The organism is Lentzea xinjiangensis, assembly GCF_900110955.1.
Lineage (GTDB): Bacteria > Actinomycetota > Actinomycetes > Mycobacteriales > Pseudonocardiaceae > Lentzea > Lentzea xinjiangensis.
On sequence record NZ_FOFR01000005.1, the window covers coordinates 288358 to 346028 of the forward strand.

Genomic DNA, 57671 nt, shown 5'->3' on the forward strand with positions numbered 1-57671 from the left:
GACTCAAGGAGCGCGCGTGAAGGTCGTGCACGTGACCCAGCCGGTCGAGGCCGGGGTCGCCGCCGTGGTGCTGGACCTGGCCCGCGCGCAGCGGCGGCGCGGCTGGGACGTCACCATCGCCTGCCCGCCGGGCCGGCTCGCCGACGAGGCGGGGGCTGCCGGAATCCCCGTGCGGTCCTGGCTGGCGACGCGCTCCCCCGGCCCCCGCACCGCCCTGGAGCTGCTGGCGCTGCGGAAGATCGTGCGCGCGCTCCAGCCGGACGTCGTGCACCTGCACAGCTCCAAGGCCGGCCTGGGCAGGCTGGTGCTGCGCGGCCGCACGCCCACGCTCTTCCAGCCGCACCTGTGGTCGTTCCGCGTCGCCGGCGGCCTGCTGAGCCGCGCCTGCCGGGTCTGGGAGTCGCTGGCCTCGCGCTGGACCCACCTGCTCCTCTGCGTCAGCGACGACGAGCTGGCGGTCGGCCGCGCGGCGGGTGTGACCGCGCCGGCCGGGGTCGTCTGCAACGGCGTCGACACGCGACGCCTGCGCCCGCGCCCCAAGGAGGACGAGACGCCCACAGCGGTGTGCGTCGGCCGGGTGGCCCACCAGAAGGGCCAGGACCTGCTGCTGCGGGCCTGGCCACTGGTGCTCGCCGCGGTGCCGGACGCGCGGCTGGTGATCGTCGGCGACGGCCCGATGGCCGCGGCGCTGCGAGCCACCGGCCACCCCGCGGTGCACTGGCACGGGCACAGCGACGCCGTCGACACCTTCTACGCCGAAGCGGACGTCGTGGTCCTGCCCTCCCGAGCCGAGGGCATGGCCCTGGTGCCGCTGGAGGCGATGGCCTGCGGACGTCCGGTCGTCGCTTTCGACGTCGAGGGCGTCCGGCAGAGCCTCGGCGACGCGGGCGAGGTCGTGCCCGCGGGCGATGTGAGCGCTCTCGCGCACGCGGTCGCCCTCCGGCTCGCGGACCCGGAGCTCGCCGCCGCCGAGGGCAAGCGCGGCCGGGTGCGCGCCGAAACCCTGTTCGACCGCGACCGCATGACGGACCAGGTCCTGTCGCTCACCGCGAAGCTGGTCCCCGAGGGAGGACGACGATGACACGGATCGCCTACCTGCTCACCCAGGACAGCGGTGGCCCGGTGGACGTCACCGTCCGCCTCGCCGCGGCGCTGGCCAAGTCCGGCAGCGCCGACGTGCGCGTCTTCGGCCCGCGCCCCCGGCGGGGCGCCGAGCTGGTCGACCCGTTCTTCGAGGAGATCCTCGTGCCGCGCAAGGGAGACGTGCGCGCGGCCCGCCAGGCCCGCGCCGCGCTCAGGTCGTGGCGGCCGGACGTGGTGCACGCGCAGGACAGGAGGTCCGGCCTGGTGAGCGCGGGACTGGCGACCACGGGGACCAGGATCGTGCACACCTACCACGGGGTGCCCGACGACGTGGAGGAGCCGTGGTTCCGCGGGGTGCGGGGCGCGATGGCGCCGCCCGCGTACACGCGGGCCGTGCTCGCCGCCGACGCCGCCGTGGCCAGGGTCGTGCACCGGACCGTGGTACCCGCCAGGGAGATGGGGCAGTTCCTGCGCGACCGCCTGTACGTGCCCCCGCACCGCATGACCCACATCGACAACTGCGTCGACGTCGGTGCCGCGGACCCGCCCGCCGGTCCCGTGCGCAGCCTCGTGTTCGTGGGCCTGCTCGTGGAGCGCAAGGGCCTGCTGACCCTGCTCGACGCGCTCGAGACCACGATGCCGCCGGACGCGACGCTCACGGTGGTCGGCGACGGTCCTCAGAGGACACAGGCAGAGGGAAGGGCCGCCCGCCGTGGCCTCTCGGCCAGGGTGAGGTTCCTCGGGTTCCGCTCGGACGTCCCCGAACTGCTGCTCGACCACGACGCCCTGGTCCTGCCGTCCACGATGGAGCAGCAGCCCCTCGTGGTCGCGGAGGCCATGGCGGCGGGCAAACCGGTGGTCGCGACGGACACCGGCGGCGTGGCGGACATGCTGGGCGTTCCCGGCTCCGACTGCCCGCGCCCCGGTGACGTGGCCTCGCTCGCCGCACGGCTGCGCGACCTGTTCGCCGATCCTGACCCCGGCAGCACCGGCCGGAGGCTCGCGACCCGTGCGCGGGAGCGGTTCACCGCCGAGGTGTGCGCCCGGCGGCATCTCGACCTCTACCGCGCGCTCACGGTTTCGGAGCGTTGACCAGCACGACCGCGTCGGCGGCGGGCAGGTCGAGCTGGGCGGGGACCGGATCGCCGCGCAGGGTCGCGAGACCCGCGGGCGGCGTCAGCAACACGGAGGTCTTCGTCGGGTTCACGGCCACCCAGCCGTTGCTGTAGCGGCGGTGCCAGACACCGCTCGGCAGGCGGGTGGCCGCCTCGACCGCCTCGCCGAGCCGCGCGTCCTGGTACAGCGACCAGTACGGGTTCTTGTAGTCGGGGTTGGCCCTCGTCCAGCACGTGCGGGGGCTCGCGAGGAGCGCGGCGGACGCGTACCCGACCCGTTCCTCCTGCTCGGACTTCGTGTGCGTGATCAGCAGCAGCCAGGACTCCCCCAGCGCGGCCTGGGCCCGCTGCTCCTTGAACTGGTTGCCCTGGAACGTGATCAGCTCGCCGGCGCCGTCGTCGCCGCGCAGGCCGAAGTTCTCCTCCATCGCGCCCGAGTAGCGCGAGTGCGCCGCCCAGCGGCCCGGTGTCAGCTGCGACTCCGACACGTTGGGCACCAGCATCTTCCCCGCCTTCTCCAGGGCGTCACCGGTGAGCGCGAGCATGCCGTCGAGGCCTTCGCGCAGCAACCGGTCCGTGCCGGCGGTGTCGGCGGTGCCCGCGATCACCGCGGGCGAGTAGTACTTCAGCGAGCTGAAGTCGTTGTCCGCCAGCACCCCGTCCCAGCCCTCGCGGAGCACCTCGCCGACGACCGCGTCCGACCACGCCTTCTGGTAGGCCGGGTCCCACACCGCCATCTGCCAGTGCTTCGGGTAGCCCTTCCACTCGATGCGCTTGCCGCCGGTGTCCTTCGCGAACCACTCCGGGTGCTGCCTCTCCGCGGCGAAGTACCCGATGCCGGTGGGCAGGTACTTGGCGTCCCGCATCCCCTCGACCGCGCCGGCGTAGTTGCGGGTGCTGGAGAAGTCCTTGTAGACGAGGACCTTCACCTTGGGGTTCAGCTCGTGGAGCTTGCGCATGGCCGCCGTCTCCCACGCGTTGAGCACGACCACGTCGTAGTGCCGGGCGGCGGACTTGATCTCCCACTGCGACGGCGAGTCGCCGATGCCGTACCACCAGGCGCACGGCGCCAGCGGTTTCGGCACCGGCGCGGTGACGACCGGTTCGGTGGCCTGGCTGACCACACATGCACTCGAAAGAAGTACGAGAGCGACAGCGGCGAATCTACTCGTCAGCGATTTCTGCGACAACACAACTCACCCGCTGTCATCAGTAGAATCCTCAGGTCGAGCCACAACGACCAATTCGCGATGTAGTAGTTGTCGTATCGAGACCTGTCGGCGATCGAGGTGTCACCGCGCAACCCGTGGACCTGAGCCAAACCGGTCAGGCCCGTCGGAACGCGGTGCCGAGCCCAATATAGCTCGTGAATTGCCGAGAACTCGCGAACGAAACCCGGCCGTTCGGGTCGCGGCCCGACGACGCACATGTCGCCGCGCAGGACGTTCCACAGCTGCGGCAGCTCGTCGAGCGAGGTGCGCCGCAGGAACCGGCCGACCGGCCCGACCCTGGCGTCGCCCACCACCGACCACCTGACCTGGGAGTCGTCCTCACCGGTCTGGCGGACGCTGCGGATCTTGTAGAGGACGAACGTGCGGTCGTCCATGCCGACGCGGACCTGCCGGAAGAAGATCGGCCGGCCGCTCTCGACGAGCACGGCGAGCGCGCACAGGCCGATGACCGGCGCCAGCACGACCAGGGCGACCGCCGCGAGCACCAGGTCGGCCGCGCGCTTGATCCACCAGGTCGGTCTGCTGGTCGGCGCGGTGCCCAGGTGCATCAGCGGGTAGCTGCGCAGCCGTTCGACGCCTGGCCCGTCGGGGTGCAGCTCGTACATCCGCGGCACGACCAGCGTCGAGCAGCCCAGCCGGTGCGCCGTGATCGCCGCGTCCACCAGCGGGGAGTCGCGGGTGTGCGAGAACGCGAGCACCACGGTGCCCGCCCGCAGCCGCACGATCGCGTCGGCCAGGTCGCCGTCGACGACCTCCAGCACGGGCGAGTGCCGGTCGGGATCGGGGCCGGAGTCGGCGAACGCGACGGGCCGCAGGCCGAACTCGGGGTGCTCCAGCATCGTCCTGGCGAGGTTCACGCCGACCTCGCCCGCGCCGACGATGATCGTGCGGTCGCACCGGTCGAAGCGCCGGCGGCACCACCGGCCGAACGCGAACACGCACCACCTGACCGGCTCGATGACCAGCGCGAACGCGATCAGCACCCACTGCGCCGCGGCCAGCTCCGCCGCCGGCGTGCCGCTCACCAGGCCGAGCGCGCAGACCAGCGCGAACGCCAGCGCGGTGCTCGCCGCCGACCGGGGCAGGTCCTGCAGCCACGACAGCCACAGCCTCCTGCGGTACAGCCGCGAGGAGCCCCTGATCGTGAGCACGGCCGCCGCGACCGCGGCGCTCCAGCCCCAGCCGAGGCCGCGGTGCAGGCACACCGCCGAGAGCACCGCGCCGTCGGCGAGCACGAGCAGCACCGCCACCGCGTTCACCCGGCTGAGCAGGTCGCGGCGGCCGCCGGGCTGCCCCGGTCCGCGCGGCCGCTGGTGCGCGCGGCCGGTCTCAGGCGCCGGGAGTGGTGCGGCTGGGTCGGCAACGGCCGAGAATCGCCTCATTGGAGATCATCCGATCGAAGGAGTGTTGACCGCGAAACTGCACGAAAGAGTGAATGCGCTGCGATAAATCATCTCTTCGGGTATCAATTTCCCTCTTCAGTGTCCCGGCTGAACGCGGTTGGTGAGATTCCGACGTGCTTCCCGCCCCGAACACGCCCAGGGTCGGCTCAAAAGCTTTATCACGTCGTGTCAATAATTCACGCCACAACCGCGAGCCACCGAAGAGGGGGCGTTCCAGTGAGAGTCGACGACCACGGGATCCGGCATTCCGCCGACGAGTCCGCCGCGACCGCGCAGGACGCGATCCGCGCCTGCGGCGACGTGCACGTCGTCCTACCCGCCTACAACGAGGCCGCCGCGCTCCCGCGGTTGCTGCGGCGCATCGCCGACGCCGACCTCGCCGACCGGATCACGGTGTGGGTGGTCGACGACGGCTCGTCCGACGGCACCGGCGACTGCGTGGCGGGTGTGCGCGGCCTCGACGTCCGCCTGGTGCGCCACCCGGAGAACCTCGGCCTGGGCCAAGCCGTCCAAACGGGACTGCGCGCGGTCCTCGCCGAGGCCTCGCCCGACGACGTGGCGATCGTCATGGACGCCGACGACACGCACGACCCCGGCGTGTTCCCCGCGCTGCTGGAGCAGATCGCGGCCGGCGCGGACGTCGTGATCTGCTCCCGGTTCGTCGAGGGCGGCGACGACTCGACCGCGCCGCGCTGGCGCCGGTTGCTCTCCCGCGGCGCGGCCGTCGTGTTCGGCCGGGTGCTGCGGGTGGCCGGTGTCCAGGACTTCACCAGCGGCTTCCGCGCCTACCGGGTGAGCCTGCTGCGCCGCGCCGCCGCGCACTGGGGCGAGCGGCTCGTCGAGGAACGCGGTTTCGCGTGCATGGTGGAGCTGCTGATGAAGCTGCGGCACTGCGCGCCGGTCGTGCGCGAGGTCCCGCTGCGGCTGCGCTACGACCGCAAGCCCGGCCCGAGCAAGCTCAGGCTCGGCCGCACGCTGGCGCAGTACCTGCTGCTGCTCATGCGCGACCGGCTCGCGCCCGTACCGTTCAGGAAGCTCTGATGCCCCCTCGCGTCGTCGTCATCGGCGGGGGCGTCTGCGGCCTCGCCACCGCCCACCGGCTCGTGCGCGAGGGTCTCGCGGTGACGCTGCTGGAGGCGAGCGACCAGCTCGGCGGCCTCGGCACGTTCTTCTCGTCGCGCGACCGCTGGGTGGAGCGCTTCTACCACTGCGTGATGCCGACGGACGCGGCCCTGCTCGCGCTGCTGGACGAGGTGGGCCTGAAGGAGAGCGTCGGCTGGCGGCCCACCAGGATGGGCATGGTCGTCGACGGCGAGCACCACTCGTTCAACTCCGCGCTGGACCTGCTGCGGTTCCGGCCGCTGCGCCTCGCCGACCGGGTGCGGTTCGGCGTGGTCTCGTTGCTGCTGCGCAGGCTCGGCGAGGGCAAGGACCTCGACGGGGTGCGCACCGAGGACTGGCTGCGCGGCCTGTACGGCGACGCGACGTGGAGCACGCTGCTCGCGCCGATGTTCGGCGCCAAGTTCGGCTCGGCCTTCGGCGACGTGCCCGCGCTGTACCTCTGGCAGCGCCTGGGCCGCGAGCGCAACGACTCGGTCCGCGGCTACCCGGCCGGCGGCTACAAGAGCGTGATCGACGCCCTCCGCGCGTCCATCGAGGCTGGCGGCGGCGAGATCCGCACGTCGGCTCCCGTCCGGCGGGTCGAGACCTCGCTCGACCGGGTGCTCGTCACGGTGGCCGGCGGCGACACGATCGAGGCCGACCACGCGGTCTCCACCGTCCCGCTGCCCGCGTTGCGCGGCATCGCGGACGAGGACCTGGCGCGGCGGCTGCCCGACGTGCGGCTGCGCTACCAGGGCGTGGTCAACACGCTGTTCTTCCTCCGCAAGCCGTTGTCCGGGCACTACTGGGCGCCGGTGCTGCGGTCGGGGACCGACTTCGACGGCATCGTCGAGATGTCCGCGCTCACCGGCACCGAGCCCTACGACGGCCGGCACCTCGTGTACGTCATGCGCTACACCGACCGCGAGTCCGCGCTCTACCGCGAGGACGAGGCCGTCATCTCGCGGCGCTGGACCGAGCAGCTACTGAACCTCCACAAAGGACTTACCATGGAGGACGTCGACGAGGTGCGCACGTTCAAGGCACCGTTCGTCGAACCGGTCTACCCGCTCGGTTACCTGTCGCGGCGCCCGGCCGTCGAAGTACCCGGCACCCGGCTGCTCCTCGCCACGACGGCCCACGTCTACCCGAACGTCACCAGCTGGAACTCGAGCGTCGAGCTCGCCGGGTCCGTGACGGACCTGCTCCTGCGCGACGCGAGGAGATCCCCGACTCAGGAGAACACCGCATGGTCAGCAGATTCGGCGCGGTGATCGCGGCACTCACGATCACCGCCACCGGCCTCGTTTCCTCGCAACACGTCCAGGCCGACCCGGCACCCCTGCTGCCGGACCTGCGGCAGGCGCCCATCGGCTGTCCGGGAGGGTTCCCCGGCAACCCCAACATGTGCCGCGACTGGGACGTCTGCCTCGTGGAGGACGCCGCCGCACCGCAGGGCAGCTGCCTGCAGCGCGCGGGACAGGCCGGCGCGGTCCGTCTCCGGTTCACCACCTCGATCGACAACGTCGGCGACGGCCCGCTGCTGCTGCACGCGCACCGCGACAGCACCGGCGTTCCCACCATGAAGGTCCGCCAGGCGGTCCAGTCCGGTGTGGACGGATCGATCGCCCGCTCGTTCACCGAGGCCCGGCGCGAGACGACGGCCAGCGCCTACTACGAGCCCGCCGCGACGCACGAGCACTGGCACCTGCTCAACTTCGAGTACTTCCAGCTCCGCACGCCCGACGGCGACGTGGTCGTGACGGACCGCAAGAACGGCTTCTGCATCGGCGACCGCTACGAGGTCTTCGACGACCTCCCCCGGCGTCCCTCCGACCCGCAGAGCCCCGAGGGGAAGCTGGCGGCCCAGTTGGACGGCCACATGTGCGAGCACCACAACCCGTCCGCCTTGGACGTCATGTTCGGCATCTCCGTCGGCTCCGGCGACGACTACAAGTACAAGGTCGACTTCCAGTGGCTCGACCTCACGCGCGTGAAGTCCGGTGTCTACGACGTCGTCAACGTCGTGAACTCCGACCGCGTGCTGCTGGAGAAGAACTACGACAACAACGTGTCGTCGATGGCGATCTCCGTGCAGTGGCCGCAGGGCGCGGCGAACCCGCCGGCGGTGATCGAGGACGCTCCCAAGGTGCGGATGATGCGCAACTGCCCCGGCAAAGTCCGGTGCGCGCGGCCCACCGGCTGAGAGGGTCCGAAAGACACCGTAAACGGGGGTGCTCGCGTGGCGAGCACCCCCGTATTCGTACCGAGGCAAACAGATACCGGAACAACCGGGCCGAAATCGGGCATCTATCATAAGTGCCACTCGGCGTGCAATCCTCACTCTGCGAAACCGTTAACAGCGATACATAGCACACGTGCGGCGCTGCACACAATTCCACCGGACATCAGGCAGAACGGCACAAGTCAATAGGCCAAGTAGTGCAATTCTGATCACAGTGCAGAGTGTCATACGCAACCCCTCTGGACCTTGACCTGCCCATGTAGCGGCTTGAGAGAATTCACGGTGCGATTCCACTCCGTCAGGGATTGCGAGTCCGACCTGATTCCCCCGGCCGATCAGGAGTGCCCCGTCTTGAGCGCGCCAGCCGTCTCATTGCGCGATTTTGCCCTTGGTCAACTGCAGAACCTGCTGCGTGCTGTCGGTTTGGCGAACTCCACGGAAAGCGCCACGAAGTTGCTGGGAGAGGCAATGGGCCCCGGTGGCCGCCGCCCTCTCTCCGCGGTTGCGGACTGGCCGTCTTCCGTCGCCGACGACCACACTCCCGTGGAATTCTCCGTAGCTTTGGCTCAAAACGAACCGCCGGCCGTGCGCATGATCGTCGAATCGCTCGCCGAACAGCCGGGGCGCCGGGAGAACCTCGACGCCGCACTCGGGGTCCTCGACCGGCTGAGCTCGCGGCACCGGCTGCACCTCGGGCGGTTCGACCGCGTGCGCGACCTGTTCCTGCCCGCCGATCCGCAGGGGACGTTCGCGTTCTGGTACTCGCTGATCGTCGGGCCCTACGCGGCACCGGCGATCAAGGTCTACCTCAACCCCGACGTGCGCGGGCCGGAGAACGGCACGGCCCTCGTCACCGAGGCGCTGACCCGGCTCGGTCTGAGCGCGGCGCTCCCGGCGGTGCGCGAGCACGCGCTGCGGCGCGAGGGCCTGGACAGGTTCTCGTTCTTCGCGCTCGACCTCATGGACGAGCACCGGGCGCGGGTGAAGACCTACGTGTCCCACGACGACTCCGTGGTGGCCGACGTGGTCGAGGCCGCCTCGGCGACCCCCGACGTCGACCTGGAGCTCCTGGCGGATGTCGTGGCACTGGCCTGCGGTGGCACGGGGCCGTTCACCCGGCGTCCGCTGATGTCGAGCTACACCTTCATGTCCGGCGACACCGACCGGCCGAGCGGCTACTCCCTCTACGTCCCCGTGCGGGACTACGTGCAGGACGACCTGGAGGCGTGCGAACGCGTTCTGGCGATCATGGCGAGGTGCGGGCTGGACACGGCCCCGTTCGTCATGGCGCTCGCGAGCATCGTCCGGCGGCCGCTGGGCGAGGGCGTCGGGCTGATCGCCCACGTGTCACTGCGTCTGGGCCGGCCGCGGCCCGGAGTGACGGTTTACCTGTCGTCCGAGGCTTACGACGTGACACCGCCTCGGACCGAAGCAATGTCAGTCTAGAAAGGCAGCAGGGCGTGGAGCCGTACCGCATCAAGGTCGTCGAGCCGATTCCCATCACCACGCGGGAGCACCGCGAACGCGTGTACGCCGCCGGTGGGTACAACCAGTTCAACCTCACCGCCGAGGACGTGACGATCGACCTGCTGAGCGACTCCGGCACCGGCGCGCTGTCGGCGGAGCAGCAGGCCGCGGGCATGCGCGGCGACGAGACCTACGCGGGTGCCCGGTCGTGGTTCCGGTTCCGCGAGGTGGTCGAGGAGCTGACCGGCTTCGCGCACATCTTCCCGGTGCACCAGGGCCGTGCCGCGGAGCGGATCCTGTTCAGCACGCTGCTGAAGCCCGGTCAGCTCTCGGTCAGCAACACGCACTTCGACACGACCCGCGCGAACGTGGAGCTCGCCGGCGGCGTCGTGCGGGACCTGCCGTGCCGGGAGGCCGCGGACCTCGACAGCGACGCGCCGTTCAAGGGCGACATCGACCTCGTCGCGCTCGAGGCGGTGCTGACCGGGCCGGAGGACGTCGGCCAGGTGCTCATGACCATCACCAACAACGGTGGTGGCGGCCAGCCCGTGTCGATGGCGAACCTCGAAGCCACGAGTGCGTTGTGCCGCAAGCACGGCGTGCCGTTCATCCTCGACGCGGCCCGGTTCGCCGAGAACGCGTGGCTCGTGACCCAGCGGGAGGAGAAGTACCTCGGCCACAGCCCGCGCGAGGTCGCGAAGCTCGCGTTCCGGCTGGCCGACGGTTGTGTGGCGAGCCTGAAGAAGGACGGCATCGTCCACATCGGAGGGATGCTGGCGCTCACCGACCCGGAGCTCGCCAAGCGCTGCGAGCTCCTGCTGATGGCCACCGAGGGGTTCCGCACCTACGGCGGACTCTCCGGCCGCGACCTCGACATGTGTGCGCAGGGCCTGATCGAGGTCACCGACCCGCTGTACCTGCGGGAGCGGGCCGAGTCGACCGCGTACCTCGCCGAGTGCGCGCGACAGGCCGGTGTGGACAGCGTGCGCCCGGCGGGCATCCACGCCGTGTACCTCAACGCGGGCCGGTTCTTCCCGCACATCCCGCCGCACCGCTTCACCGGCCACGCGCTCGCCTCCGAGCTGTACCTGGCGGGCGGGATCCGGTGTGCCGAACTGGGTTCGCTCTACCTCGGCGAGATCGACGAGTCGGGCGAGCTCGTCACGCCGGCGCCGTTCGAGCTGGTGCGCCTCGCGATCCCACGCCGCGTCTACACCCGCAGCCACCTGGAGTACGTGGCCGAGACGCTCGCGGGGATCGCCAAGAACCCCGAGCGGGTACCGGGTTACCGCCTGGTCGAGGCACCGGCGATGCTGCGCCCGTTCCGGTGCCGCCTGGAGCAGGTCCGCTAGCCACCACACGGCACCGCCCCCACATCCCCGGGAGGGTGTGGGGGCGGTGCCGTGACGCTCGCCGAGCCGGTCAGGCCATGACGTCGAGCCGGTTCATCGCGTGCTCGATCACGCGAACCAGGACCGACTTGCAGGACTCGCGGTCGCGGGCGTCGCACAGCACGAGCGGCACCGCGTCCGCGACGTCCAGGGCCTGGCGCATCTCGTCCGCCGTGTAGGTGTGACCGTCGTCGAAGCAGTTGACGGCCACCACGAACGGGATGCCCCTGCGCTCGAAGAAGTCGATCGCGCCGAAGCCCGCGTCGAGCCTGCGGGTGTCCACGAGGACGACCGCGCCAATCGAGCCGTACGCCAGCTCGTCCCACATGAACCAGAAGCGGTCCTGGCCGGGCGTGCCGAACAGGTACAGCACCAGCTCGGGGTTGATCGTGATGCGCCCGAAGTCCAGGGCGACCGTGGTCGTGTTCTTGCCCTCGACACCGGCGAGGTCGTCGATCTCCTCGCCCGCCTCGGTGAGCAGCTCCTCGGTCCGCAGCGGCGTGATCTCGCTGACCGCGCCGACCATCGTGGTCTTGCCGACGCCGAAACCGCCGGCGACGACGATCTTGACCGAGGAGGGGACGAGCAGTTCTTCGCGCCGCCCCTCAGATTGCACGGACACCATCGAGCACCTTCTGGAGTAGGTTCAGGTCCATCGGGACCGCCATCCGCGACGGGTCGCGGGTGATGACGTCGCCGCGCTGGATCAGGTCGCTGAGCAACACCTTCACGACGACGAGCGGCGCGTTCAGGTAGGCGGCGACCTCCGCGACGGAAAGCGGCTTCCGGCAGAGCTTGATGATCTCGAGGTGCTCCACCAGCAGCGACCCCTGGTCGGACGACGTGCGGATCGCCCTCACCTGGGTCGTGAGGGTCAGCTCGTCACCCGCGGGCTTCGGTCTGGTGCGCCCGCTCACCATCGCGTAGGGGCGGACCAGGGGGCCCGCCGCCTCGTCGTACCACCAGTCCGGTGAGTGCTGGCTCATGACAACCCGAGCGGGTTCGGCAGCCGCGGTGAAGCGAGTGTTCGCGGCGCGGAGGACAGGTAGGCACCCACCCTCTTCACGAGCATGTTCATCTCGTAGGCGATCATGCCCATGTCCGCGTCCTCGTCGCCGACGACGGCGAGGCAGGCGCCCTGCCCGGCCGCGGTGACGAACAGGTGGGCGCGTTCCATCTCCACGATCGTCTGCCGGACCTGACCGCCGCCGAAGTGCCGTCCGGTGCCCCGAGCGAGGCTCTGGAACGCGGACGCCATCGCCGACAGGTGGTCGGAGTCGTCCTTGGACAGCTCGGGAGAGCGGGCGAGCAGCAGCCCGTCCGCGGAGAGCACCACAGCGTGCCGGGCACCGACCACTCTCGCGACGAGGTCCTCGAGCAGCCAGTTGAGCTCGGGGTGCCCGCCGGTCATGTCGTCCACGGAAGTAGCCCTTTCAGTGTTAGGTCGTCCCGTCATCACGGTTCCACGACGTCGTCCGCCTGGCGGGCGTTGCGCGTGCCCCGCTGGAAGGCGGACATGCCGTCGCGCGTTCGTTCTGCCCGTTCCTCGGCGTTGAAGTCGACGAAGTCGGGCATCGGCCGGAGGTCGTCGTTGGCCAACTGGGGCACGAGGTGCTGCTGCCGCCTCCGGCGCGGCAGCTCCGGCCTGGTGTCCTGACGCGTCTCAGCACCTTCCGCGGGGTCGTCGGTCGGCCACGCGCCGCCCTGGTGGTCGTCTCGCGGCAGCTCTATGTGCCCGCTGCTGCTGTCGAGGTCTTTTCCCGGGTCGGACGCCAGGTCGTTGCCCGCTCCCGCCCCCGCCCAGAACTCGTCGAGCTGGAAGGACTCCGTCGGCCGCGCGTCCTGCGTCAGCTCTCCCCGCAACGGCGAGGAGGTCTGCTGCGGCGAGGAGGTCTGCTGCGGCGGGGAAGCCTGCTGCGGCAGGGACGCCTGCTGCAGCGTCTGCTGCCGGAACGTCGGCTTCGGCAGCTGCGCGGAGTCCACCGGCTCAGCCGCGCCCGCCTCGCCGACGATCAGCTCGGACGGGACGAGCACCAGCGCGATCGTCCCGCCGGACGGGCAGTCGCGCAGCTCGACGTGGATGTTGCGGCGGGCGGCCAGCCGGGCGACGACGAACAGGCCGAGGCGCGACTCGCCGCGCAGCCTCATCGCCTCGAAGTCGGGCGGCGCGGCCAGCATCTCGTTGTGCTGCTCGCGGTCCTCGGGCTTGATGCCGAGACCGTGGTCCTCGATCTCGATGACGAGGCCCTGCGGCACCTCGCTGCTGTGCACCTCGACCTGCGAGCGCGGCGAGGAGAACGAGGTCGCGTTGTCGACCAGCTCGGCGATCAGGTGGATCGTGTCCGCGACGGCGGCGCCGACCAGCGCCACCTCGGGCACCGGGTTCACCTTCACGCGGGCGTACTGCTCGGTCTCGGCGACGGCGGCGCGCACGACGTCGAGCATGCGCACGGGCTTGCGCCACTGCCGGCCCGGCTGCTCACCGGTGAGGATGATCAGGTTCTCGGCGTTGCGGCGCGCGCGGGTGGCGAGGTGGTCGAGCTGGAAGAACGCGTCCAGGTGGTCGGGGTTCTCCTCCTCGCGCTCCAGCTTGTCGAGGATCTTGAGCTGGCGGTGCACGAGGCCCTGGTTGCGGCGGGCGATGTCGAGGAAGACCCGGTTCACGCCCTCGCGCGTCTGGCTCTCCTTCACGGCCGCGGCCACGGCGGTGTACTGCGCGGCGTTGAACGCGTCGGCCACCTGACCGATCTCGTCGTTGCCGTAGTCGAGCGCCGGGACCTCGGTGGCCACGTCGACGTGCTTGCCGTCGCGCAGCCGCTCGACGATGCTCGGCAGCCGTTCGTGGGCGAGCTTGAGCGAGTCGCTCTTCAGGTTCGCCAGGCGGACGATCAACGCCTTGTTGACGAGGCTGCGGGAGACGCGCACCGCGACGAAGATTCCGATGATCACCGCGACCAGTGCGATCAGGCTGCCGATCAGCACCTGGGTGAACTTGCTCTCGCCGTTGGACATGGCGAGGTTGACGGCGCCGTCGGACTGCTCCTGCACGAGCGTGGTGAGCTCGGTGGACACCGCGCGGCTGGCGTTCTCCCAGTCGGCCAGGGTGACGGACTGGCCGATGGGCCGCTCCGCGTTCTGCACCAGGCGGTTCTCGAGGTTCGTCAGCTGCTGCCACTGCGGGCTGCTGACGAGCTGCTTGTAGTGCTCGCGCGCCTTCGGCACCGCGTAGGGCTCGATGGCGGTCAGCGAGGCCCGGTACGCGCCGACGAGGTGGACGAACTCGCGGTGCTCCTCGGGGCTGAACCTGCCCGCGGCCAGCGCGGCGGCGGCGAGCGAGCCGGACCGCGACATCGCGTCGACGGCCTGGAAGGACTGGGGGGCGAGCACCGCGGAGGTCACGGTCTCGGCGTCCGGCACGATGCGGGCCTGCGTCATGAACAGCGCGGCACCGGCGTCGAGCACGCTGTTGTAGTAGCGGTAGACCTCGTCCTTGGACGCGGCGCCCGACTCGAGCCGCTCCCGCACCTCGGGCAGCTGGTCCAGCAGCCCGTTGAGCTTGCCGATCCCGTCGGCGACCTCCTGGGGCGCCTGGGAGGCGAGCGCGGTGAACGCCGCCTTCATCTGGACGAGGTCAGCGTCCGTCTCCTGCTGCTGCTTGAGCAACGCGGTCGTGCCGGAGCCAGGACGGCTCAGGCTCGTCATGCTCAGCTCGCGTTCCTTCTGCAGCGAGGCGAACGACTGAACAGCCGGGATCGACGCGTCCCGCACGCCGGAGGCGACCAGCTGGAGGTACAGCCCCTCGAACACCGTGTAGGACGAGAACAGCGCCCACATCAGCAGGAGGACGATGCTGGGAACCACCACGACACCAGTGAGCCGGGAACGAATTGTCTTGTAATTCGTCTCCGGCACGTTCTTCAGCTTCACAACGCTCCACGACCACCCGAATTGGCGACGGAAAGATAGCACCGCGCGATCAACATGATCAACAGCGATGATCTTGAGGGGGTGTGAGCAGAGTACTCAGTCCGATGCTCTGCGCAACACCCCCGATCCTACTTTCAGCCCAACCGGGCACGGCACGGCCGGGGTGCTTGACGGCATCGACGCAGGCAGGAGCGTTGCCAATGATCAAAACGACCAGAAGCACGGGTCCGAACCGGGCAATGGCGCCCGGCGGCGGAAAGCTGGACAGCGTGCAACCATTCGTCGCTATCCGTTACCGGCAGTTTTCCAATTGCGCACGACTCTCGACGACCCGCGGCGACCGTGCTAATGCGCTCTCCGGTCATTACTCGGCCGCCATCAGCCGGCCGGCCGGCTCTCCCGCGGCGATCACCGCACCAATTCCGCTGGTCATCGCCATCACGACGATCGGGGCCACCGCCACGGCGGTGCGGAGTGGCCGGTTCACGCCGGCCACGAGCCGTCGCCTTCCCGTCCCGCCCGCGGCACCGGCGGAACCGGGCAGGCGCCCGTGCCCGATCGGGCACGGGCGCCTGGCTCGCCCGGCTGACTCTTCGCGGCGTTCGCGATCCTCGGAGGACACCTGCCGGTGGGGTGTCAGCACTTCACCCAGTAGTTCGCGGAGGTCTCCCGGATGCTGCTGGTGGTGAAGGTGTTCCACAGACCGAGCGCCTGGTTGGACCCGTTCGCGTAGGTCTGTCCCAGCTCGGCGTGAGCGCGACCGGCCGTGGTGTGCGCGTAGTTGCTCGCGGTGACGCACTGGGGCACCGGCGTGGTGGTCGTCGTCGTCGTGGTCGTGGTGCTGGTCGGCGGAGTGGTCGGTTGCCCGCCGCTCAGCGCCTTCACCATGGCGACCACGGCGGCCATCTGCGGCCCGGTCTTCAGCGGGTACCGGTCGGACTGGTAACCCCACCAGTCCCAGCAGCCGCGCGGGTTGCCTGTCGTCGTCGTGGCCTGCGGGTAGAGCACGACCATGTTGTTGGTGTCGGCGTACTCGTTGAGGTAACCCTTGTCCATCAACGCGTTCCCGACCAAGCCGTAGTACTGGTAGCAGCCGTGCAGCGTCACCATCAGCTTGCAGGGCGCGGTTTCGCACGCCCGCGGCACGTACGCGAACCCTTCCCGTCCCATGCTCACCGCCGCCGCGTTGCCGCCGGGGACGTAGGAGTTCTGGTCGAACTGGACGAGCTTGCCGGACAACGCCGAGGCGGCCGGGTTCACCCGGCCGAACAGGTGCCCGAGCATGGCCCCGACCGGGTCGGTGGTCCCGCACCTGTTGACGTACGGCGAAGAAGTGGCCCCGCAGCTGTTCGGCCCGATCGGGCTGACCCAGGCGTGCCCGGCGGCGGAGGTGTTGTCGTAGACGACGCGGGCGCCGAAGTCGCGGTAGTAGGTCGCGAGGTCGTCGTTCACCGGACGGCGGACCGTCTGGTCGGCGCTGCCGTGGAAGAGCCAGACCGGGTCACCGGACAGGTTCTGCGGTGGGTCGACCGAGCCCGCCGCGGCGCGGGTCCTCGTGAGCTGCTCCAGCTCCGCCGGCGTCTTGCGCGGCAGCACGGTGTCCATGCACGCGGAGAGGGCGGTGCTCAGGTTGTTCTGGGCGCAGTCGTAGGCACCGGCGGAGAAGATGCCCGCCCCCTGGAAGAGCCCGGAGTGGGCGACGTGGAGCTGGTTGGCCATGAAGCCGCCGGAGGACAGCCCGCTGACGTAGGTGCCGGTGATGTCGTACTTGCCCAGGGCGCCGGGCTGCGGCGCGGGAACCGCCGCCATCGACCACGACAGGGAACCCGCGGCGAGGCCGATGGCCGCCACGAATGCCAGGAACCCGTTCCTCGATCGCATGTGCTCGCCTCCGTCGTCGCAGGCAGGACAGCACCGAGGCTAGGAGCCGGTTCCCGGACGGCACCACGTGTGCGGCCGCCACCGCGCGGGGCCGTCAGACGTCGGAGACCACCATTGACAGCTCAGGAACCGCAGGACTGCCTGACGACCAGCCGGGTCGGCAGCACCACGGGCTCCTCGCGGCCGGCACCGGTGATCATGGCCATGATCGCCTTCGCGGCGGCGACCCCGAACCCCGGCTTGTCCTGCGACACGGTGGTGAGCGCCGGATCGACCACGGAGGCGATCTCGATGTCGTCGAACCCGACGAGCGCGAGGTCCCGCGGCACCTGCAGGCCCGCGGCACGGGCGGCCAGCAGCGCGCCGACCGCCATCTCGTCGCTCGCCGTGAACACCGCGGTGGGCGGCTCGTCCAGCGCCAGGAGCCGTTGCATGGCGGCGATTCCGCTCGCGCGGTAGAAGTCGCCGGAGACGACGTAGTCCTCGCGCGGCGCCAGACCGGCCTCGCGCAAGGCCGCGCGGTAACCGGCGACACGGGCGTCGGACGGCTCGTTGCCGGGCGGGCCGGTGATCGTGGCGATCCGGGAGTGGCCCAGCCCGGCGAGGTGCAGGGTCGCCATCCGCGCACCGCCCGCGTTGTCCGACGTCACGTAGGTGGCCCTCGGGCCCTCGACGGCGACGTCCAGCGCGACGCAGGGAACACCCGACTGCGCGAAGGTGCCGAACGCCTCGGCGTCGGACCCGCTGTCGATGAGGACCAGTCCACCGAGGTGGTGGCGGCGGGTCATGTTCACGTAGCCGACCGGGTCCGCGAGCGACGCACCGACCTCGCGGGCGTCGCCGCTGGTCGCCAGCATCAGCAGGTGGTAGCCGTGCGCGCTGAGCGCGGACTTCAGCCCGATCAGCAGGTCCTGCAGGTACGGGTGGCGCCAGCCGGGACGGCGGTGGTCGGTGTCCCAGACCAGCCCGATCATCGTGGACTGCTTCGTCGACAACGCCCGCGCCGACTCGTTGGGCCGGTAGTCCAGTTCTTTCGCCACCCGCAGCACGCGTTGGCGCGTCTCCTCGTTGACCGTTTCCGGCTGGTTGAAGACGCGTGACACCGTCGCCACGGACACGCCGCAGAGCTGGGCGATCTCACGCCCGGTCGGCATCCGGCCTCCCCATTTCACCGTAAGCGGTTACATCACCGTACGAGCAGCACTTCTCCTAGTCAAACGGGTGCGGAAGTTGATCTGTTTATCATCTCGTTACTTGACGGACACCACGTAACCCGGTTGTCATAGGCGCCACACATTTCGGCCGGCGATTCGTCACAACGCCGGTGCACCCGCTCCAAGACCACCTTTTCTGCTTCAGCGCGCCCAAAAATCGACGGAGGCCTCGAATGCGCCCCACAGCACTCGCCATCGGCTGCGCCTCGCTGGCGACGGCCCTGGTGCTCAGCGGTTGCGGCAGCGGTACCGCGTCCGGCGGCAAGACCAAGCTGTCGATCGGCCTGTTCGGCAACTTCGGCTACGCCGAGCTGCTCAAGGAGTACGAGAGCACGCACCCGGACGTGGAGATCACCGACCGCACCGCGTCCTACTCCGACCACCACAAGAACCTCGCCGCGCACCTCGCCACCAACAGCGGCGCCGCGGATGTCGAGGCGGTCGACACCGGCTACATCAACCAGTTCAAGGCCACGCCGGACAAGTTCGTCGACCTGAACACCAAGGGCGGTGACCAGCTCAAGGACCGCTGGCTGCCGTGGAAGTGGGAGGGCTCGCTGTCCAAGGACGGCAAGCAGATCGGCTACGGCACCGACGTCGGCGGCCTCGCCATCTGCTACCGCCGCGACCTGCTGCAGAACGCCGGGCTGCCCGCCGACCGCGAGCAGGTCGCCGCGCTGTGGCCGACCTGGCAGGACTTCATGGCCGCCGGCAAGAAGTTCCAGGAGAAGGCGCCGGAGGGCGTGAAGTGGTTCGACGGCGGCCCGACCGTGCTCAACGCGATCGTCGGCCAGGCGTCCGTCGGCTACTACGACAAGTCCGACAAGATCGTCGTGGGTGAGAACAAGGAGATCAAGGCGGCCTGGGACCTCGTCGTCGACGGCGTGCAGTCGGGCCTGTCGTCGAAGCTGCTGTTCTCCACGCCCGTCTGGAACACCGGGTTCAAGCAGGGCCAGTTCGCGACCGTGACCTGCCCCGCGTGGCAGATGGCCAAGATCAAGGACCAGGCCGGTCCCGAGGCGGCCGGCAAGTGGGACGTCACGTCCGTTCCCGGCGGTGGCGGCAACTGGGGCGGCTCCTACCTCACGGTTCCCAAGTCGGGCAAGAACGTCGACAAGGCCGTGGAGCTCGCGGCGTGGCTGACCGCGCCCGAGCAGCAGGCGAAGGTGTTCAAGAGCGCCGGGCTGCTGCCGTCGATCCCGAAGCTCTACGAGGACCCGTCGATCGTCGACTACAAGAACCCCTACTTCAACGACGCGCCGATCGGCAAGCTGTTCACCGACGCGGCGAAGAAGCTGAACCCGCAGTACCAGGGCCCGAAGGCCGGCGACATCCAGACCGCCATCGGCAACGCGATGCAGCGCGTCGAACAGGGCAAGCAGAACGGCGAGGACTCGTGGCGCCAGTTCGTCGCCGACGTCCAGAAGTGACGTGCTGACATGGCTTTGATCGACCCCCCGGTCGTGGACAGGGCGGCCAGGAGGCACCGCTGGGACACGAAGTTCTCGCCGTACGCGTACGTGACGCCGTACTTCCTGATCTTCGGTGTCTTCGGGCTGTTCCCCCTCCTCTACACCATCTGGGTCTCGCTGCAGCACCGCAACCTGCTCGACGAGGGCGGCGCGCGCCTGGTCTGGTTCGACAACTACGCGGCACTGCTGGCGGACCCGTACTTCTGGAACGCCATGGGCAACACGCTCAGCCTGTGGCTGCTCACGACGGTGCCCCAGATCCTGTTCGCGCTGGGGATCGCGGCGCTGCTCAACCGCAAGGTGCGGACCCGCACGCTGTTCCGGATGGGCGTGATCCTGCCGAACATCACGTCGGTCGCCGCCGTGACGATCATCTTCGCGCAGCTGTTCGGGCGGGACTTCGGCCTCGTCAACTGGGTGCTGGACCTCTTCGGCGCCGGGCAGATCGACTGGCAGGCCGGCACGGCCACCTCGCACATCGCGATCGCGGTGATGGTGGTGTGGCGCTGGACCGGCTACCACGCGCTGATCTTCCTGGCGTCCATGCAGGCGATCACGCCCAGCCTGTACGAAGCGGCCACCCTGGACGGTGCGAACGGCTGGCAGCAGTTCTGGCGGATCACGGTGCCGTTGCTGCGGCCGCAGATCATCTTCACCACGATCATCGCGACCACCGGCAACATGCGGCTGCTCGCCGAGCCGCTGCTGTTCAACCCCGGCGCCGCGGCCGCGACCGGCGGCTCGGACCGGCAGTTCCAGACCGCCGCGCTGTACCTCTACGAGCAGGGCTTCACGAAGTACGACTTCGGCTACAGCTCGGCGATCGCCGTCGTGCTGGCGATCGCCACGATCATCGTCGCCGGGCTCGGTTACCTGGTGACCAAACGGATCCAGACGGAGTGAGGAACCCATGACCGCAGTGCTGGATCCTCCCGCGCCGGTGCGTCCCGCCCCCGCGGCGGGGCGGGCGCGCAGGCTGGTCAAGCGAGTCGCCGGGCCGTGGACGTACGCCGCGCTGATCGCCGTGCTGGCGGGCTCCGCCTTCCCGGTGTACTGGTCGTTCGTGGTGTCGTCGCAGACACCGGACGCGATCGACAGCGTGCCGCCGGTGCTGGTGCCGGGTGGTCACCTGTTCGAGAACATCGCCAGGGTCTTCGACACCACGGACTTCGCCCTGGCGCTGACCAACTCGATCATCGTCTCCGGCACCGTGACGGTGTCGGTGGTGCTGTTCTCGACGCTGGCCGGCTTCGCGTTCGCCAAGATGCGCTTCCGCGGCCGCAACGTGCTGCTGCTGCTCGTCATCGCCACCCAGGCCATCCCGACCGAGCTCGGCATCATCCCGCTCTACATGATGATGAGCGAGTTCGGCTGGGCCGGCGAGATCCACGCGGTGATCGTGCCGGGCCTGGTGACCGCGTTCGGCGTGTTCTTCATGCGCCAGTACTTCGAGCGGGCGATCCCGGACGAGCTGCTCGAGGCGGGCAGGATGGACGGCTGTCACTCGCTGCGCCTGTTCTGGCACGTGGCGCTGCCGGCGGCACGGCCGGCGGCGGCGGTGCTCGGGCTGTTCACGTTCATGCAGGCGTGGAACGACTTCTTCTGGCCGCTCGTCGTGCTGGTGCCGGAGAACCCGACCGTGCAGACCGCTCTGTCCACTTTGGCCAGCGGTTACACCACCGACTACACGCTGGTGCTGACCGCCGCGACGATCGGCACGGTCCCCGTGCTGGCCGTGTTCCTGTTGTTCGGCCGCCAGATCGTCGGCGGCATCATGTCGGGCGCCGTCAAGGGCTGACCCTCCCAGAGGAGATCGTTGTGAGTTTTCCGGCCGGCTTCCGCTGGGGTGTGGCGACCTCGGCATACCAGATCGAAGGGGCGGCGCGGCTCGACGGCCGCGGTCCGTCCATCTGGGACACGTTCGCGGCGGTACCGGGAGCCGTCGCGAACGGCGACACCGGTGACGTGGCGGCGGACCACTACCACCGCTGGCCAGAGGACGTGCGGCTGCTCGCCGACCTGGGGGTCGACGCGTACCGCTTCTCCGTCTCGTGGTCGCGGGTCCTGCCGGACGGCCGCGGCCGGATCGAGCAGCGGGGTCTCGACTTCTACCGGCGGCTCGTCGAGGCGTTGCTGAGCAACGGCATCGAGCCGTTCCTCACGCTCTACCACTGGGACCTGCCGCAGGCGCTGGAGGACGAGGGCGGGTGGCGCAACCGCGACACCTCGGGCTGGTTCGCCGACTACGCCGCGACGGTGCACGAGGCCCTCGGTGACGTCGTGACGAAGTGGACCACGTTGAACGAGCCGTACTGCTCCTCGGTCGTGGGCTACGGCGAAGGCCGGCACGCGCCGGGTGCGCGCGAAGGCCACGGCGCGCTCGCGGCGGCGCACCACCTGCTGCTGGGGCACGGTCTCGCCGTGCAGGCCATGCGCGCCAACGGCACGCCCGGCCACGAGTTCGGCATCGTGCTCAACCAGTCCCCCACCGTCCCGGTGACCGGCTCCCCCGCCGACGTGGCCGCGGCCAGCCGGCAGGACTGCCTGCTGCGCAGGCAGTTCACCGACCCGTTGTTCGGCGGGGCGTACCCGGACGAGATGATCTCGATGTTCGGCGAGATCACCGACTTCTCGTTCCGGCACGACGGCGACCTGGCGGTCATCGGCGAACCGCTCGACTACGTCGGCCTCAACTACTACTACCGGCTGCACGTGGCCGACGCGCCGCACCGGGAGTCCGACCCCGCCAAGCGCACGGCCCACGACATCGGCGTCGACACGACCCGGCTCCCGGACGTCCCCCGCACCGGCATGGGCTGGCCGGTGGAACCCGAGGGCCTCACCACCGCGCTGACGGACCTCAAGGACCGCCACCCCGACCTGCCGCCCGTCTACGTCACGGAGAACGGCTGCGTCTACCCGGACACGGAGGGCTTCGAGGACACCGACCGCATCGCCTACCTCCGCGACCACATCGCCGCGGCACAGGCGGCCGCGGAGGCGGGGGTGGACCTCCGCGGTTACTTCTGCTGGTCACTGCTCGACAACTTCGAGTGGGCGCACGGCTACAAGCACCGGTTCGGCCTGATCCACGTCGACTACCGGACCCAGGAGCGCACCCCGCGGGCGAGCTACCACTGGTACCGCTCGTTCATCAAGGGCCGCTAGCCGGGCAGCTCCCCGCCGGAGTGGTCAGGCCGAGCAGGTAGCCGTTGACGCCACCGCGTGCGGGTAGGCGATGTGCCCCATCCCCCGTACGCCCGCAACGCGGTGTCGCGCGGCGCCTGCCGGTGGACGCCGACAGGCCGGGCGTACGGGGTGGTGGGGCTGCGCGCTGAGCACCGGGTCGCCGAGATGCCTATGCCGTGGTCGTTCCTCCACGTCCGCCGGCCGTGCCAAGCTGCCGGTCGTGGATCCGGCGCCACACGAGCAGTGAGATGACCGCGCCGCACAGGCACAAGAACATGTCCCACTGCGTGTCCCACTGATCGCCTTGCGTGCCGAGGAAGTCGTCCGCCCCACTGCCCAGGACCACCGCGCTGAACCACTCGACGAACTCGAAGCAGGCGCTGATCGCGAGGCAGACGCACACCGAGAGGAACGCGACCCAGCCGCCCGGCCTCAACGGGGTTCGGCGCAGCAGCACCTCCCGCACCGCCACCGCGGGCACGAAACCCTGCACCACGTGGGCGAACCGGTCGTAGTTGTTGCGCCGCGTCCCCAGCCACTGCTGCACCCACTCCCCGAGCGGTGTCTCGGCATAGGTGTGTTGCCCGCCGTAGCAGAGCACCAGTGCGTGCACCACCAGCAGCCAGCACAGCAACCTGGTCAACGGGAACCGCTTGCGCAGCGCGATCACCAGCGGCAGCCCGGCGAGCACCCAGACGACCTCCAGGGCCCAGGTGCCCACCGACTTCGCCAGCACCCCGGTCGTCACCAGCGCGACGACCACCACGCCCGCCAGCAGCCACCCCTCGGCCCGGCCCGGTCCGCGCACCGCGTTCTCCATGCCGGAGCAATCTAGTGGCGCGGACAGGGTGGCTCACGCCGCGGGGCGCGTCGACGCCCGTTCACAGCTCGGTGTTGATGATGGCCTCCACCAGCACCTCGCCGTCACTCGTCAGCGCGACCCCGTCGGCGTCGACCGTGACGAGCCCGCGCTCGGCCAAGGAGGCGAACTTCTCCTTCCACGGGCTGTCGTGCAGAGACCTGCCGTAGAGGGCGCGGTGGAGGTCGTCGCGCACCGGTTGCAGCGTCGACAGGGCCATCTTGACCGCCCGCGCCTCCTGCGCCTGCGCGTCGAACGCCGTGGCCGAGCCCAGCGGCACCCTGCCCGCCTCGACGGCCTGGACGTAGTTCTTCCAGTTCACGTCGGTGATCGCTTCGGAGGACCGGCAGCTGGAGCTGCCGCCGAGCCCGATCGCGACCTCGGCCTCCTGCTTGTCCTGGTCCACCATGATGGACTTCCACTTCTCCGGGCCGAGCCCGTCGCGGGCGAAGTACATCGTCGGGTGCTCGGTGTAGCCGGCGGCACGCAGGCCGTCGGTCAGGACCTCCCGCATCCGGTACTGCTCCTGGAGGCCGGGCCAGCGGTGGCCGTCGCGGACGAGCTTCTCGCGGTACGCCGGGAGCTGCCACGGCGCCGGTTTCTCGCCCGCCACGCCGGTCCTGGTCTCGGCGTAGGACTTGAGGTGCAGCTTGGTGCACACCACCGCGGTGATCCCGTGCTCCAGCACGACGTCGAGGTCGCGCTTGACGGTGTCGACCGTCTGGTCCAGCAGGCCGTACATCAGGTCGATGCTGATCCACTCGAAACCGGCGGCCTGGGCGTTGCGCACGAAGTCGACGCACATCTGCGACGTGTGCTCCCGCCCGCACTCCCGCAGCACGTCGTCGTCGAACGACTGCACCCCGCTGGAGAGCTTCGTGCAGCCCAGCTCCCGCAACGCCGCCAGCTTGGCCGGGGTGAACGTGCTCGGGTCGCCCTCGAAGCGGATCGTCGTCTCCTCGGTGAACCCGAAGTTCTCCCGGTAGAAGTCGAGCAGCCGCCGGATCTGCGCCTCCGGCAACAACGACGGCGTGCCGCCGAAGACGTTGAACTCACCGACGGGGGCGTGCGCGAGCTCCGGAACCCGTTGCAGCCACAGCTCGGCCTCGCGGATGTTCCAGTCCACCCACTGCGCCAGCTTCTCCTCGGCCTGGCCGCCCTTGACCAGCACGACCGGGTATTGGCAGAAGCGGCACTTGTAGGCGCACGTGGGGATGTAGGACCACAGGTGGTACGGGGCGGTGCCGACGAGCTGGTCGCTCAGGTCGTCGAGGAAGTCCTCCACGCCGTAGCCGGGGACGTTGCCGGGGAACACGTGCGCCCCGAACGGGTCCTCGGTCACGTAGTCGAGCAGGTGCGCGTTGGCCGGGTTCTGCAAGGCAGGCCACACCCTGGGCTCGCGGTCCATCAGAACACGCCTCCATTGCCGAAGTAGTTGTGCGCCTCCCCTGACTCGCGGTCCTCGCAGTAGTACTTCACGAACTCGGCGAACCTGTCCTCCGGCACGTCGTCGAAGCACTCCGGCAGAGGGGGCGGGTAGCCGATGTCCTCGCCGACCGCGGCGCGCAGCCGCGCGAAGATCTCGTCCCGGAACTCGAAGTAGAGCCGGTACGACGGCGTCTTGTAGGAGTGGATCGGGACGAAGTCCACGACGCGCATCTCCTCCTTGATCTCCGCGATGCGCGTCCCCAGCCGGGACGCGAGGTCCTCGCCGAAGAACGCCAGCACCGCGTCGTCGTCCAGAAGGGACGGAGTGAGCAGGACGGGCAGGATGGTGTTCTTCGGGCTGAAGTCCTTGATGGAGAACTCCCACGCCTGCAACGCCTCCGCCTCGGTGAGGTCCTCGGTCTTCGGCGGGGCTTCCGGCCGGATGTCGCGCATGACGATGATGCCGTCGTTGCCGTACGCCCGCCCGGTGATCACCTCGTCGATGGCGTGGTTGACGCGCCGGGGGTTGATCTCCACCCGCGAGCGCGGGGCGTAGGTGATGTCGTACCCCGAGCCCCGGACCTTGATGCCGAAGTCCCAGTCGTCGGACAGGTGGTTGACGAACCGCCCGTTCTGGAGCTGGTAGCAGATCTCGATCCCGCCGACGTCCTCGTACGCCTCGCGCTCCACCGCGAAGCCCTTGCCGTCCGGGAAACCGCCGAACAGCGAGAACGTCACCGCCCGGCAGCGCAGCGTGCGCTGGATGGCCTCCCAGAGCCGGGGCCTGCCGACGAAGTGCTCGGCGTTGTAGTAGTAGTCGCAGACGCCGATCGCGGCCTTGTCCTCCTCCATCGCCGCGAACAGCTCCGCGAGCCAGCGGCGGTCCACCCGGCAGTCCGCGTCCGCGGACACCAGGTAGAAGCGCTCACCGGGATCCTTGCGGTTGCGGCTGCGTCGCGCGGCGAACTCCATGCCCGTCCTGCGCGCGCAGGCGACGCCCTGCTCGCGTTCGCCGACCACGTGCAGCGCGACCTTCGACCGTTCGGCGAACCTGCGGGCTCTCGCGACCGTGTCGTCGGTGGAGTTGTTGTCCACCAGCACGATCTCGTACATGCCGGGGTCGATGCCGTCCTGGCCGTGCAGCGACTGCAGCACCTCGTCGATGTTCGCGGCCTCGTTGTAGACCGGCAGCACCACGCTGAGCCGCACGTCCTCGCCCATCGGCGGTGGGAACAGAGTGCTCACCAGCTCATCCGCGGCCGCGCGGTTGTGCATGCCGAGCCGTTGGTTGTGCGCCACCACTTCCGCCCGCCTCTCCGCGTTCGTCATGAGGTCCAGGACCTGCCGCGCGAACTCCTCCGTCGGCAGGTCGTCCGCCAGGATGTCCAGCACCGGTGCCTCGAAGCCCGCGTACACCGTGTCGTACAGGGCATACCGGCTGGCGATGTACGGCACGCCGGCCGCGATCGCCTCGCCGATCGGGTTGCCGTAGCTCTCGTAGTCGTATGACGTCAGGAACGACACGAGGTCGGCGTGCGCGAGCAGGTCGCGCACCGAGAAACCGTCGCCGGTCGACTCGCACGGTTCGAGCACGCCTCCGAACACGACGGGCACCCGGAGCTCCGCCGCCACTGCGCGGAGCCTCCTGGTCTCCTCCGGGTTCTCCTCCGTGTCCCCCGCCACGAACAGCCACGTGCCGGGGAGCCGGGCGAGCAGGTGCAGGTCCCGGTCGATGCGCTTCTGCGGGATGATCCTGGTCAGCCGCGCGATGATCTTGACGTCCTCCGGCAGGCCGAAGTGCTCCCGGAAGTCCGGCCGCCCGGCGCGGCCGGGCGGTGTGAACGTGTTCGGCAGGACGTCGAGAGCGCGCAGGTGCGGCATCCACTCCAGAGTGCGCCGCCTGGCCTCCTCGTGCAGCGCGAAGTAGTGGATGTGCGGCGAGTTCACCATCGGAGGCGTTGCCGGGTAGGGGAAGCTGCCGTACTTGTCCGGTTCGCTCTGCCACATCAGGTCGTGGTCGCGCCACAGCACGTACCGGCCGAGCCCGTGGGTCGCGCCGTAGGTGGAAATCGCCTGGTACAAGGCTTTCGTGTAGGCGACGTTCTCGGGCAGCGTGCCGTTCTCGACCATCACCAGTGTGACGCCGCGATCCTCCCAGGTCCGCACGATGGCGTCGGCGAGCTCAGAGGTGATGCGGTCGGTGTCCGGGACCTCGTTGCGCCGCACCGACTCCAGGGTCGCGGCGACGAAGTCCTGGTCGTACCCGGCGATGTGCTCGACGCCGTCCACGCGGTCGAGCGTGATCCAGTCCGGCGTGCGCTCGTGCCGGTAGGGCTGGAAGAACCGCCCCTTGTCGGCCTTGATGTCGTAACCGAGGTCGAGGTGGACCCGATAGCCCTGGCCGGCGAAGGACTTGGCGATCTTGATGAACTCCACCACCACGCCGGACATGGCCGTGGCGTCGAACGAGACACCCCAAAGGACGGTCACAGGCCCGCTCCACTCCGAGTGGTTCACTCTTCACCGAACGTAGCATGAAAGCGCTCTCTGGACGCAGAGCGTCTCAATCGGCGTGAATGCGCAGCTCAACAGGACGACACAGACCTCACGTACGTCCTGTTTGGACGGTTGCGGTGGTCATGCCGAGTGGAGCGGCCGGCCTGCGGACGGCGGGCTTGCGGCGCTCCAGGACCCAGTCCGCGAGCAGCAGCAGGAGCAGGGGGCTGAGCCAGACACCGATGCTCGTCGCGGTGTTGCGCATCAGCTCCTCGCTGCCGCCGAAGGCGGTGTCCACCCGGGGCGTGAGCAGGATCGTGGCCGGGACGTTGATGACCCGGCTCAGCGCGATCGACATGGCGAGCGCGAAGCTGCGCGACATCCACCGGCGGTGCTCGTCGTAGCGCCGCCGGAGGGCCATCCGCAGTCCCATGATCGTCACGACCACCCACAGCGCCGATCCCACCAGGTTCGCGACCAGCACGGACGGCCCCGCCGACGTGTGCCAGCCGATGTAGAGCCCGAGCAGCCCGGCGGGCAACGCCCCGGCGTAGACGTAGATCCGGCCGGTGATCCGGTGCCCGGTCCGGTGCCGCGCGCGAAACGCCGGCCAGACCTGGAAGCAGGCGGTCGCCATCGCGACGGCGCCGCAGAGGACGTGCGCGACCAGCAGCGGGTAGTAGAGCTCGTCGCCCTCCGGCGGCGCCAAGCGGGAGCGGGCCGGGTCGAAGGTCAGGTAGGGCGGTACGGAGAACGCGAGGAAGGCCGCGACCACCAGCATCAGCGGCACGATCCAGGGCCGGCGCCACCAGGCGGTCTTCGGCCGGGACGAGGGCGAGTTCGAAGTCATGGCGATCCGTTCATGAGGACGCGGGCGAAAACTACGTACACCATACAGAGAAACGTATGACATACGTAGTTTTAGGATGGGCACCGCACCGATGAACGGGATGGCGGATGACGACACGAGACAGCAAGGACCCGGACCTGCAGCGCAGCCTCGCGCTGCTGTGGGCGGGACACCGCCGCGGGCGGCGCGGTCCCCGGTCCCAGCTCAGCGTCGAGCGGATCGCGCAGGCCGCGGTGCGGGTCGCGGACGCCGACGGGATCGAGGCGCTGTCCATGCAGCGCATCGCCGCCGAGCTCGGCTACTCGACGATGTCGCTCTACAACCACGTCCCGAGCAAGGACCTGCTGCTCGAGGTGGCCGCCGACATCGGGGCCGGCGCGCCTCCCGACCTCGGCGACGCCGAGGACTTCCGCCAGGCGGTCCGGGACTGGGCCGCCGCGCTGTGGTCGGGTCTGCGGCGACGTCCCTGGATCCTGCGCGTCCCGCTCGCCCACGCGCCCGTGGGCCCCAACCAGCTCGCCTGGCTCGACCGGCTGCTGCGCCCCCTGCTGGTGGCCGGCCTCGCCGGCGGGGAGGCCAGGGCCGCGGCCCTGCACCTGACCGCGGTCGTCCGCGGCACGGCGCAGATCAGCATCGCCATGTCCGACGAACACCGGCGCGACGACGGCATCCCCCGCACCGACGCCGATCTCACGCACCTCGTCGCCGACCTCGTCGACCCGGAGGACTACCCGGCGCTGACCGCCGTCCACGCCGCCGAGACCGCCGAACGCCGCGCCGGTCCCGAACCGGTCGACGCCGAGGCCCTGCCCTTCGAGCTCGCCTTCGGCGTCGACCGGTTCCTGGACGGGATCGAGGGCTGGGTGGCCGCGAAAGCCCGCCGCGGCACCCAGAGCTGAACTCCCCGGTGCTGAACTCCCCAGAGCTGAACTCCCCAGAGCTGAACTCCCCAGAGCTGAACTCCCCAGAGCTGAACTCCCCGGTGCTGAACTCCCCGGTGCGAAGAGGCCGCCGACCGGGGGCCGTCTTCGTCCGGACCGCGCCGACGGTCCACAGCGGAGGTCAGGAGCAGCGGTAGCCGAAGCCGCGCACGGTCTGCACCACGGGAGGAGGGCCGAGCTTCTGGCGCAGCGCGGTGATCACGACGTCCAGCACGTTCGACGTCGGCGGCACCTCGCGGTCCCACGCGGCCGCGATCAGCTCGTCGCGGCGCACGGGGTCGCCGCCCGCGGCCACCAGGCGTTCGAGCACCGTGAACTCCTTGACCGTGAGGACCAGCGCCCGACCGGCCCGGGAGGCGGTGCGCCGGCCGAGGTCCAGCTCCAGGCCGGCGTGCCGCAGCACGGGCGGTGGCGCGACCGCGGTGAGGCGGCACAGGCTGCGCACCCTGGCGATCAGCTCCGGCATGGCGAACGGCTTGACGAGGTAGTCGTCGCCGTAGGGCAGCCCTTCGAGCGGGTTGTCGATGCCGGTCAGGAACAGCACGGCGGCGGACCAGCCGTCCAGGCGGCGCTGCTTCACGTAGAGCAACGCGTCACCGGACGGCAGGACCCGGTCGAAGACCACGCAGTCGTAGTCGTTCACGAACAGCGCCTCGTCGGCCGCGGGCAGGTCTGTGGCGACGTCGACGGCGAAACCCGCGCCGCGCAGTGAGGTTTCCACGGCGAAGCGGGTGTCGTCGTCGTCTTCGGTCACCAGAACGCGCACAGTGACCGACCGTAGCGGATCAGCTCGCGTGGTCGAGCAACCAGCCGCGATCGGCGGCCTTGGCGCCCGCCTGGAACCGGCTGCGCGCCCCCAGCCGGTCCATCAGCTGGGACACCGTGCGGCGCACCGTGCGCACCGAGATGTTGAGCCGGGCCGCGGCCGCTTCGTCGGTGCAGCCCGCGAACAGCAGCGTGAGCAGCTCGCGTTCGCGGTCCGTCACCTCCTCCCCCGCGGCCGCCACCGCCGCGGTGAACGGCACCGCGGCCCGCCACACCCGCTCGAAGAGCTCGACGGTCGTGGTGACGACGCTGGCCAGCTCGAACGCGGCGACCGAGTCCCGGCGGCCGGCGGGCAGCACGGTCAGCGCGCGGTCGACGACCAGCGCGTCCAGCGGGACCTTCGGCGCCGTCCGGACGTCCGCGCCCGCCAGCGCCAGCGCGCCGAGCCTCGCCGAGACGCCGTGCGCGGTGCGGGCGCGGTCGGGCACCAGGACCCGGTAGCGCACGCCGCGGCGCAGGTTGTCGTGGTCGACCTGGCGGAACGGCACCGGCCGGCCCGCCAGCGACCTGGCGATCAGCACCTCGTCGGTGGCCGTGGCCAGCTTCGCCTCCACGCCGGCGCCGGCGGGCGGGTCCGAGCGCACCAAGGACAGCGTGTTCACAGTGATCCCCCTCCAATGGGCGAGGTGGCGGCGACCGCGCGCCGTCCGCCGAGTCGGTCCGGGCGTACGCCGCGACGGGTCTCGACGCGGTTGCCGTCGCCGAAAGGTGGCAGCGCGCACACGAGCTGGGACACGTACTTCAGGTTCGGCTCCACCGCGGGCACGGCATGTTCCGGCCACGTCGCGCTGGCGAGCTCGTCGGTGCGCATCCGGGCGTTAAGGTGCAGCAGGAGCACCCCCGGCACCGCCCCCGCCTCGCGGGTGCCGGGTTCGACGACCGCACCGGTGGAGGAGTGCGCCTCGAGTGGGCCGAGCACGTGGAAGATCATCGGTGTCACAGTGCCAACCATCTCCGTGACCACATGAGGATTTGATGACACGACCGGTGGGAGGGGTTCTTCCGCGCGTGCTGCTCGTCGAGGACTACGAGGACACGCGCGTCGCGCTCGTGGTCGAGCTCGAGGCCGCCGGCTTCGACGTCGACGACGCGGAGGACATCGCGGGTGCCGACAGGGCGTTGCGCGCCAACGACTACGACTGCGTCGTCTTCGACCGGCTGCTGCCCGACGGCGACTCGATCACGTACGTGCACCGCCGGCGCCGGGAGGGCTGGGCCACGCCCGTGCTGTTCCTGACCCAGCTGGACAGCGTCACCGACCGGGTCGCCGGGTTCGACCACGGCGGCGACGACTACGTGGTCAAGCCGTGCGACATGGCCGTGGTGACCGCGCGCGTGCGGGCGATGTGCCGCCGGGCGGGGCGCGCCCGGCCGTCGGTGCTGCGCCACGCGGACCTCGAGGTCGACTGCGCGCGCCGCGAGGCGCGGCGGGGCGGGACGCTGCTCACCCTCAGCCACAAGGAGTTCGCCGTGCTCGAGCACCTGATCTCGCGCGCGGGCACGACCGTGACCAGGTCGGCGCTGATCGAGCACTGCTGGGACGCCAGCACGGACCCGATGTCCAACGTGGTGGACAAGGTCGTGCAGCGGCTGCGGCTCAAGCTGCTCGAACCCGACCTCATCCACACCGTGCGCGGGGTGGGCTTCCGGCTGGAGGCCCAGTGGTGATCACCGGGGCCGCGGCGCGGCTGCGCGGCCTGAGGTGGGTGCTCACCGGGCTCTTCACGGCGCTGAACGCCGCGGGGGTGCTGCTGGTCGCGTGGTTGATGCTCGACCTCGACGCGCAGAAGGGCGAGCAGACCCTCGACGCCGACCTGCACCGGGTGCCGCCGCTGGTGGCGCGGCAGCTCGAGTTCACCGGCGGCAGGCTCGACACGAGCGGCCTCTTCGGCGACTCGATCACGGTCGAGTGCCCGCAGTTCGCGGTGCTCCCCGCCGGCGACGGCCGGTTCGAGCCCTACCTGAGCGGCGCGTCCTGCGTGGACGTCGACCTGGCCGTGCTGAGCGGGCTCGCGGCTGACGCGGTGCGGACGCGGGTGCCGCAGAGCGGTTACGTGCGCGCGGTGGACGGCAAGCTCGTGCGGATCTACGCCCATCCGTTCACCAGCGCGGACGGGCCGTACGTCGGTGCCGTCGTCGCGCACGCCGACGCGCAGCAGGAGAAGGACCGCCGCGACCGGCGCGTGCTGTTCGTGGCGCTGGGCTGCGTGGTCCTCGTCGGCGCGCTCGGCGGCACCGGCCACGTCCTCTCCGGCCTCGCGATCAGACCCGCGGCGAACGCGCTCGACCAGCACGAGGAGATGCTCAACGGCATCGCGCACGACCTGAGGAGGCCGGTCACCGGGCTGCGGGCGCTCGCGGACACGGCGATGCGCAACCCCGCCAGCATGGACAAGGTGCTGCCGCGCATCGTGCGGCTGTCCAAGTGGATGGGCGGGATCGTGGGCACGCAGCTCATGCACGCCAAGTTCGAGGCCGGCGTGCAGCAGCTCGAGCTCCAGCCGGTGCAGCTCGACCAGCTCGTCTCCGCCGTCGTCGAGGACGTTCCCGCCCAGGGCGCGCGCATCACCTTCACGGCCGTGCCGACCACGGTGGACGCCGACCCGGTCATGATCGGGCGCGCCGTCGAGAACCTGATCGGCAACGCCCTCCAGCACGGCCACCTGCCCGGCGCCGCCCCGGTCGTGCACGTGGGCGTCGGCGACGGCCGGGTCGTGGTCGCCGACGAGGGACCGGGCCTCGACCCGGCGGCCGCGCAGCGGGCGCTCCAGCGGTTCACCAGCAGCGGCGGGTCGACGGGACTGGGCCTGTACCTCGTCCAGCGGATCGTGCACGCGCACGGCGGCACGCTCGGGATCTACCGCTCCGAGACCGGTGGGGCCGTTTTCGAGATCGCGCTGCCCTCCGGACGGAACTGAATGTACCGATCCCGAATGTTTCGTGTACCGACCTCGTTACCCTGAGTGCCGTGAGCGAGCGCAAGCACTCCCGCTGGCCGCTGGTCGGCCTGGTCGTCGCCGTCGTCGCCGTCGTGACGCTGGCGCTGACGGGCGCCGCGAAACACGTGCCCGGCCTCGAGTTCATCCCGTCGGGGCACTGGGTCGCGAACTCCGACCTCGGCCTGGTGGTCCGCGTGGACGGCGCGACCAAGAAGCCCGACACGCAGGTGTCGATCCCCGGCCTCACCCCCGGCAGCCAGGTGGTGCAGGACGAGAGCCGCGGCTACGTCGTCGGCGAGGACGACGTGACGATCTTCGGCAAGTCGACGCTGTCCGTGGAGGCGACGGTGCCCACGCCCGTCAAGGGTGAGCGGCCGGTGCCGGTGCAGACCGCGGGCGGGGCCTACCTGGTCTTCCGGCAGAGCGGCAAGATCGCGCGGCTCGGCCTGGAGGCCCCCCAGGTCTTCTCGGCGGACGGGCCGGTGGGACCGCCCGTGGCCACCAGCGACGGCACGGTGTGGGTGCACCGCACGGACTCCGGGGCGATCTGCAAGGCGGAGCGCGGCGCCACCAGCCTCTCCTGCCCCGCCACGGCGCCCGCCGGGCACTCCGGCGCTCTCACCGTGAGCGGCGACCGGGTCGTGTTCGTGGACACCACCGCGGACACCATGAGCGTGGTGGAGCAGAACGGGTTCGGTCCCCCGGCGAAGCTCGGGGTCGACGCGCCGGCGAACGCGCGCATCGCCCCCGCGGACGCCGCCGGCAAGGTGGTCGTGCTCGACCCGTCCGGGAACCGCATGCACCTCGTGGAGGCGCGGGTCGACGAGAAGGGCGCGCTCGCCGAGCAGCGGCCTCCCGCGCGGACCGTGCCGCTCCCGGCCGGTGACTACGACGGCCCGTCGGTCAGCGGTGAGTCCGTCGTGCTGCTCGACCACAAGAGCAGCTCGGTGCGCACCTACGACAACCAGGGCCGCCAGAAGCACTCCACGCCGATCCCGCCGGAGAAGGGCAAGCCCGAGCTGGTCCGCGGCGAGGACGCGCGCGTGTACGTCGACGGTGCCGAGGGCAAGCACGTCGTGGTCGTGGACAAGGACGGTTCGGTGCAGCCGGTGCCCGTCGTCGGCGCGAAGCCGGACGAGCCCAGGCAGCCCGTGCCGCCGCCCGTCGCGCCCACCTCGGACCAGCCGGCGACCAGGCCCCCGGAGACGCCGGTGGCGCCTCCGAACACCGTCCGGCCCGTGCCGCCGCCCGCGCGCACCAACCAGGCCCAGCCACCACCACGGACACCGGTGCCGCCGCCGGCGCAGACACCGCCGCCGATCCCGGTGACGCCGCCCGGCATGCCGCAGAACCTCGCCATCGCGATCACGACGCAGCAGGTGGACGCGACCGTGACGTGGGCAGCCGCGCCCGCCAACGGCGCGCCGGTGACCGCCTACCACATCTCCTGGCAGAGCCAGGGCGGGCGTTCCGGCGCGACGACGGTGGGCGGCACGGTGTTCTCCCACGTCATCAAGGGCATCTGGCAGGGCACCGACCACCCGTTCACCGTCACCGTGGTCGCGCAGAACAGCGCGGGCCGGGGAACGCCCGCGACGGCGAGCCACGCCCCGCCCCAGCGCGTCAAGAAGATCAACCTCACCAAGGGCCCGCTGGCGCCGGAGTGCGACCGGTCCGACTGCTACTGGATGCACATCGTCATGACCGGTTTCGCGCCGAACACCAGGTACACCGTGACGCCGCACTCGACGTCCCCCACGTACGAGAACGGAGGCCACGGCATCACCACCGACGAACAGGGTTACGCCGAGTTCAACGCCTTCTACTACAACGTCGCCGGTGACACGGTGTGGGTCACGACCGGCGGCGTCGAATCGAACCGCCTGGAATGGACGGAATGAACCACATGCGTGCCGCAGCGGTGTTCTCGGCGATCTCCGACAACGTCCAGCTCGTGATCAGGGGCAAGCAGGACGTCGTGCGCCTGGCGGTCGTCGCGCTGCTCGCCGAGGGCCACCTGCTCATCGAGGACGTGCCCGGCCTGGGCAAGACGACGCTCGCGCGGTGCCTCGCGCGCAGCATCGGCGGGAGCTGGAGCCGCATCCAGTTCACGCCCGACCTGCTGCCCGGCGACATCACCGGGGTGACCGTGTACCACCAGAAGGAGGAGCGGTTCACCTTCCACCCCGGCGCGGTCTTCGCGAACGTCGTCGTGGCCGACGAGATCAACCGCGGCACGCCGAAGACGCAGTCGGCGATGCTCGAGGTGATGTCGGAGCGCCGGGTCACCGTCGACGGGCAGGCGCACGAGGTGCCGTCGCCGTTCCTGGTGGTGGCGACGCAGAACCCGATCGAGATGGAGGGCACCTACCGGTTGCCGGAGGCGCAGCTCGACCGGTTCCTGCTGCGGCTGTCGGTGGGCTACCCGGACGTCGCCGACGAGGTGTCGATCATCATGAACAACTGCACCGGGATGACCGCCGACCGGCTGCAACCGGTCGTGGAGATCGCCTCGCTCGTGGAGGCGATCACCGAGGTCCGCGGGTTGTTCGTCGACGGGGCGATCTGCGAGTACGCGGCCCGCATCTGCGCGGCGACGCGGATCCACGCCTCGGTGCGGTTCGGCGCGAGCCCGCGTGGCAGCATCGCCCTGGTGCGCGCGGGGCAGGCGCTGGCCGCCACGGCCGGCCGGTCCTTCGTCACCGCGGACGACATCAAGTACGTCGCGGTGCCCGCGCTCGCACACCGGCTCGTGCTGACCGCCGAGGCCGAGCTCAAGCAGCGGTCCGCAGCGGACGTCGTGGCGGAGGTGCTCGCGACCACCCCGGCGCCGACGATGAGCGCCGCGGGCCGCTAGTCATGCGGCTGACCGTGCGGGGCACCGCCGTGCTGGTGGTGTCGCTGGGGCTGGGCGCGGCCGGGTTCTGGGGGCGCTACCCGTTGTTCCTGCTGCTGGCGCTGGCCGGGCTGGTGGCCGTGGTGGCCGCGGTGCTCGTGACGTTCCGGCGGGTGGACGTCGAGGTGACGCGGGACGTGTACCCCGACCGCGTCGAGCGGGGTGCGCAGGCGCTCGGGAAGCTGAAGGTGCGCAACCCCTCCACGAGGTGGCAGCGCGGGTTCCTCGCCGTGGACACCGCCGGCGGGTTCCACCGCACGGTCCAGGTGCACGGCCTGGCGCCGGGCACGTCGCGCCCGTACGACTACCAGCTCCCGACGCCGGTGCGGGGCAGGATGCCGGTCGGCCCGCTGACGTTGTCGCGCACCGACCCGTTCGGCCTGGCGCGCAACAGCGTGACCGTCGGCGCCACGGTGACGCTGTGGGTGCACCCGCGTTCGCACCCCGCGCTGGCGCGGACGGGCGGCTTTCCCCGCCACCACCACGAGGGCCGGTCGAACGAGCGCCTGCGCGGGTCGCTCGACCTCCGCGAGCTGCGCGAGTACCAGCCGGGTGACGAGGTGCGCGACATCCACTGGAAGGCGACCGCGCGCACCGGCCGCTTGATGGTCAAGGAGTCCGCGGACCCCGACCAGCCCCGGCTGACCGTCGTGCTCGACACCCGTGCGTCCGCGCTGCCGCCGTTCGCCTTCGAGGAGGCCGTGGACGCCGCCGCCTCGCTGCTGCGCTCCGCCGCGCTCGCCGGGCACCACGCGCGGCTGCTGACGTCGTGCGGCACGGACGTCGCCACGGCGGGCGGGCCGCTCGCGGCGCGGCAACTGCTCGACCAGCTCTGCCTGCTGCGGCAGAGCACCGAGACCGGGACGCTGTTGTCGGCGGTCCGGCACCAGGGCGGTTTCCTCGCCGTGGTGACGTCGGGAACCGCCGACGTGGCGGAGCTGTCCGGGTTGCGCTCCCGGTATTCGTCGATCTTCCTGCTCGCGCTGACGCAGGACGGGAACGCCACCCACGTGCCGGGTGCGCGGGTGCTGGCCGCCGCGGACGCCGCTGGAGTGGTGGGGCTGTGGAACGAGGTGCGGACGTGACGAAGCGGTTGCCCGTGGCGCTGGTCGTCCTCGCCGCCGCCGTGGCCGGCTTGTGCTTCACGCCGGTTTTCGGTGCCGGCGCACTGCTCCCGGTCATCCTCGTGGTCGCGGTGGTGACCGGGGGTGCCGCGCTGCTGGCCGAGCCGATCGTCGCGTGGCGCCCCCTCGTCGTCACGCTCGCCGGGCTGCTGGCCGTCGTGGAGGTGCTGCTGTTCCCGACGACGCTCGCCGGGCTGCCCACCGGCACGACGTTCGCGGTGCTGGCCGAGGGCGTCACCGACTCCTGGCAGCTCACCCTGCAGTCGACCTGGCCCGTCCGGCCCGACCCGCGGCTCGTGCTGTTCGTGCCGCTGCTCGTGCTGGCGGCGTGCGCGTTCGGGCTGGAAGTCCTGCTACGGCTGAAGAAACCGGTGCTCGCGCTGGCGCCCAGCTTCGCCGTCGTCGTGCTGAGCCAGGTGTTCGGCGCGGTCACCGGGCTCGCCGCCGTGGTGGCCGCCCTCTCCTACCTCGTCGTCGCCGCCGGGCTGTTCGCACTGAGCCGTCCGTCGGACGAACACCAGTCCGCCCGGGCGTTCCTGCCCGTCCCGCTGGTCGTGATCGCGGTCGTGGTGGTGGCCGGCCTGCTCCTGCCGATGCCCGGTCCCCCCTACTCCCTCAAGCAGGACCACCTCGTGCCGGTGTCGGCCAGGACGACCAGCCCGCTCGACGACATCGCCCACCGGCGCGCGCAGCCGGACACGCCGGTGTTCAGCGTGCGATCGGCGTGCGACGAGTGCGTGCCCGACCGGTGGCCGGTCGTCGTGCTCGACACCTACGACGGTGTCGCGTGGGCCGCGGACAGCCGGTACCGCAGGCTCGGCAGCGAGCTCCCGCCACCCGGCCTCGACGTCCCGGTGGCGCGCAGGGACGCGGTGATCAGCCTGCGGGAGGCGAGCACCCGGTGGCTGCCGAGCCAGCCGTGGCCCGCCGCCGTGAGCGGAGCCGAGCCGCTGGTGGAGGAGACCGAGGGCAGCCTGCTCGCCCCGAGTCCACTGGGGACGGACACGGCCTACGGGCTGAGCTGGTGGGAGCCGGAGGTCGGCGGCTCGCTCGACGGGTTCGCGATCGACCCCGCGCTCGGTGGCCGCGACGGCGTGGGCACACCACCGCCGGGCGTCGCCGAGCTCGCCACCGGAGCGGTCAAGGGGGTCCGGTCGAGCTTCACCTCGGCGTTGCAGCTCGAACGGTTCCTGCGGGAGAACTACCGGCGGGTGGACGGGCCGGGCGGGCAGAGCTGGCCGCAGCTCCGGCGGTTCCTGATCGACACCAAGGAAGGCACGAGCGAGCAGTTCGCCTCCGCGTACGTGGTGCTGGCCAGGATGCTCGGCATCCCGGCCCGCCTCGTCGTCGGTTACCGCACCCCGGAACGGAAGTCCGGCGACGAGTACGTCGTCCACAACGACGACGCGCTGGCGTGGCCCGAGGTCGCGGTCGCCGGTGTCGGCTGGGTGCCGCTGGACCCGGCCGGCGCGGCGACGCGCGGCACGGGCAAGGACGGCGGCCTGACCGCGGCGACGCAGAACGCGCGGGAGAGGCTGCCGGCCGACCCACAGGACCCGCCGGTGGAACCGGGGCCGTCGGCGCAGGGCGAGCAGGACGAGCGGGACACGCCGTTCCCCTACGCGGCGGTGCTGGGTCCGGTGGCCGCACTGCTGCTCGCGTGGCTCGCCGGGGTGCCGGTGGCCAAGTGGGTCAGGGCGCGCGGGCGGCGGCGCAAACCGGGCAGCGCCGCCGTGCACGGCGCCTGGCTGGAGGCACGCGACCGGCTGCGCGAGCACCGGGTACCGCTCACGGCGGGCATGACCCCGCTGGAGACGGCACACGTCGCGGCGGGGGCGGGCCTGCCCGGTGCCGCCGCCGGGCTGCGCACGCTCGCGGCCGCGGTGGACCACGCCATGTGGTCGGGGACCGCACCGGGTCCGCAGGTTCGCGACGACGCCTGGGCCGCGGTGCGCGCGGTGCGGCGCGGGCTGCGTGCCCGTGGTCCGGCGGCACGGCTGCGCGCCGCGGTCGATCCGCGCACGCTGAGGTCGTGAGCACCCACGTCCCGGATGCCGACGTCCTGCACGCCTGAGCCGTGACCACCGGAGCGCGGCCGTCTGGGCGTCAGAGCTTGCAGTTGGCGCCGCGCAGACCCTTCGGCTTGCTCTCGTAGACGCGCAGGCCGTCGGTTCCCTGCACCAGGAAGCAGTACTTGCGGCTCGGGTCGACCTCGACCTTGAGCGAGCGGTTCCGCTGGGCGTACTTCGGCTGGGGCTTCTCGCCCTCCGCCGCGACCATGACGAAGAACTCGAGCTGTTCCTCGGTCTCCCACCGCAGGTCGACGTGGTCGACGTTGTCGACGGGGTCGGCGAGCTGGAGCAGGACCGCCTTCTCCGGGGTCGGCGGCGCCTGGATGGGCGCGTCGCCGCGCACCGCGGGATCGGTGCGCATCAGGAACACCCCCAGCGCCACCACGACGAGCAACCCGGCCGCACCACCGATCACCGGCAACGCGGGGTGCTTCCTGGTGGTGGTGCCGGGTGCGGACACGAACACGGGCGCTCCGCGCGGCACCAGCGGACGGGGTGGCGCGCCGGAGGAGCCGGCGGCCGGCGTGCCGGGCGCCGACAGCCGGTCGAGCCACGTCGCGACGTCGCGCATGCTGCCGGGGCGGATCGCCGGGTCCTTCGCGAGCAGCGCTCTCACCAGTTCGGCGAGCTCGTCGGGCAGGCCGGGGCGGTCGAGGCGGGGCACGGCCGAGCCGAGGACTCGGAGCTTGCGGTCGTCCGGGTGCTCGCCGAGCCGCGCGGGATGCGGTGACAGCCCGGACAGCGCCAGGTACAGCACGGCGCCCAGGCCGTAGAGGTCGGAGCGTTCGTCGGCGGTGCCGTGCTCCAGGGTCTCCGGTGCGAGGAAGTCGACGCCGGCACCGCCCTCGTGCGGGAACGCCCGGCGCAGCGTGACGCCGAAGTCCGCGAGCACGGGCTCTCCCGAGGGCCGGTACAGCACGTTGCCCGGCGTGACGCCGCCGTGGACGATGCCCGCCTCGTGCGCGGCCGCGAGCGCCAGTGCCAGCGTCCGGCCCAGGGCGACGGCCTCCGCGATCGGCAGCGGGCCTTCCTGCTCCACCACGCCGGTCAGCGACTGCGTGCACAGCTCCATGCGCACCGCGCTGCGGTCGCCGAGGTCCTCCAACGCGTCCGCTACCAGCACCGACGCCTGGGCCCGCAGCGGCGCGAGGCGGGCGAGCTCGCGTTCGACCTCGGTGCGGGTGCGGCGGGGCAGCTTCGCGCGGAACACCTTGAGAGCGACGGCTTCTCCCGTGCCGGTGCGGACACCGGCGTAGACCGTCGCCCGCGGCCCGGTGCCGAGCGGCGTCAAGTCCCCGAACCCGTGATCAGTTGCCATCGCGGGCTTCATCTTAGAGAAGTCCTCCCCGGTGACCACCACCTGCCGGACCGGTTCCGCGCTGGTCCTCATCCGGTGATCGTAGGCAGGTGAAGGGGCGATCCGGCCCGCACGGCAGGAAGCGGCCTCCGGAGAGGGCTGCGCCACCGCCGGCCGAGGTCGTACCCAGGCCTGCTCACCGCTGACCGGCTGCTGCACGGCAGCGCGGCCGCGCTGGCAGGAAGAGGTCAGCGGGCCGCGCCGGGCGGTGTGGCGGCCATAGCGTGATCTCATGCCGATCAGCCAGGACAGAAGTCGCGTGGCCGCGAACCGGCTGCGCGAGATCGCGGGGCCGGACCTCTACCGGCGCAACCCGTTCCGCGTCGTCGGACTGGCCACGAACGCCAAGCCGGCGCAGGTGCGCGCACAGCGCCACCTGCTGCTCGGGGCGCTCGACCTCGGCAGCGGCGGGGTCGCGGGCGATCGGCGGCTGCCGTTGCCGCGACCGCCGTCCGCGCAGGAGGTGCGCACGGCGTTCGACTCGCTGGAACGCCCGGACCACCGCCTGGTGGACGAGCTGTTCTGGTGGTGGGGCGAGCCCGGCGCCTGCGGGTGCCCGGCGGAGGTCCACGAGGAGCACGACGCCGCGGTCGAGGCGCACGCGAAGGCACTCGACGCCGAGACCGACGAGGAGCTCTGGGTCGACGCCGCCGACGCGTGGATGGACGCGCTGGACCACCCGGGGTTCTGGGACCACGTGCGGCACCGGACGGCGGCGCTGTCCGACCGCAGGATGGATGAGTCCACAGTGGACGGACTACGGGCCGCGCTGCCCAAGGCGCTGCTCGCGCCACAGGTCGCCCTGGCCGGCACCGAGCCGGCGCTCGCGGATCTGCTCGACGCGTGGGACCTGCCCGCCGCGGTGCTCGACGACGCGCGGCGCACCGCGGCCGAGCCGGCGTCCAGGCGGATCGACGAACTGGTCGACGAGGTGCACTCGTTGCTGCGCACCGAGGTGGTCCACGTGGCGGCCGACCGGGTGGACGAGCTGCCGGCGCTCGCCGACCTGCTCGACCGGCTCGCGCCGCACGAGCGGTACCGCTGGTCGGCCAAGCAGCGCAACAGGGTCGCCGTCATGCTCAACAACTGCGGGCTGGCGCTGAAGTCCGCCGACCGGTACCGGTCGGCGGACCTGCTGGAACGGGCGTTGTCGTACGTCGTCGAGGAGAGCGACCGGGCGACCATCGCCGACAACCTGGCGGCCGCACCGGCTCCGTCCTGGCCCGCGGTGGACCTCGGGAGGCAGGGCGGGACCACGAGGAGTCCCGGTTACCCGGTCAGGACGCCGGACCCGCTGCTGCCGGCCCGCTGGCCGTCGAACCTCGCGGTGTTCGCCCTCTACGTCGCGGCGATGACGATCTGCGTGACCGGCCTGCTCGGCGCGCCGACGTGGGTCTCGGTCATCGCGACCGTCCTGTTCTCCTGGGCGCCCATGGGAGTCATCACCTCCGACTGGTACCGGTCCCTCATGAGCGACGTGGCGACGTTCGTCGTGGGCGGGCTCGCGTTCGTGCTCGGCTGGTCGGTGGTCAGCTCGACTCCGTGGGACGTGCTGGCGCGGTTCCTGTGGCCCGGCGTCGCCTTCTCCCTGGTCTCCCCGTTCGTGTACGCGCTGTTCGCTGATCGGCAGGACCGCGGATGAGCACGTGGACGAGGTGGCGCGGGCAACGGCGGTACCACCGCGAGTTCCGGATCGCCGCACCGCGCTGGCCGGACCCGGTCTCGCTCACCGCGGCGGTCGAGCAGCTCACCCGGACCACCGAGGACGGTCCGGCGCTGGCCGAGGCGGACCTCGCCGACGCCGCGACGAACCTCTGGCGCGCGCAGCGCCGGCTCTCCCGCCTCGCCGAGGAGGACTCGCGCGAGGCCAAGCGGGTCGGCCGCTACCTGCAGGCCACCCAGCGCGCGCTGGACGAGGCGGGCCTGCTGATCCAGGACCACGACGGAACCACCTTCCACCCCGGCCTGTCGCTCGAGGTGCTGACGATGCAACCGGATCCCGCGCTGCGGCACGAGGTCGTGCGCGAGACGGTCCGCCCGTCGGTCTACCTGGCGGGCAAACGCATCCAGATGGGGCAGGTCATCGTCGGCTACCCCGATGACACCTTGGAGGAAACCGGTGCGTGACACCATCGACTTCGGCATCGACCTCGGCACCACCAACAGCGCAATGGCCGTCGTGCGCGACGGCACCGTGTCGGTGGTCAAGAACAACGACGGCTGGGACTACACGCCGTCCGCCGTGTGGATCCCCAAACCCGGCGTCACGCACGTCGGCCGCAGCGCGCGTGACCGCATCCCGAGCGACCCGGACAACGTGCACATCGAGTTCAAGCAGGAGATGGGGCTCGACGGCGCGGCGCGAGCGTTCCCGAAAGCGGGTCTTTCCCTGACGCCGCAACAGCTCTCCGCCGAGGTGCTGAAGTCGCTGCGGGCCGACGCCGCGCACGCGTTCGGCGAGGCGCCACCGGCCGCGGTCATCACCGTGCCCGCCGCGTTCCGCCTGCACGAGAACAACGCCACCGGTGAGGCGGCCGCGCTGGCCGGGTTCGGCACCTGCCCGCTGGTGCAGGAACCGACGGCCGCGGCGTTCGCGTTCGGCTTCCAGAACGCGAGCACCGACGCGTACTGGATGGTGTTCGACTTCGGCGGCGGCACGTTCGACTCGGCGATCGTCAGCACCCACGACGGCGAGCTGCGCGTGCTCGACCACGCGGGCGACCCGCACCTGGGCGGCAAGCTGATCGACTGGGCGATCGTGGAACGGCTGCTCGTGCCGGCGGCGGAGGCCGGGCTGGGGCTGCGCGGCCTGCGCCGCGACGACCCGTCGTGGCGGAGCAACTTCGCCCTGCTCAAGGACGCGGCGGAGAGGGCCAAGATAGCGCTGTCGCGCAACGAGGTCGTCGAGCTGGACGTTGAGCTGGAGATCGGCGGCCGCAAGGTGACCTTCGACCACGCGCTGCGCCGCGACGAGGTCGACCGCGTGGCCGAGCCGTACTACCTCCGCGCGATCAACCTGTGCCGCGAAGCGCTCACCGCGGCCGGTCTCGGCACCGGCGACATCGACAGGCTGCTGCTGGTCGGCGGGACGACGCTGGCACCGGGCCTGCGCGAACGCCTCGCGGACCCGTCGGTGGGTCTCGGCATCGAGCTGGACCACAGCCAGGACCCCAGCACCGTGGTCGCGCGCGGTGCCGCGGTGTTCGCGAGCACCGTCCCGCTGGACCGCCCGAAGGCACGTGCGGTGGCCGGCGAGTTCGCCGCCGACCTGCGCTACCCGCGCACCACCAGCCTGGACATCGTGCCGGTGCAGGGCAGGTTCGAGAGCACGACCGGGCAGGACTGGTCGCGGTTCCACGTCGTGCTGGCCAACGAGAGCGGCACGCCGCCCTTCCGCACACCCCAGGTCGGCCTGGACGCGCAGGGCACGTTCGTCACCGAGGTGAAGCTGAACGAGCGGACGACGTCGACGTTCACCGTGCAGCTCGTCGACGCCGATGGCGTGCGGTACAAGGTGAACCCGGCCACCGCGTCGATCACGCACGTGACGAACGAGCTGGGTGGCCAGGTGCTGACCAACTCGCTCGGACTGTCCGAAGCGGACGGCACGTTCACGCCGATCCTGCACAAGGGCGCCCGCCTGCCCGCCGCCATGTCCAGCACCTTCTACACCACGATCGCCTTGCACCGCACCGACTCCGACGCGGTCATCCGCATCCCGCTCGTGGAGGGCGAGCGGGCGCGCGCCGACCGCAACCTGCGCATCGGCCTGATCGAGATCAGGCCGAAGGACGTCCGCATCGACCTGCCGAGCGGCAGCGAGGTGGAGATCACCGTCGAGGTGGACGAGTCGCGGCGGGTCACCGTGGTCGCCGACGTGCCGCTGGTGGACGAGCAGTTCGAGGCCGAGATCGACCTCTCGCACGTGCGGCCGCCCGACGCCGCCGCGCTGGAGCGCGAGCTGCGCGAGGTGAACGGCCGGCTGGCCGCGCTGCGAGGGGACGGCCGGGTGCCGGCGCAGGCCCGGCAGAGGCTGGACCGGCTGGAGAACGAGCAGGTGCTGGTGCTGGCCCGCGACGAGGTCCGCGCCGCCGCCACCGACCACGGCAGCGCGGCGGCGGCCGACCAGCGCCTGCGCGACGTCCACGCGGTGCTCGACGAGGTCGAGGAGCAGAGCGACCTGCGCGCCCTGTTCGACGAGCTCGACCAGGAGCTCGCGCAGTGCCGGGAGCTGCTCGACCGCAAGGGCGCGGCCGACGACCACCTGGAACTGGCCGACGTCGAACGCCGCGCCGCCGACCTCCGCGAGCACCCGGACCGCGCCGCGATCGAGGAGCTGCTCAACCGGGCCGTCCACCTCGCGACCACGGTGATGAAGCGCGACGAGACCTACGACATCGCCATCTTCCACCACTTCCGCGCCAACCTGCCGAAGCTGTCCCAGCCGATGCGGGCCCGCGCGCTGATCGCCGAGGGGAACCAGGCACTCGCGGAGGGCAACTGGCGCGTCCTGCCCCTGGTGAACCAGGAGCTGCGCGGCCTGTGGCCCGCGGGGGAACAGGACCGCTCGCCGGGCGGCGTCCGCAGCATGCACGGACGGCAGCGGTGAACGCCATCGCGCACGCCCGCGACGTCGACCTCGCCCGTGCCGCGGAGCTGGCACGGGCGGGCGACCACGACGCCGCGCAGCGGATCCTCGAAGGCCTCGGGCGCGCTCCGGCCACCCTGGACCTGCTGGCCAGGGTGCACGCCCAGCGCGGTGACCTGGCCGCGGCACGGGCGGCGTGGGCCGAGGTGCTGTCCGGCGACCCGGCACACGTCTCGGCACTGGCCGGCACCCGGCTGATCGACGACATCACCGCGGGCAGGCGCCGCGCCCACCCGGTCCCGGTCGCCCTCATCGGTGGTTCGGCGGCACTCGTCGCGGTCGCACTGGCCGCCGTGCTGCTCCCCGCCTCCTCCCCGGACGGAGAACCGCCTGCGGCCCAGGAACCTGCGACCCAGTCACCCGCCATCCGGTCCTCGGTGCCGGCGGCGACCCAGCCGGTCGCCGCCACCCCGGACCCGGAGCTGCTGGCCTCACTGGCCGCCCCGGAGGTGCGCCTCACCCCCGCCGGCACCGGTGTCCGCGTGGTGTTCGCGCGGGGGATGTTCGGGCCGGACAGCACCGCGCTGAGCCAGGAGGGGCGGGAGCAGTTGCAGCGCTGGGGACGACTGCTGCGCGGCAAGCGGGTACGCGTGACGGTGTTCGGGCACGGCGTCGTGGTCCCGGGCGGCCCGGTGACGGGAGGCTCGGCGACGGCGGTGGCCAGGGCGGCCGCGGCCGTCGAGGTGCTCGCGGCGGCGGGCGAGCAGCCGCCCGCCGTGTTCGTCCTGCGATCGGCCGAGCAGTCGGACGCCCCGCACACGGGCGCCGACCCCGCTCCGAACCGGACCGTGACCTTGCGGGTGGACCCCTGGTGATCTTCTCCGCCGAGTGGCGGGAAATCACCCGGAACGCATTCCGCCGAAGCGGCGATCATTCACACGGAGACGACCGCCGACCGGATTTCGCGGGGGTAAATCTTCCCTTGCCGAGAACGCACTTGTCGTCGCACCGGAGCGTGCCTAGTTTCGGAGGTGCTCACGGCGATCGCCATTGACGGCGACGACAGGAATGCGAGAAATCCGTGTCCGGCAAAACATTCATGAGCACGTCCACGCCATCAGCGGCGCCTTCGTGGTGAAGGGGCGCGGCTCGGTTCGGGAGCTGTTCGTCCACCCGGTGAAAGGACTCGGCGCGCAACCGCTGGACCGGGTCTGGCTCCGGCCGGGCGGGGGGATGCCGAACGACCGGATCTTCGCGCTCGCCCGGCCGGACGGCGGTCACCGGCCGGGGACGAGGACGGGGCTGTCGAAGAAGGAGTTCTTCGCCCTGGTCTCGGACCACCGGCTGGCCGGGCTCGACACCCACCTCGACGTCGAGTCGGACGTCCTCACCGTGCGAGTCGCGGGACACGACGTGTTGAAAGCCGATCTGGGCACCGCGGAAGGCGCCGGTGCGGCGGTGCGGTTCTTCACACGCGTGCTCGACCTGCCCGCGGGAACGGCACCGGTGCTCGCGCGGGAGCCGGGCAGGCGCTTCACCGACGCGAACGCGCTCGGCGACGGACCGATGAACTGGCTCACGGTCGTCAACCTGGCCTCGGTGCGGGACCTGGAGGCGCGCACCGGCACCACGATCGACCCGAAGCGGTTCCGCGCCAACGTCTTGGTAGACGGCTTGAGCGCGTGGTCCGAACTGGACCTCGTCGGGCAGGAGTTCTACCTGGGCGGCGTGCGCGTGCGGGGCGTGCGCCGGACCAAGCGCTGCGCCGCGACCGAGGTCGCGCCGGGGACGGGTCTGCGCGACCTGCCGGTGGTGACCCTGATCCAGCGGACCCGCGGCCACCACTTCATGGGAATCCACGTGGAGGTCCTCACCGCGGGACTGCTGGAGAAGGGCGGTGAGGTCGTTGTCGGTTCTGCGCCTGCGGGTCAGCGAGTCGGCTGATCTCACGCCGACCGTCCGCCGGTTCGTCCTGCGCGACCCGGCCGGGCTCGCGCTACCGGCGTACGAGCCCGGTGCGCACGTCGTGGTCACCACTCCCGCCGGGCACAAGCGCAGCTACAGCCTCGTCGATCCGGGTGGGGCCCGGCCGCGGGAGTACACCGTGTGCGTGCGCCGTGAGAACGACGGCCGGGGCGGCTCCACGAGCATGCACGACGACGTGACGACGGGCACCGAGCTCCTGGTCTCCGCGCCGGTCAACAGGTTCCCGCTCCTCCCCTCCCCCGAGTACCTGTTCATCGCCGGAGGGATCGGCATCACGCCGATCCGGGCGATGGTGCACCGGTTGCGCGCGGAGGGCCGGACCGGTGCGCGGCTGCTGTACCTGACGCAGTCCGCCGAAGAAACGCCTTTCCTGCAGGAGTTCGACGGTCCGCAGGACACCGTGCACCACAGTGACGACCGCGGCCTGCTCGACCTGTGGCCCTACCTCGCCGAACCGGACGACGACGTGCGCGTCTACTGCTGCGGGCCTGCTCCGCTCCTGCGGGCCGTACGGGCGATGACCGCGCACTGGCGCGTGAGCCGGGTCCACATGGAGCAGTTCGCGGCCGCCGGCAGCGGCTTCTCCCTGCCGTTCACCGCCATCTGGGCGCCCGACGGGCGCCGGGTGGAGGTTCCCGCCCACCTCTCGCTCCTCGCCGCCCTGCGCCGCGACGGCATCGCGGTCGAGTCGTCCTGCGAGGCCGGCGTGTGCGGCACCTGCCGCCTCGCGCTCCTCGGCGGCGAGGTCGAGCACCGCGACTCGGTGCTGACCGGGAGCGAGCGCCTTTCCGGCGTGGTCGCCTGCGTCTCGCGGGCCACGTCCCCGGAGATCGTCATCGGGCCGCATGGTCCTTCCCGAAGGGATTTCTCGTGATCATCCATCTGCGTCCCGCGACGACGGGCGGCGGCCCGTGATCGACTGGCTGCGGCTCGCCGAGTCGCTCATCTCCTCACCGTGGCTGTACGCCGTGCTCATCGCGGTGTCCTTCCTGGACTCCTTCCTGCCCCTGATCCCGAGCGAGCCCGTCGTGATCGTCGCCGGTGTCTACGCCGCCACCGGGCAGACGAACATCGTGCTCGCCATCGCCGCCACGACGCTCGGCGCGTTCCTCGGCGACCTGGTCCCCTACAGCATCGGGCGGCTGCTCGGCACCCGCGTGCTCAAGCGGATGCCACCCGGCACCAAACGCCGTGCCGCCCACGACTGGTTCACCCGCGAGCTCGACGCCCGCGGTGGGTTCATCCTGGTGAGCACGCGGTTCATCCCGGTCGGCCGCTACCTGGCGACCCTGTCCACCGGCCTCGTCGGCTTCCCGCTGGCCAAGTACCTGATGTTCATCGCGTTCGCCACGACCTCCTGGAGCGCCTACACCGCGCTCACCGGCTACCTCGGCGGAGTCCTGTTCCAGGACAACGCGCTGCTGGGGATGGCCGTCGGCATCGGGCTCGCGTTCGTGGTGACCGGGTTCATCGAGGTCGTGCGCCGCCTGCGCCAGCGCGCGAACGCCGTCGCGCCGGACCCCGTCGCCGACTGACGGGCCCTGTCGCCGCGGAGGGCGCCGAGCGGATCACGTCCGCTCGGCGCCCTTCGCGGCGACGGCCATGATGTGCCGGGTGCGCTCGCGCAGGAGCTGGTGCGTGCGGTCGTGGTGGTTGCGCGGGTGCCACGCCATGCTGATCGTCACCGGCGGCAGCTCCACCGGGATCGTGAACGTGCGCAGGCCGAGCGTGTCCAGCATCGGCCGGCCCAGCCCGGCGGGAGCCACGCACACGACATCGGTCTCGCGGACCAGGAACATCGCGCTCGCGAACGTCGGGACCACGACCGCCACGCGCCGGCGCAGCCCCAGGCCGGTGAGCTGGTCGTCGATCGGGCCGCGGGCCCGGCCGCGCCGGGACACGACGATGTGGTCGGCCGCGGCGAACCGTTGCGGCGTCACGGTTCTCGCCTTGGCGAGCGGGTGGTCCGGCCGCACCACGCCGATCAGCGTCTCGGTGACCAGCGTCTCCGAGTGGATCTCCGGGTCGACCGGGCGGATGCTGCCGATCTCCAGGTCCAGCAGGCCTTCCCGCAGGGCGGGGGTGTCCTCGAGGTTCTCCGGCCGCAGGCGCAGCGAGATGCCGGGGGCCTGCACCCGCAGGTCGTCGATGAGCGACGGGATGAACGTCGTGGACAGCATGTCGGTGACCTGCAGGTCGAACATGCGCACCGCGGTCCGCGGATCGGCGGTGGTGGGCGGCGCGAACAGCGCCCGCGCCCTGGCGGCGACGGCGTGCACCTCACCGCGCAGTTCCAGGGCCCGCGGCGTGGGCACGAGGTCGCGTCCGGCCCGCACGAGCAACGGGTCGCCGAAGGCCCGGCGCAGCCGCGCCAGGGTCCGGCTCATCGCCGGAGCCGAGGTGTGCAGCCTGGCCGCGGCCTTGGTCACGCTGTTCTCGGCGAGCAGCGCGTCCAACGCCTCGATCAGGTTCAGGTCGATGTGGTCCACCTCCCGATTATCACCTGCGAAATGCCTCAGTACCAGAGTTGCACTGGTGTTAATCGGCGTTCGCTCCTAGCGTCGGTGACGACAGCGGAAAACGCGGTGAAAACCAGGAACAGGACGGGGATCGACTGATGCGGGCTGTGGTGATCGGTGCCGGAATCGTGGGGCTGACGACGGGACTCGCACTGCGCCGAGCCGGGGCCGAGGTGGTGATCTGCGAGCAGGCGCCGGAGATCCGCGCCGCCGGCGCCGGGCTGGGGCTCTGGGCCAACGCGCTGGCGGTGTACGACGAGCTCGGCATCGGCGAGCAGGTGCGCGCCATCGGCAAACCCAGCGAGATGTACTTCCACGACTCCGCCGGGCGGCTGCTCGACACGCCGGAGTTCGGCGTCGAGGACCACCGGTACCTGCTGGTGCACCGGGCGAAGCTCAACGACCTGCTCGCCGATGCCGTGGGACGCGAGAACATCCGCCTGGGCACCGGCTTCCTCGAGTACCGGGAGCACGCGAACCACGTCGCGGTCACGTTGTCCGACGGCAGCACCGAGGAAGCGGACGTGCTCGTCGGTGCGGACGGGGCGTACTCGGCGGTGCGCGCACAACTGGTGCCCGGCACCCCGGCACAGGAACACGTCGGCCACCACGCCTGGCGCGCGGTCATCCCGGCCGCCGGCATCACGGTGCTGCGCAACCGCCTCATCCTCGGTTCCCACGGGTGCCGGGGCGGGTACGTGCGCACCCACGACGGCAGCGTCTACTGGCTGGTGAACCAGTTCAAGTCGCCGCCGCTGACCGGCACCCGCAAGCAGCAGGCCATGGAGCGCGCCCGCCACCTCGAGGACGAGGGCGAGGACGGCATCCTGGCCGACCTGATCGACGCGACGCCGGAAGAGCTGATCCTGCACAACCAGATCATGGTCGTGCCCCCGCTGCCGCACTGGGTGTCGGCGCGGGTCGCGCTCGCCGGGGACTCGGCGCACGCGATGTCCCCGCACATCACCGCCGGCGCGACGCTGGGCATCGAGGACGCCGCCGTGCTCAGCCACCTGCTCGGGTCCACCGGCGACGTGCCCGCCGCCCTCGCCGCCTACGAGGCCGCGCAGATCCCGCGCTACGCCCACGTCGCCGAGCTGTCCGCGGCGGTCGAGCACTCGCCAACGCCGGCGGAGTTCGCGCACCACTACGCCGCGTTCAGCCACTGGATGATCACCCAGCGGCCCCGGCACCTCGCGCGGAACCAGGTGGGAGCATGACGTTCCGCGTGGACGTGGACGAGGCGGTGCCGATGCGCGACGGGATCGCGCTCGCCACCAACGTGTGGCGGCCGGAGGGGCCGGGGCCGTTCCCCGTCCTGCTGGTCCGCACCCCCTACGGCAAGGACGACGCCGGAACGTACGGGAACCCGAAGCTGCCGGACGTGTTCGCCTTCGTGGCGGCCGGGTACGCGGTGGTGGCGCAGGACGTCCGCGGCACGTCCCGATCGCCCGGGACGTTCGTGCCGAACGCCCACGAGGGCGACGACGGCGCGGACACCCTGACGTGGCTGGCGGAACAGCCTTGGTGCGACGGCACGGTCGGCATGTGGGGCGGGTCCTACATGGGGTTCACGCAGTGGCTCGCGGCGGTGCGCGACACACCGGCCCTGCGCGCGATAGCGCCGGTGATGAGTTCCGCGGACCTGTACGGGGCGCCGTGGTACTCGCCCGGTGGTGCGTTGTCGCAGGACGCCGTGCTGACGTGGGGCACGCTTTCGGCTCTGCGCAACCTGCGCCGCTCTCTCGCCGACGGCCACGGCGACCCGGCCGACGTGCAGGCGCTGCTGTCCGGTGTGGACGATCCGCGGCGGCTGCACGACCCGCTGCCGCTCGCCGGACGCGACGCGGTGACCCGCCACCTGCCGTGGCTGGGAGACGTGCTCGGCCACCCGGAACGCGACGCGTTCTGGCAGGAGGTCGCCGCGATCGACCGCTGCGGCAGCATCACCGTCCCGGCGCTGCAAGTCGGTGGCTGGTACGACGTGTTCATCGGCGAAACGGTGCGGTCGTACACGATGATGCGCCGCCACGGTGGCAGCGCCGCGGCCCGTGACGGCCAGCGGTTGGTCATCGGTCCCTGGAGCCACCCCGACGGAGCCGACCTCGGCACCTTCCCCGATCGGTCGTTCGGCCTCGCGGGCAGCATCAAGGCCGCCGACGTCACCGGCGAGCACCTGAGGTTCTTCGACCGCTGGGTGCGCGGCCGGACCGACATCCCCGAGGACACCCACCGGGTCCGGATCTTCGTCATGGGCGTCGACCGGTGGCGCGACGAGGTGGACTGGCCGCTGCCCGGCACCCGCTACACCGACTTCTTCCTCACCGGGGACGGCCGCGCCAACACCGCCGGCGGCGACGGTGTCCTGACGCGCGAGGCCGCGCGGGCCGAGGCGGTGGACACGTTCCGCTACGACCCGCGCCGGCCGGTGCCGACCCTGGGCGGCACCGTGCTGGCCGGCGCGCCCGGCACCTACCCCGGACCGGCCGACCAGGCGGCGGTCGAGGCGCGGGAGGACGTGCTGTGCTTCACCACCGCCGTCCTCGACCGCCCGGTCGAGGTCACCGGCCACGTCACCCTGGTGCTGCACGTCTCCACGTCGGCGGCGGACACCGACTTCACCGGCAAGCTCGTCGACGTGCACCCCGACGGCAGGGCGATCCTGCTGTGCGAAGGCATCCAGCGCCTCCGCTACCGCGACTCACTGACCGAACCGGCTCTCGTGGAGCCGGGTGCGGTGCACGAGGTGGCCATCGACCTGTGCGTCACGTCGAACGTCTTCCTGCCGGGGCACCGCATCCGGCTGGAGGTCTCCAGCAGCAACTTCCCCCGCTACGACCGCAACACCAACACGGGCGGGACGATCGCCACCGACACCGAGGACGACCTCACCGTCGCGGTGAACCGGGTCCACCACGGACCGTCCCGTCCCAGCCGCCTGGTGCTGCCACTGGTCGAACGCGACGACGCACGAGCGGAGGTACCGGCGTGAGGACGCTGGAAGAACTGGCCGACAGGGCTGCTGTGGCCGAGGTCGTCGCGGGGCTCGCCCACGCGCAGGACGACCGCGACTGGGCCGCGCTGCGGCGGCTGTTCGCCGACGAGGTGCTGCTGGACCTGTCGACCCACCACTTCGGCAGGCCGCCCGCGACCACGCCCGCCGCGGACCTGGTCGAGCTGGCGCGCACGACCCTGGACGGCTTCGACTCCACCCACCACGCGGCCTCGAACCTGCAGACGCGGCTGTCGGGCGACGACGCCGAGTGCCGCGCGCACGTGGTCGCCTACCACCACGTTCCCGCCGGTCCCGGTGTCGTCGACCACTGCACGATGCGGGGGTACTGGCAGCTCTCGCTGCGCAGAACCGCCGGACGCTGGCTGATCACCCGCTGGGCGGTGGTGCGCACCTGCCCGTGGGAGGGGTCCCCGGACGTCTACGCGCTCGCCGCCGAACGCGCCGCGCACAGGTCCTGACGGCTGCCGCCGAGGAGAGACAACGATGTTCTACGAGATCCGCACGGAACACGCGCGCGCCGGGCTCGGCGCCGAACTGGCCCAGTACATGGACGAGACGGTCATCCCCCTGCACCAGGAGATGGGGATGACCGTGGTCGGCTCCTTCACCGCGGTCGGCGACGACGACACGTTCGTCTGGATCCGGCGCTTCGAGGACGCCGCGGACCGCGAGCGCGTCCTCGCCGCCGTCCACGGCCATCCCCGGTGCGGTGCCGTCGCCGACACCGTCTCAGCGCTTGCAGGAAGGGCCGCGTCCACCGTGCGGCTGGAACCGACACCGGGGTCCGGGCTCCGCTGAGCCGGCGGACCGGCCCTTCCCGGAAGCAGCGAACCCGGGAAGCGGCGACCTCAGGAAGCGGTGGTCTCGCGGGGTTCGGCGCGGTCCGCGTTGTCGATGTCGAGCAGGCTCAGCAGCGGTTCCACCTGACCGCCGCGGAACACGCGGCGCTGGCGGTCCGCGCCACTGCCCTCGCTGTCCAGCAGCCGCAGACCCCGTTGCACGGCAGGCAGATCACCGTTGGCCTCCAGCACCGGGGTCAGCTGCCGCACCAGGTCGTCGAGCTGGCTGCGCAGCGGCCGCGCCTCGCCGGAGAACACGTCGAGGGTGCTGCCCCGCAGGCCTTCGTTGGCGGCACCCCAGCAGGCCTGCCGCAGCGTCTCCTGGGGAACCGGCTCCGCCTGCACACCGCGGCCGACGTCGACGACCGCCCGCGCGACCAGGGCGCGGACGAGCGCCGCGAGCAGCACCGCGTCGTCCACGGTCGCCGCGACGTCCGAGACCCGCACCTCCACGGTCGGCAGTTCGGTCGCGGGCCGGACGTCCCAGTAGACCATCGCCCGGTCCAGCGCGGTGCCGGCCTCGATCATGGTGTCGCAGACTTCCTCGTAGTGCTGCCACGAGGTGAAGACCGGCGGCGGGCCGGAGACGGGCCAGCGCGACCACACCGTGGACCGCCAGCTCGCGAAGCCGGTGTCCTCACCGCCCGAGAACGGCGAGTTCGCGGTCACGGCGGCCAGCACGGGCAGCCACGGCCGCACGTGGTTGCACACCTGCACGGCGGTCTCCCGGTCCGGCACGGCGACGTGGACGTGACACCCGCAGATCAGCTGCTGCTCGGCCAGCGCGCCGAACTCGCGGGCGATCCGCCGGTACCGCAGGCTGTCCGTGATCTCACCCGTCGCGTCGCCGAGCGGGGGTGCGCCGACGGCGACCACCCGGCACCCGGCCGCCCTGGCGGCCTCCGCCACCACGCGCCGCGTCTCGACCAGCTCGCGGCGCGCCTGCTCGACGTCGGCGCACACCGAGGTGTTGATCTCCACCTGCGCTCCGGTCAGCTCGTGCTCCAGCTCGAGGCCGAGCTGCTCACGCGCGACGGCGACCACGTCGTCCGCCCGGTTGACCGGGACGCCGGTCACCGGGTCCACCAGGAGGAACTCCTCCTCCACACCGACCGTCGGGCACCAGACGTCGTTCGATGGCGCCTTCTCCACGTCTCACCACCCTGCTCATCGCGCCGACTCGCGCTGCGGGGAAATCCGGACCCGCCAAGTACCCGCGTTGTGCCAGAAGGAAACATCGCCCGCGTCCGGATCCGCCGCCACGGCGGGTCGTCCCGCGGACCGGGCCGGGCGGAGCCGCCACCTCTATCAAGTCCACAGTGGACATACGAACCGGACTGCCCGGGAGTGCTCCCGCGGCGTCAGGCGGCGGGCTGGAACAGCTCGACCGGGTTGCCGGACGGGTCGTCGAGCACGATCTGCCGCCCGCCGGGACCGGTGACGACGTCGCTGCGGAAGTGGACACCGGCGCGGCGCAACCGGGCCACCTCGGCCTCGACGTCGTCGACGATCAGGTGGATGCGGTTCCAGCCGCCGGGTCCCGGTCGCACGCCGTCGGGCATCGGCCGGCCGGCGGAGCTCGCCGGACCGCTCAGCAGCAGCCGCAGGTTGCCGCGCACCACGTCCGCGAACGCGGGGCCGAAGTCGGTGCGCACGGTGAACCCGAGGTGCTCGGTGTAGAAGGCGAGCGCGGAAGCGACGTCGTCGACGAGGTAGCGCACGCTCACGAGCTCGGCCGGATCGGTGGTCATGTCAGCTCTCCTGGTGGACGGGGAGGAACCGGATGCGGCTGACGAGCTCCGCGGCCGTCCGCCGGAAGGCCGGGTAGGACTCGGAGCCGGTGCCGCCCTCGCGGGCCGGGTCGGGGATGCTCCAGTGGACCAGCCGGGGCGTGCCGGGGAACTCGGGCAGGACCTCGCGCACCCGGTCGCACAGGGTCACCACGAGGTCGAACCGGTTGCGGCGCACAGTGTCCAGGTGCGCCGGCTCGTGCCGCAGGTCGACGCCGTACTCGGCGACCGCCCGGACGGCGTTGGGGTGCAACGCTTTCGGATGGCTGCCGGCGCTCGTCACCGAGACGCGGCCGCCCGCGCGGTGCCGCAACAGCGCCTCGGCCATCGGCGACCGGCCGCTGTTCCCGGTGCACAGGAAGAGCACCCGCGAGCGAGCCGGTGGCGCGGCCTGGCCGGTGAGGCCGGGGTGCAGCGCCGCGCCGGCGTCCGCCCACGTGCGGGCGCACCGCTCCAGATCGAGGTGGTAGTAGGTGTCCCGCCCGTCGAAGCTGCTCCTGCGCGCCGTCACCAGACCCGCGTCCCGAAGCTGCCGCAGGTGGTAGGAGACGAGGTTCTGCGGCTGCCCGGCCGCGGCCACCAGCTCGCGGACCCGGCGGTCGCCGGCGGCGAGCTCACGCGCCAGCCGCCACCGCAGCGGATCGCTCAACAGCCGCAGGAACAGCGGCACGGCCTCAGTCGACATCCCCCGACAATACATCAATCCAGCTTGATGTAACCTCCCGCACACAGACGAAATGCGCGACGAGCGGAAGGACGACCGTGACCTCTGCACGGGACAACGGCGCACCACCCCGGCTGGCACGGCGGCTGGGCACCGGCAGCGCAGTTGTGGTCGGCCTCGGATCGATGATCGGCGCAGGGGTGTTCGCCGCGTTCGCGCCGGCGGCCCGCGCCGCCGGTGCCGGTCTGCTGATCGGCCTCGCGATCGCCGCGGTGGTCGCCTACTGCAACGCGACGTCCTCGGCGCGGCTGGCCGCGCGCTACCCGCAGTCGGGAGGCACCTACGTCTACGGACGGGAACGGCTCGGCCCGTTCTGGGGCTACCTGGCCGGGTGGGGTTTCGTGGTCGGCAAGACCGCGTCGTGCGCCGCGATGGCGCTGACCGTCGCCGCCTACGCGCTGCCGGACGCGGGACGCCCGGCCCGCACCGCGCTCGCGGTCGCCGCCGTCCTCGCCCTGACCGCGCTCAACTACCGGGGCGTGCAGAAGTCCGTCGGCCTCACCAGGATCATCGTCACGATCACGCTGGTCGTGCTCGCCCTCGCCGTGACGGCCTCGTTCACCGGCGGCACGGCGGGCACCGCCCACCTCCAGCCGTTCCCCGGCAGCGGCGGAGCCAGCGGCGTCCTGCAGTCGGCCGGCCTGCTGTTCTTCGCGTTCGCGGGGTACGCGCGCATCGCCACCCTCGGCGAGGAGGTCCGCGATCCGCACCGCACGATCCCCCGCGCCATCCCGATCGCCCTGGGCATCACGCTCGTCGTCTACGCGACGGTCGCCGTCGCGGTGCTGGCCGCGCTCGGCCCGGAGCGGCTCGCCGCCGCCACCGACCCGCTGGCCGCCGCGGTGGCCGGGGGCTCGTGGTCGTGGCTGACCCCCGTCGTGCGCGTCGGCGCCGCCGTGGCCGCTCTCGGGTCGTTGCTCGCCCTCGTGCTCGGCGTCTCGCGCACCACGCTGGCGATGGCGCGCGACGGGCACCTGCCGCGCGCGCTCAGCGTGGTCCACCCGAAGTTCGGGGTGCCCCACCACGCCGAGATCGCCGTCGGCATCGCGGTCGCGGTCCTCGTCAGCGTGGTCGACCTGCGCGGAGCGATCGGCTTCTCGTCGTTCGCCGTGCTCGCCTACTACGCCGTCGCCAACGCCTCCGCGTGGACGCTCACCGCGGAGGAAGGCCGCCCGCCGCGGTTCGTGCCCGTGGTCGGGTTCCTCGGCTGCCTGCTGCTGGCGTTCACGCTGCCCACCTCCTCGGTGCTGGCCGGTTCGGCGGTGCTCGCGCTCGGCGCGGCGGTCTGGGGTCTTCGCCGGAGGTTCTCGGCCGCCTGATCGGGTGCAGCCGCCAGGCTGCCGTGACCAGCGCAGACCTGTCGAGCACGCACGTCTTCGTCACCCGTTCGAGAAAACCTCCAGTGGCGGAGGTAGACATTCGCGTCCGACTGGGGGTAGTGTCCTTCACGTAGCGAGAAAGAGATCGTCGTATCGGCACGGGAGATGACGAACTACCCGTGAGCAGGACGAGTCGGCGGATGTGAGACCCGGCGCAGCACGAGGCCGGCGCCGACAGGTGTACGAGAAGAAGAGAAGAAGTCAGTACCAGAGGAGAAGGGAAGGGTTGCACACCATCGGATCGCCCACCTCCGGCTGAAAGCGGGCCGGGTGGGTACCGCAGTTCCATCGAGATTGGCAGGTGGTCTCCGGTTACGCACAAG

The 57671-nt window shown here is 71.4% G+C and carries 52 protein-coding genes (1 of these 52 running past the window's edge); 31 read left to right on the plus strand and 21 right to left on the minus strand.

Annotated elements, in window-relative coordinates; genetic code table 11:
• The 3 genes in view from BMW88_RS14740 to BMW88_RS14750 are tightly spaced (each overlapping or abutting the next) and all read left to right on the plus strand, a layout consistent with a single transcriptional unit that may run on beyond the window.
• Positions 1-20: the final stretch of an oligosaccharide flippase family protein gene (locus tag BMW88_RS14740; RefSeq protein ID WP_089951262.1), read on the plus strand. It extends 1381 nt beyond the left edge of the window; the window shows 20 of its 1401 coding nt (coding positions 1382-1401); the start codon falls outside the window, past its left edge; it ends in the stop codon at positions 18-20.
• Positions 17-1081, plus strand: a complete 1065-nt coding sequence (locus BMW88_RS14745) for a glycosyltransferase (protein ID WP_089951263.1) — start codon at positions 17-19, stop codon at positions 1079-1081. The genes BMW88_RS14740 and BMW88_RS14745 overlap by 4 nt, the downstream gene beginning before the upstream one ends.
• Complete coding sequence (locus BMW88_RS14750) at positions 1078-2175, plus strand: glycosyltransferase family 4 protein (protein ID WP_089951264.1); 1098 nt, start codon at positions 1078-1080, stop codon at positions 2173-2175. Before BMW88_RS14745 ends, BMW88_RS14750 begins: the two co-directional genes overlap by 4 nt.
• Here the strand turns inward: BMW88_RS14750 and BMW88_RS14755 are convergent.
• A complete protein-coding gene (locus tag BMW88_RS14755) occupies positions 2156-3322 on the minus strand; it encodes a putative glycoside hydrolase family 15 protein (protein ID WP_245777786.1) in 1167 nt (388 codons plus the stop codon). The genes BMW88_RS14750 and BMW88_RS14755 overlap by 20 nt on opposite strands.
• 47 nt (positions 3323-3369) lie before the next feature.
• A complete protein-coding gene (locus tag BMW88_RS14760; protein WP_089951266.1) occupies positions 3370-4812 on the minus strand; it encodes a sugar transferase in 1443 nt (480 codons plus the stop codon).
• 237 nt (positions 4813-5049) lie between these two features.
• Between BMW88_RS14760 and BMW88_RS14765 the strand changes: the two genes are divergently transcribed.
• The 5 genes from BMW88_RS14765 (at position 5050) to BMW88_RS14785 (ending at position 10998) form a co-directional block, all read left to right on the plus strand.
• Positions 5050-5874, plus strand: coding sequence for a glycosyltransferase (locus BMW88_RS14765; protein ID WP_089951267.1), 825 nt, complete (start codon positions 5050-5052; stop codon positions 5872-5874).
• Positions 5874-7208, plus strand: a complete 1335-nt coding sequence (locus BMW88_RS14770; RefSeq protein ID WP_089951268.1) for an FAD-dependent oxidoreductase — start codon at positions 5874-5876, stop codon at positions 7206-7208. Before BMW88_RS14765 ends, BMW88_RS14770 begins: the two co-directional genes overlap by 1 nt.
• Complete coding sequence (locus BMW88_RS14775; RefSeq protein WP_089951269.1) at positions 7184-8140, plus strand: lysyl oxidase family protein; 957 nt, start codon at positions 7184-7186, stop codon at positions 8138-8140. Before BMW88_RS14770 ends, BMW88_RS14775 begins: the two co-directional genes overlap by 25 nt.
• 507 nt (positions 8141-8647) lie before the next feature.
• Entirely contained in the window at positions 8648-9625 is a 978-nt protein-coding gene (locus tag BMW88_RS14780) for a tryptophan dimethylallyltransferase family protein (protein ID WP_089951270.1), read from the plus strand.
• A gap of 14 nt (positions 9626-9639) precedes the next feature.
• Entirely contained in the window at positions 9640-10998 is a 1359-nt protein-coding gene (locus BMW88_RS14785) for a tryptophanase (RefSeq protein WP_089951271.1), read from the plus strand.
• Positions 10999-11068: 70 nt separating this feature from the next.
• Here the strand turns inward: BMW88_RS14785 and BMW88_RS14790 are convergent, their stop codons facing one another.
• The 7 genes from BMW88_RS14790 to BMW88_RS14815 form a co-directional block, all read right to left on the minus strand.
• Positions 11069-11662 (minus strand): GTP-binding protein, encoded by a 594-nt coding sequence (locus BMW88_RS14790; protein WP_089951272.1) that lies wholly within the window; start codon positions 11660-11662, stop codon positions 11069-11071.
• The gene (locus tag BMW88_RS14795; protein ID WP_089951273.1) at positions 11643-12023 is read right to left on the minus strand and encodes a DUF742 domain-containing protein; all 381 of its coding nucleotides are present in this window, start codon (positions 12021-12023) and stop codon (positions 11643-11645) included. Before BMW88_RS14795 ends, BMW88_RS14790 begins: the two co-directional genes overlap by 20 nt.
• Entirely contained in the window at positions 12020-12448 is a 429-nt protein-coding gene (locus BMW88_RS14800) for a roadblock/LC7 domain-containing protein (protein ID WP_089951353.1), read from the minus strand. The genes BMW88_RS14795 and BMW88_RS14800 overlap by 4 nt, the downstream gene beginning before the upstream one ends.
• 44 nt (positions 12449-12492) lie before the next feature.
• Positions 12493-14964, minus strand: a complete 2472-nt coding sequence (locus BMW88_RS14805) for a sensor histidine kinase (protein ID WP_089951274.1) — start codon at positions 14962-14964, stop codon at positions 12493-12495.
• Positions 14965-15328: 364 nt separating this feature from the next.
• Positions 15329-15451, minus strand: a complete 123-nt coding sequence (locus BMW88_RS43995) for a hypothetical protein (protein ID WP_281249402.1) — start codon at positions 15449-15451, stop codon at positions 15329-15331.
• 149 nt (positions 15452-15600) lie between these two features.
• The gene (locus tag BMW88_RS14810) at positions 15601-16845 is read right to left on the minus strand and encodes an extracellular catalytic domain type 2 short-chain-length polyhydroxyalkanoate depolymerase (protein WP_089951275.1); all 1245 of its coding nucleotides are present in this window, start codon (positions 16843-16845) and stop codon (positions 15601-15603) included.
• A gap of 122 nt (positions 16846-16967) precedes the next feature.
• On the minus strand, positions 16968-17999 hold the full coding sequence (locus BMW88_RS14815) for a LacI family DNA-binding transcriptional regulator (RefSeq protein ID WP_089951276.1): 1032 nt from the start codon (positions 17997-17999) through the stop codon (positions 16968-16970).
• Between the two features lie 233 nt (positions 18000-18232).
• Here BMW88_RS14815 and BMW88_RS14820 point away from each other — a divergent pair, with 233 nt between their 5' ends.
• The 4 genes from BMW88_RS14820 to BMW88_RS14835 are packed head-to-tail and all read left to right on the plus strand — an operon-like array spanning position 18233 to position 22699.
• Positions 18233-19489 carry an ABC transporter substrate-binding protein gene (locus BMW88_RS14820; protein WP_089951277.1) on the plus strand — a complete coding sequence of 419 codons (1257 nt, stop codon included), beginning with the start codon at positions 18233-18235 and terminating at the stop codon, positions 19487-19489.
• 9 nt (positions 19490-19498) lie between these two features.
• Positions 19499-20434 carry a carbohydrate ABC transporter permease gene (locus tag BMW88_RS14825; RefSeq protein ID WP_089951278.1) on the plus strand — a complete coding sequence of 312 codons (936 nt, stop codon included), beginning with the start codon at positions 19499-19501 and terminating at the stop codon, positions 20432-20434.
• 7 nt (positions 20435-20441) lie between these two features.
• Entirely contained in the window at positions 20442-21329 is an 888-nt protein-coding gene (locus tag BMW88_RS14830) for a carbohydrate ABC transporter permease (protein WP_089951279.1), read from the plus strand.
• 14 nt (positions 21330-21343) lie between these two features.
• Positions 21344-22699: a GH1 family beta-glucosidase gene (locus BMW88_RS14835; RefSeq protein ID WP_089951354.1), complete on the plus strand. Its 1356-nt coding sequence runs from the start codon at positions 21344-21346 to the stop codon at positions 22697-22699.
• Positions 22700-22889: 190 nt separating this feature from the next.
• On the opposite strand, the gene BMW88_RS14840 is transcribed toward BMW88_RS14835, so the two are convergent.
• From BMW88_RS14840 to BMW88_RS14855, 4 genes are all read right to left on the minus strand, one after another.
• Positions 22890-23540 carry a DUF2238 domain-containing protein gene (locus BMW88_RS14840; RefSeq protein WP_089951280.1) on the minus strand — a complete coding sequence of 217 codons (651 nt, stop codon included), beginning with the start codon at positions 23538-23540 and terminating at the stop codon, positions 22890-22892.
• 61 nt (positions 23541-23601) lie between these two features.
• Positions 23602-24987: a radical SAM protein gene (locus tag BMW88_RS14845; protein WP_089951281.1), complete on the minus strand. Its 1386-nt coding sequence runs from the start codon at positions 24985-24987 to the stop codon at positions 23602-23604.
• On the minus strand, positions 24987-27497 hold the full coding sequence (locus BMW88_RS14850; RefSeq protein WP_245777787.1) for a glycosyltransferase: 2511 nt from the start codon (positions 27495-27497) through the stop codon (positions 24987-24989). The genes BMW88_RS14845 and BMW88_RS14850 overlap by 1 nt, the downstream gene beginning before the upstream one ends.
• A 115-nt stretch (positions 27498-27612) precedes the next feature.
• Positions 27613-28353 carry a DUF2306 domain-containing protein gene (locus BMW88_RS14855; RefSeq protein WP_089951282.1) on the minus strand — a complete coding sequence of 247 codons (741 nt, stop codon included), beginning with the start codon at positions 28351-28353 and terminating at the stop codon, positions 27613-27615.
• A 107-nt stretch (positions 28354-28460) separates the two neighbouring features.
• On the opposite strand from BMW88_RS14855, the gene BMW88_RS14860 reads away from it, so the two are divergent.
• Positions 28461-29252, plus strand: coding sequence for a TetR/AcrR family transcriptional regulator (locus BMW88_RS14860; RefSeq protein ID WP_089951283.1), 792 nt, complete (start codon positions 28461-28463; stop codon positions 29250-29252).
• 163 nt (positions 29253-29415) lie between these two features.
• Here the strand turns inward: BMW88_RS14860 and BMW88_RS14865 are convergent, their stop codons facing one another.
• From BMW88_RS14865 to BMW88_RS41835, 3 genes are read right to left on the minus strand one after another with little or no spacing between them, the layout of a single operon-like run.
• The gene (locus BMW88_RS14865; protein WP_089951284.1) at positions 29416-30060 is read right to left on the minus strand and encodes a winged helix-turn-helix domain-containing protein; all 645 of its coding nucleotides are present in this window, start codon (positions 30058-30060) and stop codon (positions 29416-29418) included.
• A gap of 19 nt (positions 30061-30079) precedes the next feature.
• On the minus strand, positions 30080-30721 hold the full coding sequence (locus BMW88_RS14870; RefSeq protein ID WP_245777788.1) for a helix-turn-helix transcriptional regulator: 642 nt from the start codon (positions 30719-30721) through the stop codon (positions 30080-30082).
• Positions 30718-31050 carry an AfsR/SARP family transcriptional regulator gene (locus tag BMW88_RS41835; RefSeq protein ID WP_177221107.1) on the minus strand — a complete coding sequence of 111 codons (333 nt, stop codon included), beginning with the start codon at positions 31048-31050 and terminating at the stop codon, positions 30718-30720. The genes BMW88_RS14870 and BMW88_RS41835 overlap by 4 nt, the downstream gene beginning before the upstream one ends.
• Before the next feature lie 44 nt (positions 31051-31094).
• On the opposite strand from BMW88_RS41835, the gene BMW88_RS14875 reads away from it, so the two are divergent.
• From BMW88_RS14875 to BMW88_RS14900, 6 genes are read left to right on the plus strand one after another with little or no spacing between them, the layout of a single operon-like run.
• Positions 31095-31787 carry a response regulator transcription factor gene (locus tag BMW88_RS14875; RefSeq protein ID WP_177221108.1) on the plus strand — a complete coding sequence of 231 codons (693 nt, stop codon included), beginning with the start codon at positions 31095-31097 and terminating at the stop codon, positions 31785-31787.
• Positions 31781-33037 carry a sensor histidine kinase gene (locus BMW88_RS14880; RefSeq protein WP_245777789.1) on the plus strand — a complete coding sequence of 419 codons (1257 nt, stop codon included), beginning with the start codon at positions 31781-31783 and terminating at the stop codon, positions 33035-33037. Before BMW88_RS14875 ends, BMW88_RS14880 begins: the two co-directional genes overlap by 7 nt.
• A gap of 50 nt (positions 33038-33087) precedes the next feature.
• Positions 33088-34959, plus strand: coding sequence for a fibronectin type III domain-containing protein (locus tag BMW88_RS14885; RefSeq protein WP_089951285.1), 1872 nt, complete (start codon positions 33088-33090; stop codon positions 34957-34959).
• Positions 34956-35915, plus strand: a complete 960-nt coding sequence (locus tag BMW88_RS14890) for an AAA family ATPase (RefSeq protein WP_245777790.1) — start codon at positions 34956-34958, stop codon at positions 35913-35915. The genes BMW88_RS14885 and BMW88_RS14890 overlap by 4 nt, the downstream gene beginning before the upstream one ends.
• A 2-nt stretch (positions 35916-35917) precedes the next feature.
• Positions 35918-37039 carry a DUF58 domain-containing protein gene (locus BMW88_RS14895; protein ID WP_089951286.1) on the plus strand — a complete coding sequence of 374 codons (1122 nt, stop codon included), beginning with the start codon at positions 35918-35920 and terminating at the stop codon, positions 37037-37039.
• Positions 37036-39114, plus strand: coding sequence for a transglutaminase TgpA family protein (locus BMW88_RS14900; RefSeq protein WP_089951287.1), 2079 nt, complete (start codon positions 37036-37038; stop codon positions 39112-39114). Before BMW88_RS14895 ends, BMW88_RS14900 begins: the two co-directional genes overlap by 4 nt.
• Before the next feature lie 70 nt (positions 39115-39184).
• On the opposite strand, the gene BMW88_RS14905 is transcribed toward BMW88_RS14900, so the two are convergent.
• Positions 39185-40540 carry a serine/threonine protein kinase gene (locus BMW88_RS14905; protein WP_245777791.1) on the minus strand — a complete coding sequence of 452 codons (1356 nt, stop codon included), beginning with the start codon at positions 40538-40540 and terminating at the stop codon, positions 39185-39187.
• Positions 40541-40739: 199 nt separating this feature from the next.
• Between BMW88_RS14905 and BMW88_RS14910 the strand changes: the two genes are divergently transcribed.
• The 7 genes from BMW88_RS14910 (at position 40740) to BMW88_RS14940 (ending at position 48616) form a co-directional block, all read left to right on the plus strand.
• Entirely contained in the window at positions 40740-42149 is a 1410-nt protein-coding gene (locus BMW88_RS14910; RefSeq protein ID WP_143116078.1) for a UbiA family prenyltransferase, read from the plus strand.
• Positions 42146-42634 carry a hypothetical protein gene (locus BMW88_RS14915; protein ID WP_089951289.1) on the plus strand — a complete coding sequence of 163 codons (489 nt, stop codon included), beginning with the start codon at positions 42146-42148 and terminating at the stop codon, positions 42632-42634. The genes BMW88_RS14910 and BMW88_RS14915 overlap by 4 nt, the downstream gene beginning before the upstream one ends.
• Positions 42627-45116, plus strand: a complete 2490-nt coding sequence (locus BMW88_RS14920) for an Hsp70 family protein (RefSeq protein ID WP_089951290.1) — start codon at positions 42627-42629, stop codon at positions 45114-45116. The genes BMW88_RS14915 and BMW88_RS14920 overlap by 8 nt, the downstream gene beginning before the upstream one ends.
• On the plus strand, positions 45113-45970 hold the full coding sequence (locus BMW88_RS14925) for a hypothetical protein (protein ID WP_089951291.1): 858 nt from the start codon (positions 45113-45115) through the stop codon (positions 45968-45970). Before BMW88_RS14920 ends, BMW88_RS14925 begins: the two co-directional genes overlap by 4 nt.
• Positions 45971-46226: 256 nt before the next feature.
• A complete protein-coding gene (locus BMW88_RS14930) occupies positions 46227-47039 on the plus strand; it encodes an MOSC domain-containing protein (protein WP_177221109.1) in 813 nt (270 codons plus the stop codon).
• Positions 47002-47955 carry a PDR/VanB family oxidoreductase gene (locus BMW88_RS14935; protein WP_143116079.1) on the plus strand — a complete coding sequence of 318 codons (954 nt, stop codon included), beginning with the start codon at positions 47002-47004 and terminating at the stop codon, positions 47953-47955. Before BMW88_RS14930 ends, BMW88_RS14935 begins: the two co-directional genes overlap by 38 nt.
• Positions 47956-47992: 37 nt before the next feature.
• Positions 47993-48616 (plus strand): DedA family protein, encoded by a 624-nt coding sequence (locus BMW88_RS14940; RefSeq protein WP_177221110.1) that lies wholly within the window; start codon positions 47993-47995, stop codon positions 48614-48616.
• Positions 48617-48649: 33 nt separating this feature from the next.
• Here the strand turns inward: BMW88_RS14940 and BMW88_RS14945 are convergent, their stop codons facing one another.
• Positions 48650-49570: a LysR family transcriptional regulator gene (locus BMW88_RS14945; RefSeq protein WP_089951295.1), complete on the minus strand. Its 921-nt coding sequence runs from the start codon at positions 49568-49570 to the stop codon at positions 48650-48652.
• Positions 49571-49698: 128 nt separating this feature from the next.
• Here BMW88_RS14945 and BMW88_RS14950 point away from each other — a divergent pair, with 128 nt between their 5' ends.
• Genes BMW88_RS14950 through BMW88_RS14965 form a run of 4 tightly spaced genes read left to right on the plus strand, consistent with a single transcriptional unit; the run spans position 49699 to position 53414 of the window.
• Positions 49699-50820, plus strand: coding sequence for an FAD-dependent oxidoreductase (locus BMW88_RS14950; RefSeq protein ID WP_089951296.1), 1122 nt, complete (start codon positions 49699-49701; stop codon positions 50818-50820).
• Positions 50817-52592 carry a CocE/NonD family hydrolase gene (locus tag BMW88_RS14955; RefSeq protein ID WP_089951297.1) on the plus strand — a complete coding sequence of 592 codons (1776 nt, stop codon included), beginning with the start codon at positions 50817-50819 and terminating at the stop codon, positions 52590-52592. The genes BMW88_RS14950 and BMW88_RS14955 overlap by 4 nt, the downstream gene beginning before the upstream one ends.
• A complete protein-coding gene (locus BMW88_RS14960; RefSeq protein ID WP_089951298.1) occupies positions 52589-53074 on the plus strand; it encodes a nuclear transport factor 2 family protein in 486 nt (161 codons plus the stop codon). Before BMW88_RS14955 ends, BMW88_RS14960 begins: the two co-directional genes overlap by 4 nt.
• A 25-nt stretch (positions 53075-53099) precedes the next feature.
• Positions 53100-53414, plus strand: coding sequence for an NIPSNAP family protein (locus BMW88_RS14965; RefSeq protein WP_089951299.1), 315 nt, complete (start codon positions 53100-53102; stop codon positions 53412-53414).
• A gap of 50 nt (positions 53415-53464) precedes the next feature.
• On the opposite strand, the gene BMW88_RS14970 is transcribed toward BMW88_RS14965, so the two are convergent.
• The 3 genes from BMW88_RS14970 to BMW88_RS14980 all read right to left on the minus strand — a co-directional run bounded on the left by BMW88_RS14970 (position 53465) and on the right by BMW88_RS14980 (position 55930).
• On the minus strand, positions 53465-54607 hold the full coding sequence (locus BMW88_RS14970) for a carboxylate-amine ligase (RefSeq protein WP_089951300.1): 1143 nt from the start codon (positions 54605-54607) through the stop codon (positions 53465-53467).
• Between the two features lie 209 nt (positions 54608-54816).
• Positions 54817-55206 carry a VOC family protein gene (locus tag BMW88_RS14975; protein WP_089951301.1) on the minus strand — a complete coding sequence of 130 codons (390 nt, stop codon included), beginning with the start codon at positions 55204-55206 and terminating at the stop codon, positions 54817-54819.
• Position 55207: 1 nt separating this feature from the next.
• Entirely contained in the window at positions 55208-55930 is a 723-nt protein-coding gene (locus BMW88_RS14980; protein WP_089951302.1) for a metalloregulator ArsR/SmtB family transcription factor, read from the minus strand.
• Between the two features lie 77 nt (positions 55931-56007).
• Here BMW88_RS14980 and BMW88_RS14985 point away from each other — a divergent pair, with 77 nt between their 5' ends.
• Complete coding sequence (locus BMW88_RS14985) at positions 56008-57288, plus strand: APC family permease (RefSeq protein WP_089951303.1); 1281 nt, start codon at positions 56008-56010, stop codon at positions 57286-57288.
• Positions 57289-57671: the final 383 nt, after the last annotated feature.

What these genes read in the sequence shown, in the direction of transcription:
- BMW88_RS14855 (WP_089951282.1), bottom strand. Translation starts at nt 28,353, where the DNA reads ATGACTTCGAACTCGCCCTCGTCCCGGCCGAAGACCGCCTGGTGGCGC.
- BMW88_RS14825 (WP_089951278.1), top strand. Translation starts at nt 19,499, where the DNA reads ATGGCTTTGATCGACCCCCCGGTCGTGGACAGGGCGGCCAGGAGGCAC.
- BMW88_RS41835 (WP_177221107.1), bottom strand. Translation starts at nt 31,050, where the DNA reads ATGATCTTCCACGTGCTCGGCCCACTCGAGGCGCACTCCTCCACCGGT.
- BMW88_RS14780 (WP_089951270.1), top strand. Translation starts at nt 8,648, where the DNA reads ATGGGCCCCGGTGGCCGCCGCCCTCTCTCCGCGGTTGCGGACTGGCCG.
- BMW88_RS14860 (WP_089951283.1), top strand. Translation starts at nt 28,461, where the DNA reads ATGACGACACGAGACAGCAAGGACCCGGACCTGCAGCGCAGCCTCGCG.
- BMW88_RS14915 (WP_089951289.1), top strand. Translation starts at nt 42,146, where the DNA reads ATGAGCACGTGGACGAGGTGGCGCGGGCAACGGCGGTACCACCGCGAG.
- BMW88_RS14950 (WP_089951296.1), top strand. Translation starts at nt 49,699, where the DNA reads ATGCGGGCTGTGGTGATCGGTGCCGGAATCGTGGGGCTGACGACGGGA.
- BMW88_RS14980 (WP_089951302.1), bottom strand. Translation starts at nt 55,930, where the DNA reads ATGTCGACTGAGGCCGTGCCGCTGTTCCTGCGGCTGTTGAGCGATCCG.
- BMW88_RS14890 (WP_245777790.1), top strand. Translation starts at nt 34,956, where the DNA reads ATGAACCACATGCGTGCCGCAGCGGTGTTCTCGGCGATCTCCGACAAC.
- BMW88_RS14830 (WP_089951279.1), top strand. Translation starts at nt 20,442, where the DNA reads ATGACCGCAGTGCTGGATCCTCCCGCGCCGGTGCGTCCCGCCCCCGCG.
- BMW88_RS14965 (WP_089951299.1), top strand. Translation starts at nt 53,100, where the DNA reads ATGTTCTACGAGATCCGCACGGAACACGCGCGCGCCGGGCTCGGCGCC.
- BMW88_RS14845 (WP_089951281.1), bottom strand. Translation starts at nt 24,987, where the DNA reads ATGGACCGCGAGCCCAGGGTGTGGCCTGCCTTGCAGAACCCGGCCAAC.
- BMW88_RS14800 (WP_089951353.1), bottom strand. Translation starts at nt 12,448, where the DNA reads ATGACCGGCGGGCACCCCGAGCTCAACTGGCTGCTCGAGGACCTCGTC.
- BMW88_RS14840 (WP_089951280.1), bottom strand. Translation starts at nt 23,540, where the DNA reads ATGGAGAACGCGGTGCGCGGACCGGGCCGGGCCGAGGGGTGGCTGCTG.
- BMW88_RS14795 (WP_089951273.1), bottom strand. Translation starts at nt 12,023, where the DNA reads ATGAGCCAGCACTCACCGGACTGGTGGTACGACGAGGCGGCGGGCCCC.
- BMW88_RS14905 (WP_245777791.1), bottom strand. Translation starts at nt 40,540, where the DNA reads ATGAGGACCAGCGCGGAACCGGTCCGGCAGGTGGTGGTCACCGGGGAG.
- BMW88_RS14910 (WP_143116078.1), top strand. Translation starts at nt 40,740, where the DNA reads ATGCCGATCAGCCAGGACAGAAGTCGCGTGGCCGCGAACCGGCTGCGC.
- BMW88_RS14815 (WP_089951276.1), bottom strand. Translation starts at nt 17,999, where the DNA reads ATGCCGACCGGGCGTGAGATCGCCCAGCTCTGCGGCGTGTCCGTGGCG.
- BMW88_RS14955 (WP_089951297.1), top strand. Translation starts at nt 50,817, where the DNA reads ATGACGTTCCGCGTGGACGTGGACGAGGCGGTGCCGATGCGCGACGGG.
- BMW88_RS14775 (WP_089951269.1), top strand. Translation starts at nt 7,184, where the DNA reads ATGGTCAGCAGATTCGGCGCGGTGATCGCGGCACTCACGATCACCGCC.
- BMW88_RS14770 (WP_089951268.1), top strand. Translation starts at nt 5,874, where the DNA reads ATGCCCCCTCGCGTCGTCGTCATCGGCGGGGGCGTCTGCGGCCTCGCC.
- BMW88_RS14790 (WP_089951272.1), bottom strand. Translation starts at nt 11,662, where the DNA reads ATGGTGTCCGTGCAATCTGAGGGGCGGCGCGAAGAACTGCTCGTCCCC.
- BMW88_RS14895 (WP_089951286.1), top strand. Translation starts at nt 35,918, where the DNA reads ATGCGGCTGACCGTGCGGGGCACCGCCGTGCTGGTGGTGTCGCTGGGG.
- BMW88_RS14750 (WP_089951264.1), top strand. Translation starts at nt 1,078, where the DNA reads ATGACACGGATCGCCTACCTGCTCACCCAGGACAGCGGTGGCCCGGTG.
- BMW88_RS14875 (WP_177221108.1), top strand. Translation starts at nt 31,095, where the DNA reads ATGACACGACCGGTGGGAGGGGTTCTTCCGCGCGTGCTGCTCGTCGAG.
- BMW88_RS14810 (WP_089951275.1), bottom strand. Translation starts at nt 16,845, where the DNA reads ATGCGATCGAGGAACGGGTTCCTGGCATTCGTGGCGGCCATCGGCCTC.
- BMW88_RS14820 (WP_089951277.1), top strand. Translation starts at nt 18,233, where the DNA reads ATGCGCCCCACAGCACTCGCCATCGGCTGCGCCTCGCTGGCGACGGCC.
- BMW88_RS14975 (WP_089951301.1), bottom strand. Translation starts at nt 55,206, where the DNA reads ATGACCACCGATCCGGCCGAGCTCGTGAGCGTGCGCTACCTCGTCGAC.
- BMW88_RS14760 (WP_089951266.1), bottom strand. Translation starts at nt 4,812, where the DNA reads ATGAGGCGATTCTCGGCCGTTGCCGACCCAGCCGCACCACTCCCGGCG.